General features: G+C 74.8%; 43 protein-coding genes and 1 pseudogene (2 of these 44 cut by a window edge). 30 read left to right on the top strand and 14 right to left on the bottom strand.

Translation table 11 applies throughout. The annotated features are described in order from the left end of the window. Positions 1-189 carry the end of an aromatase/cyclase gene (locus ACGH52_RS24980; protein ID WP_210976795.1) on the top strand. It extends 753 nt beyond the left edge of the window, so 189 of the gene's 942 nt are visible here — the last part of the coding sequence; the start codon falls outside the window, past its left edge; it ends in the stop codon at positions 187-189. A 118-nt stretch (positions 190-307) separates the two neighbouring features. Beyond that, entirely contained in the window at positions 308-571 is a 264-nt protein-coding gene (locus ACGH52_RS24975) for an acyl carrier protein (protein ID WP_076976117.1), read from the top strand. Between the two features lie 163 nt (positions 572-734). Here ACGH52_RS24975 and ACGH52_RS24970 read toward each other — a convergent pair whose 3' ends face one another. Beyond that, complete coding sequence (locus ACGH52_RS24970; RefSeq protein WP_076976116.1) at positions 735-1205, bottom strand: nuclear transport factor 2 family protein; 471 nt, start codon at positions 1203-1205, stop codon at positions 735-737. Between the two features lie 211 nt (positions 1206-1416). On the opposite strand from ACGH52_RS24970, the gene ACGH52_RS24965 reads away from it, so the two are divergent. Then, on the top strand, positions 1417-2196 hold the full coding sequence (locus tag ACGH52_RS24965; RefSeq protein ID WP_059299312.1) for a cyclase family protein: 780 nt from the start codon (positions 1417-1419) through the stop codon (positions 2194-2196). Between the two features lie 65 nt (positions 2197-2261). On the opposite strand, the gene ACGH52_RS24960 is transcribed toward ACGH52_RS24965, so the two are convergent. After that, complete coding sequence (locus ACGH52_RS24960; protein ID WP_059299313.1) at positions 2262-2708, bottom strand: nuclear transport factor 2 family protein; 447 nt, start codon at positions 2706-2708, stop codon at positions 2262-2264. Between the two features lie 176 nt (positions 2709-2884). On the opposite strand from ACGH52_RS24960, the gene ACGH52_RS24955 reads away from it, so the two are divergent. Continuing rightward, entirely contained in the window at positions 2885-4453 is a 1569-nt protein-coding gene (locus ACGH52_RS24955; RefSeq protein ID WP_399942501.1) for a class I adenylate-forming enzyme family protein, read from the top strand. 42 nt (positions 4454-4495) lie between these two features. Here ACGH52_RS24955 and ACGH52_RS24950 read toward each other — a convergent pair whose 3' ends face one another. The 7 genes from ACGH52_RS24950 to ACGH52_RS24920 form a co-directional block, all read right to left on the bottom strand. Further along, entirely contained in the window at positions 4496-4777 is a 282-nt protein-coding gene (locus ACGH52_RS24950) for an acyl-CoA carboxylase epsilon subunit (RefSeq protein ID WP_399942498.1), read from the bottom strand. After that, on the bottom strand, positions 4774-6429 hold the full coding sequence (locus tag ACGH52_RS24945) for an acyl-CoA carboxylase subunit beta (protein WP_399942495.1): 1656 nt from the start codon (positions 6427-6429) through the stop codon (positions 4774-4776). The genes ACGH52_RS24950 and ACGH52_RS24945 overlap by 4 nt, the downstream gene beginning before the upstream one ends. Next, positions 6426-7487, bottom strand: coding sequence for a nucleotide disphospho-sugar-binding domain-containing protein (locus tag ACGH52_RS24940; RefSeq protein ID WP_399942492.1), 1062 nt, complete (start codon positions 7485-7487; stop codon positions 6426-6428). The genes ACGH52_RS24945 and ACGH52_RS24940 overlap by 4 nt, the downstream gene beginning before the upstream one ends. Positions 7488-7620: 133 nt before the next feature. After that, positions 7621-8394 carry an AfsR/SARP family transcriptional regulator gene (locus ACGH52_RS24935; protein WP_059299317.1) on the bottom strand — a complete coding sequence of 258 codons (774 nt, stop codon included), beginning with the start codon at positions 8392-8394 and terminating at the stop codon, positions 7621-7623. Positions 8395-8545: 151 nt separating this feature from the next. Beyond that, entirely contained in the window at positions 8546-9151 is a 606-nt protein-coding gene (locus ACGH52_RS24930) for a DNA-binding response regulator (RefSeq protein ID WP_121703537.1), read from the bottom strand. Between the two features lie 187 nt (positions 9152-9338). Beyond that, positions 9339-11564, bottom strand: coding sequence for a TOMM precursor leader peptide-binding protein (locus tag ACGH52_RS24925; protein WP_399942488.1), 2226 nt, complete (start codon positions 11562-11564; stop codon positions 9339-9341). Between the two features lie 77 nt (positions 11565-11641). After that, a complete protein-coding gene (locus tag ACGH52_RS24920) occupies positions 11642-11980 on the bottom strand; it encodes a hypothetical protein (protein WP_399942485.1) in 339 nt (112 codons plus the stop codon). A 571-nt stretch (positions 11981-12551) separates the two neighbouring features. On the opposite strand from ACGH52_RS24920, the gene ACGH52_RS24915 reads away from it, so the two are divergent. Continuing rightward, positions 12552-13745 (top strand): sensor histidine kinase, encoded by a 1194-nt coding sequence (locus ACGH52_RS24915; RefSeq protein ID WP_399942482.1) that lies wholly within the window; start codon positions 12552-12554, stop codon positions 13743-13745. A 25-nt stretch (positions 13746-13770) separates the two neighbouring features. On the opposite strand, the gene ACGH52_RS24910 is transcribed toward ACGH52_RS24915, so the two are convergent. Then, a complete protein-coding gene (locus ACGH52_RS24910) occupies positions 13771-14040 on the bottom strand; it encodes a DUF6059 family protein (protein ID WP_143659324.1) in 270 nt (89 codons plus the stop codon). A gap of 256 nt (positions 14041-14296) precedes the next feature. Here ACGH52_RS24910 and ACGH52_RS24905 point away from each other — a divergent pair, with 256 nt between their 5' ends. The 14 genes from ACGH52_RS24905 (at position 14297) to ACGH52_RS24840 (ending at position 43614) form a co-directional block, all read left to right on the top strand. Beyond that, positions 14297-14995 (top strand): hypothetical protein, encoded by a 699-nt coding sequence (locus ACGH52_RS24905; RefSeq protein ID WP_399942478.1) that lies wholly within the window; start codon positions 14297-14299, stop codon positions 14993-14995. 136 nt (positions 14996-15131) lie between these two features. Then, positions 15132-16901 carry an acyl-CoA dehydrogenase gene (locus ACGH52_RS24900; RefSeq protein ID WP_153182967.1) on the top strand — a complete coding sequence of 590 codons (1770 nt, stop codon included), beginning with the start codon at positions 15132-15134 and terminating at the stop codon, positions 16899-16901. After that, entirely contained in the window at positions 16898-17779 is an 882-nt protein-coding gene (locus ACGH52_RS24895) for a 4'-phosphopantetheinyl transferase superfamily protein (RefSeq protein ID WP_210976785.1), read from the top strand. Before ACGH52_RS24900 ends, ACGH52_RS24895 begins: the two co-directional genes overlap by 4 nt. 365 nt (positions 17780-18144) lie before the next feature. After that, positions 18145-18405: an acyl carrier protein gene (locus ACGH52_RS24890; RefSeq protein ID WP_059299326.1), complete on the top strand. Its 261-nt coding sequence runs from the start codon at positions 18145-18147 to the stop codon at positions 18403-18405. Then, positions 18402-19457: a 3-oxoacyl-ACP synthase III family protein gene (locus ACGH52_RS24885; RefSeq protein ID WP_059299327.1), complete on the top strand. Its 1056-nt coding sequence runs from the start codon at positions 18402-18404 to the stop codon at positions 19455-19457. The genes ACGH52_RS24890 and ACGH52_RS24885 overlap by 4 nt, the downstream gene beginning before the upstream one ends. Then, complete coding sequence (locus ACGH52_RS24880; protein WP_399942473.1) at positions 19454-21352, top strand: HAD-IIIC family phosphatase; 1899 nt, start codon at positions 19454-19456, stop codon at positions 21350-21352. Before ACGH52_RS24885 ends, ACGH52_RS24880 begins: the two co-directional genes overlap by 4 nt. Further along, positions 21342-21614, top strand: a complete 273-nt coding sequence (locus tag ACGH52_RS24875) for an acyl carrier protein (protein ID WP_399942470.1) — start codon at positions 21342-21344, stop codon at positions 21612-21614. The genes ACGH52_RS24880 and ACGH52_RS24875 overlap by 11 nt, the downstream gene beginning before the upstream one ends. A gap of 8 nt (positions 21615-21622) precedes the next feature. Continuing rightward, on the top strand, positions 21623-22375 hold the full coding sequence (locus ACGH52_RS24870) for a 2-oxo acid dehydrogenase subunit E2 (protein ID WP_202977688.1): 753 nt from the start codon (positions 21623-21625) through the stop codon (positions 22373-22375). After that, the gene (locus tag ACGH52_RS24865) at positions 22372-23697 is read left to right on the top strand and encodes an FAD-dependent monooxygenase (protein ID WP_076976103.1); all 1326 of its coding nucleotides are present in this window, start codon (positions 22372-22374) and stop codon (positions 23695-23697) included. The genes ACGH52_RS24870 and ACGH52_RS24865 overlap by 4 nt, the downstream gene beginning before the upstream one ends. Continuing rightward, the gene (locus tag ACGH52_RS24860; RefSeq protein ID WP_399942465.1) at positions 23690-29911 is read left to right on the top strand and encodes an SDR family NAD(P)-dependent oxidoreductase; all 6222 of its coding nucleotides are present in this window, start codon (positions 23690-23692) and stop codon (positions 29909-29911) included. The genes ACGH52_RS24865 and ACGH52_RS24860 overlap by 8 nt, the downstream gene beginning before the upstream one ends. Positions 29912-30001: 90 nt before the next feature. After that, entirely contained in the window at positions 30002-39325 is a 9324-nt protein-coding gene (locus ACGH52_RS24855) for an SDR family NAD(P)-dependent oxidoreductase (protein WP_399942462.1), read from the top strand. A gap of 34 nt (positions 39326-39359) precedes the next feature. After that, the gene (locus ACGH52_RS24850) at positions 39360-41780 is read left to right on the top strand and encodes a beta-ketoacyl synthase N-terminal-like domain-containing protein (protein WP_399942459.1); all 2421 of its coding nucleotides are present in this window, start codon (positions 39360-39362) and stop codon (positions 41778-41780) included. After that, positions 41777-42559: a thioesterase II family protein gene (locus ACGH52_RS24845; RefSeq protein WP_399942456.1), complete on the top strand. Its 783-nt coding sequence runs from the start codon at positions 41777-41779 to the stop codon at positions 42557-42559. The genes ACGH52_RS24850 and ACGH52_RS24845 overlap by 4 nt, the downstream gene beginning before the upstream one ends. A gap of 14 nt (positions 42560-42573) precedes the next feature. Next, positions 42574-43614: a ketoacyl-ACP synthase III family protein gene (locus tag ACGH52_RS24840; protein WP_059299335.1), complete on the top strand. Its 1041-nt coding sequence runs from the start codon at positions 42574-42576 to the stop codon at positions 43612-43614. 7 nt (positions 43615-43621) lie between these two features. Here ACGH52_RS24840 and ACGH52_RS24835 read toward each other — a convergent pair whose 3' ends face one another. Then, on the bottom strand, positions 43622-43963 hold the full coding sequence (locus ACGH52_RS24835) for a YrdB family protein (RefSeq protein ID WP_059299336.1): 342 nt from the start codon (positions 43961-43963) through the stop codon (positions 43622-43624). Between the two features lie 58 nt (positions 43964-44021). Further along, entirely contained in the window at positions 44022-44825 is an 804-nt protein-coding gene (locus tag ACGH52_RS24830; RefSeq protein ID WP_059299337.1) for an AfsR/SARP family transcriptional regulator, read from the bottom strand. A 283-nt stretch (positions 44826-45108) separates the two neighbouring features. On the opposite strand from ACGH52_RS24830, the gene ACGH52_RS24825 reads away from it, so the two are divergent. The 7 genes from ACGH52_RS24825 (at position 45109) to ACGH52_RS24795 (ending at position 53324) form a co-directional block, all read left to right on the top strand. After that, on the top strand, positions 45109-47031 hold the full coding sequence (locus ACGH52_RS24825; RefSeq protein ID WP_399942451.1) for an HAD-IIIC family phosphatase: 1923 nt from the start codon (positions 45109-45111) through the stop codon (positions 47029-47031). Next, positions 47028-47255, top strand: a complete 228-nt coding sequence (locus tag ACGH52_RS24820; RefSeq protein WP_059299339.1) for an acyl carrier protein — start codon at positions 47028-47030, stop codon at positions 47253-47255. The genes ACGH52_RS24825 and ACGH52_RS24820 overlap by 4 nt, the downstream gene beginning before the upstream one ends. Positions 47256-47276: 21 nt before the next feature. After that, entirely contained in the window at positions 47277-48785 is a 1509-nt protein-coding gene (locus tag ACGH52_RS24815; RefSeq protein ID WP_076976096.1) for an MFS transporter, read from the top strand. Positions 48786-48956: 171 nt separating this feature from the next. Further along, positions 48957-49895, top strand: coding sequence for a hypothetical protein (locus ACGH52_RS24810; protein WP_399942446.1), 939 nt, complete (start codon positions 48957-48959; stop codon positions 49893-49895). Next, positions 49882-51009, top strand: coding sequence for a pyruvate dehydrogenase (acetyl-transferring) E1 component subunit alpha (gene pdhA / locus ACGH52_RS24805; RefSeq protein WP_399942443.1), 1128 nt, complete (start codon positions 49882-49884; stop codon positions 51007-51009). Before ACGH52_RS24810 ends, pdhA begins: the two co-directional genes overlap by 14 nt. A gap of 31 nt (positions 51010-51040) precedes the next feature. Continuing rightward, complete coding sequence (locus tag ACGH52_RS24800) at positions 51041-52006, top strand: alpha-ketoacid dehydrogenase subunit beta (protein WP_171987268.1); 966 nt, start codon at positions 51041-51043, stop codon at positions 52004-52006. Between the two features lie 10 nt (positions 52007-52016). Then, positions 52017-53324, top strand: coding sequence for a dihydrolipoamide acetyltransferase family protein (locus tag ACGH52_RS24795; RefSeq protein ID WP_399942440.1), 1308 nt, complete (start codon positions 52017-52019; stop codon positions 53322-53324). Positions 53325-53366: 42 nt separating this feature from the next. Here ACGH52_RS24795 and ACGH52_RS24790 read toward each other — a convergent pair whose 3' ends face one another. Further along, the gene (locus ACGH52_RS24790; RefSeq protein ID WP_399942437.1) at positions 53367-54197 is read right to left on the bottom strand and encodes an oxidoreductase; all 831 of its coding nucleotides are present in this window, start codon (positions 54195-54197) and stop codon (positions 53367-53369) included. A gap of 106 nt (positions 54198-54303) precedes the next feature. Between ACGH52_RS24790 and ACGH52_RS24785 the strand changes: the two genes are divergently transcribed. Beyond that, on the top strand, positions 54304-55227 hold the full coding sequence (locus ACGH52_RS24785) for a LysR family transcriptional regulator (RefSeq protein ID WP_399942434.1): 924 nt from the start codon (positions 54304-54306) through the stop codon (positions 55225-55227). A 44-nt stretch (positions 55228-55271) separates the two neighbouring features. Here ACGH52_RS24785 and ACGH52_RS24780 read toward each other — a convergent pair whose 3' ends face one another. Further along, positions 55272-55868, bottom strand: coding sequence for a helix-turn-helix domain-containing protein (locus ACGH52_RS24780; RefSeq protein WP_399942431.1), 597 nt, complete (start codon positions 55866-55868; stop codon positions 55272-55274). 132 nt (positions 55869-56000) lie between these two features. Here ACGH52_RS24780 and ACGH52_RS24775 point away from each other — a divergent pair, with 132 nt between their 5' ends. From ACGH52_RS24775 to ACGH52_RS24765, 3 genes and pseudogenes are all read left to right on the top strand, one after another. Then, a complete protein-coding gene (locus ACGH52_RS24775) occupies positions 56001-56627 on the top strand; it encodes a class I SAM-dependent methyltransferase (RefSeq protein WP_399942428.1) in 627 nt (208 codons plus the stop codon). A gap of 26 nt (positions 56628-56653) precedes the next feature. Then, positions 56654-57151 (top strand): DinB family protein, encoded by a 498-nt coding sequence (locus ACGH52_RS24770; protein ID WP_399942425.1) that lies wholly within the window; start codon positions 56654-56656, stop codon positions 57149-57151. 123 nt (positions 57152-57274) lie between these two features. Then, a pseudogene (locus ACGH52_RS24765) lies at positions 57275-57671 on the top strand (hydroxylacyl-CoA dehydrogenase) (its annotated part continues 497 nt past the right edge of the window); the annotation flags it as partial.

The following is a 57671-nucleotide window of genomic DNA, read 5'->3' as shown; positions in this document are numbered from 1 at the left end:
CAGCACGGCGACACCGTCACCGCCACCTCCTGGCACACCGTGAGCCTGGACCCGGCCGGTGTCCGGGAGCACTTCGGCGCGGGGACGACCCCGGCCGAGGCGCGGACGCTGGTGCGCCACGCGCTCGGCACCAACAGCTCCACGACGCTGCGGTACGCGAAGGAGCACGCCGAGCGGTGTCGCGGCTGAACGACGCCCACCGGAACCGACGCACGGAAATCAACGCACCGAACCCACGCACCGAACCCACGCACCAAACCCACGCACCGAACGAACACCACGGAACGAACACCACGGGAGGATCACCATGGGACACCTGACCCTGGACCAGCTGCTGGACATCCTGCGCGACTGCGCGGGCGAGGACGAGAGCGTGGACCTGACCGGAGACGTGCTGCACACGTCCTTCCTGGACCTCGGCTACGACTCGCTGGCCATGCTCCAGGCCACCGGGCGCATCGAGCGCGACCTGGGCGTGGCACTGCCCGACGACGTCGTCGCCGAGGCGGAGACGCCGTACCAGCTGCTGGCCGTCGTCAACGCGACGCGGCCCGCGCAGGCCGCCGCCTGACCCGACCGACATGCCGCCACCCGCCCACCGTTTCGGTGGGCGGGCGGCGGCATGCGGCGGGTCGGCGAGGTGCGGGACGGACGCGGGCATGGTCGTGCCCCGGTCGCGGGGGATGTCGACCGGGGCACGGGTTCGGGGGCGTACGGCCAGGGGCGGGTCCGTCCTAACGGGCCGTCGGTGGCAGGTCGTCGCGGTCCACGTGCCGGGAGAGGATGCGCAGCCGGCCGTCCTCACGGGTGAGGACGTCCTCGCACACGGTGCTGGCCAGCAGCGTGGGGGCACCGTCCTCGGCGCCCCGACGGGTGGCGACCACCAGGACGTACGCGCGGGCGAGCAGCAGGCCGTCGGGGCGCTGCTCCAGGGCGAGCTGCGTGAGCATGTGGCGGTGGACGACGCCCTCGGCGGCCCGGTCCGCGAACATGCGGGTCACGGCGGCCTCGATGACCTGCCTGCCGGTCACCGGCTCGGGGCGGGCGTTGGAGCTGAAGGTGCCCGCACGGGCGAACCCGGCGGCCCAGGCGACCGGGTCGCCGCCGTCGCCGGCCTGGAAGTGGCGGGCGTAGAACTCCTCCACCTCGTGGCGGAGTCGCGGGTCGGTGCCCTGGGTGACGACCTCCGGCTGCGCGGTCGGCATGGCGGTTCCTCCGATCGGTGGGGCGGACGGCGGTCACGCGTGCCGCGCCGCCGGTACGACGGTCGCGGCGCGGGCTCGAAGGCGGCTAGGCCGGTGCTGAAGACCGCCGCGCGTTCACGACTGCTCCAGGGAGGTGCGAGGGGCGTTGTCCAGGATGGCCGCGACCCCCCGACCGTCACACCCGCGTCCGTCTCGCCTCCGAGGAGCAGCCATGGCACTGATCGACCTGTCGTCCCCCGTGGACAGCACGTTCTGGGAGCCGGACCCGGTGACCCACACCGTCATGTCCGCCCGGGAGGGCGCGCGGCACATGGCCGACGGGATGCGCCGGGCGTTCGGCGTGGACTTCGACACCTCCGTGCTGCCCGACGGCGAGTTCCTGACCAACGACTTCCTGACGCTGACCGCGCACACCGGTACCCATGTGGACGCGCCCGCCCACTACGGCTCCCGCGGGCCGGGCGGCGCCGAGCCGCGCACCATCGACCAGATGCCGCTGGACTGGTTCCACCGCCCGGCGTTCACCCTCGACCTGCGCGCCGCCGGGACCGGCACGGTCGACGCGGCGTTCCTGGAGAAGGCGGTCGCGGACACCGGCTACGCGCCGCAGCCGCTGGACATCGTCCTGCTCGACACGGGCGCCGCCGAACGGGTCGGCACGCAGAGCTACTTCACGGACTTCACCGGGCTGGACGGCTCGGCGGTGCGGTACCTGCTGGACCTGGGCATCCGGGTCATCGGCACCGACGCGTTCAGCCTGGACGCCCCCTTCGGGCACATCATCCGGACCTTCCAGGAGACCGGTGACCCGGGCGTGCTGTGGCCGGCGCACTTCGCGGGGCGGGAGACCGAGTACTGCCAGATCGAGCGACTGGCCGGGATCGAGGCGCTGCCGCGGCCCCACGGCTTCACCGTCAGCTGCTTCCCGGTCAAGATCGCCCGTGCCGGTGCGGGCTGGACCCGGGCGGTGGCGCACGTGCCGGAGGCGTGAGCGGTTCCGCGCGTGCCGCGGGGCGGGTCTCCGGTGAGGAGGCCCGCCCCGCGGCACGCGCGCGGTCAGCCGAGCGGCGGCAGGTCGTCGCGCTGCACGGTGCGCCGCCGTACCTGCCAGCCGTCGTCCCCGGTGATCACCTCGTCCGCGCAGACCGTGCTCAGGTACGCCTGCGGGCCGCCCCCGCGGGGCGTCTCGACGAGCAGGACGTAACTCCGGGTCGCCAGCGCCCCGTCCGGCAGGTCGTCGACCGTCATCGAGGTGAGCAGGTGCCGTCGTACGACGCCGCGGGCGGCGCGCGCGGCGCCGAACCGGCGGGTCGACTCCCGGACCGTCTCCCTGCCCCGGACGGGGGCGGGCAGGGCGTTGCTGACGAAGACGGTGTCCTCGGTGAACGTCCGCGCGTAGGCGTCCGCGTCGTCCGAGTCGGCGGCGTGCATCTGGCGGGCGTAGAAGTCCAGCAGCGAGCGGTGCCGTTGCGCCGCGAGGGCGTTGTCCTGGGTGGTGGTCATGGGGGCTCCTGACGCGGGCGTGGGTGCGGAGTTCGGCAGGCTGGCGGCGGCCGCTCGGCACGGACTCGGGCGGCTCTCGTTCAGGGGTGCTCGATCCGGCCTCCAGCCGGGCGGCACAGGGTGCGGGCACGCGCGTCCCGAAGGGGGTCCGCGCACCCGAGAAGGGACACAAGACCGTGACCACAGCTCCCACGCAGGCCGCCGGAAGCGGGCGGTCGCCCCTGTTGGACGCGCTCCCCAGGGCGGCGGCCCGGCGCGCCGGTGACCGGGTCGCGGTCCGCGTCGCCGGTGGTGCGGACCTGACGTACGCCGGTCTCGACGCCAGGATCGACGCGATCGCCGCCGTGCTGCGTGCGCGGCTCGGCACCGGCACGCGCCGGGTCGTGGCCGTCTCCTCCGTCCTCGGCCCCGACTTCCCGGCGGTGTACTACGCGGTGGTGCGCGCCGGTCACGTGGTGGCCCCGGTCAACCCGCTGCTGCCACCGCCCCTGTGGCAGGGGTTGCTGACGTCGGTCGGCGCCGGTGCGGCGGTGCTGGGAGGCGACGTGCGCGCGCGGGTGGCGCGGGCGCTGGACGGGGTCGCGAGCCTGCGGCACGTGCTGGACTTCGAGGAACTGCCGCCGGCGGGCGGGCCCGTGCCGGAGACCGGTCCGACGGCTGTCGGCCGCCAGGGCGCCGAGGACGAGGTCGCGGCCCTCATGTTCACCAGCGGCAGCACGGGGCGGCCCAAGGCGGTCGCGCTGACCCACCGCAACCTGGTGGCGGGGGCCGGTCAGATCGGTTCGGCCCACGGCGTGGACGCGGACTCCGTGGTGCTCAACGGGCTGCCGATCTACCACCCCATGCACCTGAACGCCGCGGTGCGGGCGGGTGCCACCCAGGTGCTGGCGGGCGGCCCCGATCCGGTCGACGCCGTGCGCGCCGGGGCCGCCGCCGCGGCCACGCACTTCTACGCGCTGCCGTTCCAGCTGGCCCGCCTGGCCGCCGACCCGCGTCTCGACGAACTGACCCTGCCGCGGGCCCGGCTGATCGGGACCGGCGGACTGCCGCTGCCGCCGTCGGCCGTCCGGCGGCTGACCGAGCGCCTCGGCGTGCCCCTGGTCCAGGGGTACGGCCTGACCGAGACGGCGGGGCTCGCGCACTCCGCGGGCGCCGAGGGCGCGGCCGCCGGTTCGGTGGGCCCGGCGCTGCCCGGGGCCAGGACCCGGGTGGTCGGCCTCGCCGACCGGAAGCCGCTGGAGCCCGGGCAGGTCGGTGCGATCGAGGTGGCCGGCCCGCACGTGGCGGCCGGTTACGCCCGGGCCGACGCGGCCGGTGCGCTGACCGTCACCCCGCTCGCCGACGCCGACGGCTGGCTCGCCACGGGCGACGCCGGACGGCTCGACGCGGACGGCACGCTGTTCGTCCTGGACCGGGTCTGCGACCTGTACCGGCACGGCGGCGAACTCGTCTCGCCGGGGCGCGTCGAGCGGCGTCTGGGCGCCCACACGGACGTACGGGAGTGCGCGGTGCTGGGCGTGCCGACCGCCGAGGGGGCCGCGGACGGGGAGGCCCTGACGGTGGCGTTCGTCGTCACGCGCCCCGGCGGCCTCGCGGTCGGGGACCTGGTGGACGAGCTGGACAGGGGCCGTCCGGCCGCCGAGCGCGTGCACCGCGCCGAGCACCTGGACGCGCTGCCCCGGCTGCCCAACGGCAAGGTGGACCGCGCGGCCCTGCGCACCCTCGCCCCGGCCGCGACGCCGTGACCGCACCGGCGGCCCGCTCCACGCCCTGAGCCCGAAAGGAACCTAGCCCGCCCGCTGCCAGGACGCCGTCGGTACCTCGGGCGGGCTCCAGCGGGCGCGGCGGTGGCCCGCGGTACGGGGCCGGGGGGCGCGGCGGGGCAGGACCGCCAGGATGGCCGCGGTGACCGCGGCGACCTCGTCCGGGGTCGGGTCTCCGTGGAAGACCAGCAGCGGCTTCGGGGGCTGCGCGACCGCGGACGCGTCGGTGGCCGCGACGTCCTGGGGGAGGGGGAAGGGCGCCCGCGAGGGCGCGGGAGTGGTCCGTGTGGGTGTCCGTGAGGTCATTGCGGCTGGTTCCCATGCTTGCGGGCCGGACCCGCACGGTGCTTGGCGCGCAGCACGGCGAGCGCGTCGATGAGCACCCTGCGGGTGTCGGCGGGGTCGATGACGTCGTCCACGAGGCCGCGTTCGGCGGCGTAGTAGGGATGCATGAGTTCGGTGCGGTACTCCTCGACGAGCCGGGCCCGGGTCGCCTCCGGGTCGTCGGCGGCGGCGATCCGCCGGCGGAAGACCACGCCCGCGGCGCCCTCCGCGCCCATGACGGCGATCTCGTTGCCGGGCCAGGCGAAGGACAGGTCGCAGCCGATCGAGCGGGAGTCGAGCACGATGTACGCGCCGCCGTACGCCTTGCGCAGGATCACCTGGACCCGGGGCACGGTGGCGTCGCAGTAGGCGTACAGCAGCTTCGCGCCGTGCCGGATGATGCCGCCGTGCTCCTGGTCGACGCCCGGCAGGAAGCCCGGCACGTCGACGAGCGTGACCAGCGGGATGCTGAACGCGTCGCAGAACTGGACGAAGCGCGCGGCCTTCTGGGAGGCGTCGATGTCGAGGACGCCGGCGGACACCGAGGGCTGGTTGGCCACCAGGCCCACGGTCTGGCCGCCGAGGCGGGCCAGCGCGCACACCACGTTCGGCGCCCACAGCTCGTGCACCTCGGTGAAGTCGCCGTCGTCGACGATCTCCGCGATGACCGGACGGATGTCGTAGCTGCGGCGGGGCTCGGCCGGGACCAGGTCCAGCAGCGCCTCGCAGCGCCGGTCGACGGGGTCGGCGGGCTCCGTCTCCGGGGGCAGTTCGCGGTTGTTGGGCGGCAGCAGGGTCAGCAGGTGGCGCACCTCCGCCAGGCAGCTCTCCTCGTCGTCGTGGACGAAGGCGGCGACCCCGGAGCGTGCCGCGTGCACCTCGGCGCCGCCCAGTTCCTCGTGGGTGACCTCCTCCCCGGTGACGGCCCGCACCACGTCCGGGCCGGTCACGAACATCTGGGAGGTGGAGCGCACCATGAACACGAAGTCGGTGAGCGAGGGCGAGTAGGCGGCCCCGCCGGCGCACGGGCCGAGCATGACGCTGATCTGCGGGACGACGCCGGAGGAGCGGACGTTGCGCCGGAAGATCCCGCCGTACCCGGCGAGGGCGGAGATGCCCTCCTGGATGCGGGCACCGGCCCCGTCGTTGAGGCTCACCAGCGGGGCGCCGGCCGTTTCGGCCAGGTCCATCACCTTGTGGATCTTCTGGGCGTGGGCCTCGCCGAGGGCGCCGCCGAAGATCCGGAAGTCGTGGGCGTACGCGAAGACCCGCCGCCCCTCCACCAGGCCCCAGCCGGTGACCACGCCGTCGGTGTGGGGCCTGCGGTCCTCCAGGCCGAATCCGGTGGCCCGGTGCCGGCGCAGGGTCTCGATCTCGCGGAACGTCCCCTCGTCGAAGAGGAGTTCCAGCCGCTCGCGGACGGTGAGCCGGCCCCGCCGGTGCTGGGCCTCGGTCGCCGCCTCGCCGGGTCCCGCGGCGGCGAGCGCCCGCAGCTCGCGGAGCCGGCCGGTCAGTTCGCGCAGATGGGGTGTGCCCTGCCCGGCGTCCGGAGCCGCGGGCCGGGGGGACCCGGTCGCGGGCGCCGCTGCCCCGGTGGGCCCGGCCGTCGGCCGTTCCGCCTCGTTGACGCTCATGAAGCCCGCTCACCTTCCTGTTCCTGTCGGCGGTTCGCCGCGGTCCTTCCGCGGTGCCGGTCCGGCCGGTCCTGCGGCGGGTGCGCCGCGCGCCCGGGGCCGGTGCGCCCGGAGCCCGCGGCGTACTCCTCCAGCGGGCCGACCAGCGCGTGGGGCGGCGACAGCGCCGCCATCTCGGTCCTGAGGCGTGCCGCGGCGGCGAGGGCCCGGCCGCCGTGCAGCAGTTCCGCCAGCCGCCGCCGCAGCCGCAGCGCGTCGGCCAGGTCCGCCGCGTCGTCGGCGTCGGCCGCCGCGAGGCGCTGTCCGGCGCCGATCCGGTGCAGCCGGTCGCCGGCCGGGCGGGCGTCGGCGAGCACGAGCTGCGGGACGCCGAAGGCCGCGGCGACCGGTGTGACGTCCGGCCCGCCGTCGTGGACGACGCCCGCGCTGGTGGCCAGGACCGGGCCGATCAGGTCGGGGGCGGCGAACCGCACGGGCTCCTCGAAGGCGTCGCGGTAGACGTACCGCGTGCGGGGGTCGACCACGACCACCAGTTCCGCGTCGAGTCCGTGCACCGCGCGGGCGACCCGGCGCACCCGGGCGGCCGGCCAGGTGTCGTGCCCCGCGCCGGGGCGCAGGCACACCCGCAGCCGATCGGGGGGTGTCCGGAGCCAGGGGGGCGCGGGCCGCGCCGTGGCCGGTTCCTCGTGCCGCACCGACCACGCTCCGGCCTCGGTGCCGGTACGCAGCGCGGGCGGGCAGGGGTCGACGCACCACGGTCCGGCGTCGCCGCCTGGCCGAGGGGCGGTGTCCCGGTGGTCCAGGGCCGTCCAGTGGAGCACCGGACCGTCCTGCGGCCAGGGGGCGGGCCCGTCCCCGTCCGGCGCGCGCACCACCAGGTGCGGGCGCCAGCCCGGTTCGGGCGGCCGCACGGCAAGTCCGGGGCCGAGCACGTAGCCGTCCGGCCGCACCGGCGCCGCGATCCGCACCTCGTGCCCGGCGGCCGCGCAGGCCAGGGCGGTCGGCGCCATCGGGGACAGGTGCGGCAGGGAGCGCCGTGCGGCGAACAGCACACGCATGTTCTCCCCCTCGCAGCCCGGGGCCGAGCGCGCTCACCGCACAGGGCCGGCACCGCTCAGCACACACCGGGCCGCTGGAGGGACGTTAGGGAGTCGCTGGAGACCCGTCCCCGGCGCGGACCGGCGCCGACGGTCAGGCGGGGGAGGCCGTCGCCGCCCGGGGGCGCACCCCGGCCGCCAGGCGGCGCAGTTCCAGCGAGGGCAGCAGGCCGTACTGCTCGTCGAGGCGCCGGCACAGGGCGTCGTAGGCGGCGAGGGCGTCCTCGGGGCGGCCGGACCGGTCGAGGGCCGTCATGTACAGCGCCTGGAGGGCCTCGTCGTGCGGGTGGGCGGCGGTGAGCGAGGCCAGTTCGGGCAGCAGCCGCTCGTGGGCGCCGAGCCGCAGTTCCGCGGCGATCCGGCGTTCCGTGACGCTGGTCCGGCTCTGTCGCAGCCGCATGGCCTCCAGGCCCAGCACCGCGCCGACGCTCACGTCGGCGAAGGCGTCGCCGTGCCACAGCGCGAGCGCCGTGCGGAACAGGCGGGCGCCGCGGGCGTCGTCGCCCCGCTCCACCGCGGTCTGGGCCTCGGCGCACAGCCGGTCGTAGACGTGCGCGTCGACGGCGTCGGGGCCGGTCAGCAGCGCGTAGCCGCCGGGCCGGGTCACCAGCACCTCGCGGGCGGCGGCCGGGTCGCCCAGGGCCTGGCCGATGAACGTACGCAGTTGCAGGACGTACGTCTGCACGCTGATGTGGGCCTTCGGGGAGGCGGCGGCGCCCCAGACCTCCTCGATGACGGAGGGGACGGTGACGACCTGGCCGGCCTGGACCGCCAGCAGGGCGAGGATCTGGCGGGGCTTGGCCGCGGTGGGGACGATCGGAACACCGTCGATGGCGGCGGAGAACGGGCCCAGCACGGTGAGCTTCATGGGTGTCCCTCCCTGGACGGTCGTCCCGCGGACCGGTGGTCCACGGTTCAACCGACCGTCGCACGCGGCACGCGCGGCGGGCCAGTGAGGGGGAACCTGATCCCGGGTGAATCCCTCATGGCCGCGCCGTGACGGATTCACCCGGGTGTGCTCACAGCCAGCCCGACGTGCGGGCGATGCGGATCGCGTCGACGCGGTTGCGGGCGCCGAGCTTGTAGACGACCGTCGTCAGGTAGTTGCGCACCGTGCCCACGGACAGGTGCAGGCTGCGGGCGATCTCCCCGACGTCGTCGCCGCCCGCGGCGAGCCGGAGCACGTCCGTCTCGCGCGGGGTGAGCGGGCATTCCACGTGATCGAGCGCGGCGAGCGTCAACTGGGCGTCGAAGACCCGGTCGCCGCCCGCGACGGCACGGATGGCGTCGGCCAGCCGGTCCGGTCCGGCGTCCTTGAGCATGAATCCCCGGACGTTGGCGTCCAGGGCGCGGCGCAGGTGGTTGGGCCGGCCGAGGCTGGTGAGGATCAGCACCCGGGTGGCCAGCCCCCGTTCGTGCATCTCCTGGGCCGCGGAAAGGCCGTCCAGGACGGGGAGTTCGATGTCCAGGACGGCCACGTCCGGCTTGAGGTCCTCCACGCGGCGGACGATCTCGGCGCCCGACTCCAGCTCGGCGACGACCTCGATGTCGGGCTGCATGGAGATCAGTTCCACCAGCGCCCGTCTCAGCATGCGCATGTCTTCCGCAATCAGGATCCTGACCACGAGTTCGCTCTCACCCCCTCCGACCGTCCGCGCCCCCGCACGGAGTTGGCCGGAAACCACACTACGTGCCGGAGCCGGTGGCGAGAGTGACTCGTGAAGGGTCGGGTTCCCCGTATTACCGCGATTTTGAACAGGCGGCCGGACGTAACGGACCGAGCGGCACATTTGCCGGAGCCCGGTCGCCGGGCTACAGGAACATCGGCACCGGATTGAGCCGCTCGTACGGCGTCGGTTCGGCGAGCCTGCCCAGGGCGACGGGTACGTCGTAGAGCCGGCCGGGCGCGAACCTGGCCCAGAAGTGACGCATTCCCGGCACGATCGTCTTGACCACCGGCAGGCCGACGTCCGGCCGGGTCTGGTCGAGGACGAGGAGTTCCATCCCCCGCTCGGCGACGGCCGCGCGGACGGCCGTGACGTCGTCCAGCAGGTCGGCGCGGGGCGTGTAGCGGTAGTCGGAACGGGCCCGCGGCGCGGTGGCGGGGTCCGGCAGCAGATAGGGGTGCCCGGCCACGGTCGCGGTGGCCCACCAGTGGGTCAGCCGCTCGTCCGGGCACCCGTAGCCCGTCCCCCCGGGCCCGGCGCTCACGACGGCCGGCATCATCTGGTTCATCTCGGCCAGCGCGCGGCACAGGGCCACGGACGGGTCGAAGTGGGCGCCGAAGCCGAAGAGGATGTCCTCGGTGGCACCGCCGGTGCGCCGGGTGATCGCGGCGAAGGCGGGGATGCCGAAGTCGGAGGTGACGTCGAGGGCCCACACCTCGCGTCCCAGCCCGGCGTGGACCGCGCGGATGCGGTCGATCCAGGGCTCCCGGAAGGAGTCGAGGTCCACGCCCGCCTGGCGGGTGCGGTTGTACCACCACAGGGCGACGGCGTCGCGCTCCACCAGTTCCAGGAAGCCCTGGACGACGGCGTCCTCCAGGCTGGTGCCGCCCGCGTTGCCGTTGGAGTCGGCCCGCACACCGCCGAGTCCGGGGGTGCGCGGCGCGTCGTAGTACAGCAGGGCCGTGGGCAGCAGCCGGTGCTCACCCGCGGTCAGCGACCATACGGGCGTCCAGTCGACGGGGGCGGACTCGTCGAACGGGGCGACGCCCTGGCGGGGGTGGTGGAGCAGGCAGTCGGCGGGGTGCACGGCGCGGTCCGCCACCTGGTGCCAGCTCGCGCGGACGACGGACTCCCCGCCCTGGAAGGTGCCGGAGTGGCGTTCCAGGGACTCGCACAACGCGCCGACCCGGGCGTCGAGTTCGGTCATGCCCTTGCCGCCGCTCTCGCTGCGCAGCCGGGCGGCGGCGCCGGTGAGCCCGTGCGCGCCGTGTGCCTGGTTGTGTCCGGCGCGGAAGGAGTTGAACTCGGCGGGGCCGCGCGGGTCGCGCTCCACCGCCTTGACCACTCCGGTGATCGGGCTGATCAGGTGCTCGTAGGCGCGCAGGGTGTGTTCCGCGGAGACGGCCCGGTGGCCGTTGCCGGTGCGTTCGGCCTTCGGCCGGGAGACCGCCGTCACGGGCCGCAGGACCTGCCGGGCCACCAGGGTGGGGTCGCCGCAGCCCGGGCACTGGGGGCGGGCGCGCAGCGGGTGCAGTCTGCTGGTGAACCCGATGGTGTCGAAGGTCAGTACGCCGTCCTGGCCCGGGTAGCGATGACCCGCCAGCCACTTCAGCCCCTCCGCGACCGCCAGTTGGTGGCCCAGCAGCAGGCTCGCGGGGGTCTCGGCCGGCGGGTGCGGCACGGCGCGGCCGAGGCGGGCGCGCAGATGGGCCTCGGTGGTGCGGTGGCCGGCCATCCGGTGGGCCAGGCACTGCCAGCAGGCCGACTCCCCGGGCCGGAAGACGGGGCCGACCCAGGGGGTGGTCCCGTGCGGCTTGGCCAGCAGCCAGGGTCTCCCGGCCGCGCGCTGGCGTTCGTCCAGGGCGCGCAGCGCGGGGTCCAGGTAGTCGTCGCAGACCACCAGCGTCAGGCCGGCCTGCGCCGGATCGTCGGTCACCGTCAGGCCGGAGGCCGCGCACGTCCGGGCGGCGGCCCGCGCGTCGGCGCCGCCCAGTGCCTCGACCCGTACGGTGAGGGAGTTCAGCGGTCCGGGGACCCCGGCCAGTTCCCAGTAGGCCGCGGCGGCACCGGCGACGGGGGCCGGTTCGGCGGCGGCGTCCCGGAGGGCGTCGGGGCCCGGCACGGCGGCCGGGCCGGGGACGCCGTCGAGCAGTTCGGCCTCGCTCAGCCGGCCGATGGCCAGCGCCACGTCGATCGCGGAACACCGGGGTGCCGCGTCGGCGACCAGGGTGCGGAAGTCCCTGGTGCCGTCCAGCAGCGGCGCGACCACCTCCACCCGGTCGTCCTCGAAGGCGACGATGCCCCGTTCGGACACGACGTACGTGCCCTCGCCCGGGACGACCTCGGCCCGGACATGTCTTCTGAACCCCACTCTCAGCACTGCGCCCCCCAAGTCGTCGTGCTCTTCGTTCGGATCAGCGGTTCGGTCGGATCAGCGGTCGGGTCGGATCAGCGGTTCGTGGGGGCCGGCTCGGTGCCGTACTCCGTGTCGGCGATGCACAGCGTCAGCAGGCACACGCTCGCGTCCCCGAGCCCGGAGAAGTCCTCGCGTACGACGCCCTCCCCGGCCGGTCGCGGCAGGGTGGGGGCAAGGGCTCCGGCGCCCGCCGCGAGTCCGAACTCGGCGAGGACGGCGGACGGGGCGGCGGCGTAGCGCCGGGCGGTCGCCGGGTCGAGGAAGGCGCGGGTCATCAGCTCGGCGAACCTCAGCTCGTCGTCGGCGGTGTCGAGGACCGAGCCGTTGCGCCGGTCGGTGAGGACGGGCTGGTTCATGACGGACTGGTTCATGGTGACTCCCTCGGGTTCGCACGGCGCGCACGGGCGCCGGATGTCGTCGGTGCTGCTGGTGACGTGCTGTGCGCTGTGTCCCGGACGTTTCACGCCAACGGCCGTCGTACCGCCGGCCGGTGGGCCGGGCGTCGTACGGAGTGCGGACGACCGCGTGGGCGGCGTCGGGGAGCCTCGGGCGCGGTGGCCGGAATTCTGCCCTCCGCGGCGGTGGGACGCCCAGCGCCGGACTGTCCTTCGCGATCGGTACTGCCGGGGTGGTGCGCCTCTGTGCTGGGCATGAGTTAACGCAATGGCACTGGTCCGGAGCCAGTTAACGCTTCATGTGTGGGGATGTGAATTCTTCACTGGTCGCCATATACCAGTGACAACCGGGCCGTTGAGCAGGACTTTCAGCAGGAAACCGGGCATCTGCCCGGAAGCTTTGTGTGTACCCTCCACAGGATGGTCACCTCCGTTATGATTCGGACGCCGGTTCGGGGGATCCAGGACAACTGGAGGTCGGGTGTCGCAGAAGGCCGAACGGAGAAGAAGGGTTCCGCCCAAGCGAACGAATTCCGCCGCGCCCGACTTGGCGGCGGTCAGTTCCGCGGCCCCCAGTCCGGCCATCGCCTCGGTACTGGTCGTCGTGGTCTTCGCGGGCTATCTGCTCATGCAGTTGGTGAACGTGCTGGACTCCGCTCCCGGCGGCGCGGAACTCCTGACGTGCGTGGGGGTGCCGCCGGCCCTCGCGGCCCTGCAGTACATCCACTCCGCACCACATATGACGGCCGCGCGCGCCCGGCTGCTGCCGTGGAGCCTCGTACTGCAGACGGCGCTGACCTTCGCTCCGCTGATCGCCTTCGGCTGGCACTGGGGTGGTATGGCCGGATTTCTCGCAGGATCGTTACTCCTCCTGCTGCCACGGACCACCGGCTGGGTGCTGTTCGGCCTCACCACGGCCGCCGTCGTGGTGATCTCGTCGCTGCAGTCGCTCGGCGTCGTCAACGTCGCGTACATGGGGGTGTCCACCGCGCTCACCGGGCTCGTCCTGTTCGCGGTGGCCCGGCTGGCCGCGCTGGCCACCGCGATCCACGCGTCGCGTGACGAGCTGGCACGCATGGCGGTCGCCAGGGAGCGGCTGCGGTTCGCCCGCGACCTGCACGACCTGCTCGGCTACAGCCTCTCCTCCATCACGCTGAAGAACGAGCTGATCGCCCGCCTGATCGACGGCAACCCGCAGCGGGCCCGCGAGGAGGTCGCCGAGGTGCTCACGATCGCCCGGCAGGCGCTGGCCGACGTGCGGGAAGTGGCCCGCGGGTACCGGGACATGTCGCTGCTGGTGGAGGCCGAGTCGGCGCGCTCCGTCCTGAAGGCGGCCGGGATCGACGCCCGGATCGACGTGTCCGTCACCGGTCTGTCGTCCACGGCCAACACCATCCTGGCGACGGTGCTGCGCGAGGGCGTGACCAACATGCTGCGGCACAGCCAGTCCAGCACCTGCTCGATCACCACCTCGCTGGACGAGGAGGAGGAGTTCGTCGAGCTGGAAATGGTCAACGACGGTGTCGGCAACGGCAGTTCGCTGCCGAAGAGCGCGGTGCCCAACGGCACGGGGCTCGGCAACCTGGCCGCCCGGGTCGCCACCGTCGGGGGTGGACTGCGCGTGGGGGCCGACCGTGACGAGGCGGGGGTCTTCCGGCTGGTGGTCCGGGTGCCGACGGACGCGGCGCCGGCCGCGGACGCGGCGGAGTCCCGGGACGCCTCTCCCCGGCTGACGGTCTGACCCCTCCCACCGGCCCGCACACCGCTCAGCGCAGGTCCAGCTCCCGCCGCAGCCGCAGCTCCAGCGAGGTGAGCGGGACGTCCTGCCGCAGCCGTTCGGGGTGTCCGGCGCCGGGCCCCGTCAGCCGGCCGTGCGGTGCGGTGCCCCCGTACTCGTCCAGGACCCGCCGCTGCTGGTCCTCCGGGAGCGGCACCCAGCACGCGCCGAAGACTTCCAGCGCCCGGTAGAGGGCCGTCACGGCGTTCACCGCGCAGCGCTTCACCGCCCGGCCGCGTCTCGCTCCCCCACCCGCCACGCCTCTCTCCTCCCTGCGGTCCGGTCCCGTTCGCGGCAGCGTCCCGCGGCGGGCTCACGTCCGGCTCGAACCCGGCTCGACGCCGGACCCCGCCCTGCCCCCGCCCTGTCCCCGCCTTCGGCTTCAGCGGCTCTCGAGGCGCTGCGCGGACACTCGTTCCGTTTCCCCTGGATCCGCGTGCCGCCGTGGGAGGAGTGAGTGATGACCAGGCCCGTGACCGGTCACATGGCGAGGGGCTGATGGCGGTGAGGGGCTGATGGCAGGCGAGGGGCTCGTGTGGTGGGGAGGGCGACCGGTCGGGCGGCCGGGGCCCCTGGTCGTCGTCGTCACCGCGGGCCTCCACGGACCGGGCCGGTACGCGCCGTTGCTGGACCGGCTGGTGCGGCGCGGGCACGCCGTGCTCGCCACCGGGCCGCCCGAGGCGCCGTTCCCCTCCGGCCGTCCCGAGGCGTCGCTGTCGCGGCTCGTCGACGAGGGTGCGCGGGCGGCCGGGACCGAGGAGGTCCAGGTGATCGGCTTCGGCTTCGGTGGACGGCTCGCGCTGGGCGCCGCCGCCCGGGACGAGCGGATCCGGGTGGTCCAGCTCGTCGGCGCCCCGGTGGCCCGGCTGTTCGACGAACCGGAGCTGCTGCTGTCCCTGCCGCCGGATGAGCTGGACGCCCTCGTCCGGATGACCGGGGCCGGCCGCCGGGGGCTGCTGCCCGAGGTGCTCGGCGCCCTCGCGCTGCGCCCGGAGACGCTGTACCCCCTGAGCGGGCTGGTGCGGGTCGGCTACGCGGCCGACGACCCGCGCACCCCGCCCCAGGACCTGGCCCTGCTGAAACTCACCCTGGCCCGCACCGAGTTCCGCGCCTTCCCGGCCGGGATCGCCTCCCCCGCGGCCAGCCGTGCGGTACGCCGCTGGCTGGTGGACGGGACGGCACCGCCGCCTCGGCGGGCGCCGTTCCTTCCCTGACGGCCGCCCGGGAGACCGGGCGTCGGCGAGGGCCCCGGGGCGGTGCCTCGACTCCCGGTCGAGGGTGTCTCCAGCCCGGAGGGTCACCGTGCTGGGGACTGTCCTTCGCGACCCCTCTCCACGCCCTGGGGTGACCATGTACGAACACGACGACATCATCGCCGCCGTCACCGGCGACGACACACAATGGCGGCCCGACCGGTTGACCCGGCTCCGTGCGCGCCTCGACGAGATCGAGGACGGCCTGGGCGACCCGTGGCACCCCGACAACCCGATGGGGTTCGACGCGGTCCTCGAGGCGGACCGGTCGGGACAGACCTCGCCGGTCGGTGTCCGGCGGTTCCAGAGCCTCGGCCTGCCCGCCGAACTGGTGCCCGAGTCGCTCGGCGGCCGGATGGCGGGCGCCGACCTGCTCGGCCTGGTGATGCGCCCGGTCTTCCGGCGCGATCCGGCGCTGGCCTTCAGCCACGGCTTCACCCCGTTCCTGGGTGCCCAGATGGTCTGGCTGAACGGCGACGCCCGTCAGTGCGGCCGAATGGCCTCGGTGATCCTGCGCGGCGGCACGGTGGGAGTGGCCTGCCAGCGCTTCGAGCACGAGAGCGAGTTCCACTCCCAGGAGTACACCGCCGCCTGGAGCGACGACGGCATGCTGCGGCTCAACGGCCGTAAGAACGCCATCAACAACGCGCACACCGCGGAGCTGCTCATCGGCTTCGTGCGCACCGGCGACGGCGACACCGACTACTCGATCCTGATGTTCGACCCGGCCACGGTGCCGCCCGCCAGGGTGCGGGCCCTCGGCCGGCACCGGACCACCGGGGTGCGGGGCGTGCAGGCGGCCGGCCTGCAGTTCACCGACTGCCCGCTGCCGGGCGAGTCGCTGGTCGGCACGTGGGGCGACGGCGTCGCGCTGAGCCTGCGCGCCTACCCGGCGGTGCACGCCGTCTTCCCCTCCATGACCGTCGGGCTCGCCGACACGGCGCTGCGGGCCGCGGTGCGCGCCGCGCAGGAGAGGGAGTTCGGCGGGGCGGCCGGGGACGCCTCCGCCCGTTCGGCGCTCGCCGGAACCTTCGCCGATCTGCTGGTCGCCGACTGCCTCTCGCTGACGGCGAGCCGTTCGGTGCACCTGCTGCCCGACCAGTGCGACGTGCTCACGGCGGTCACCAAGTACATCGTGCCCAAGATCGTCAGTGAGGCCCTGTACGACCTGTCGGCCGTGATGGGCGACGCCTTCCACGCCGACCAGGGTCACAACGCCGTCTTCCGCAAGCACATGCGGGACCTGTCCACCATCACGTTCGGGCATGTCAGCAGCGCCATCTGCCAGTCGGTGATCGCGCCCTACCTGCCGGCCCTGGCACCCGGCGCGCCCGCCGTGGACCCGACCCCGGCCGACCTGTTCCGGCTCGAGGTGCCGTTGCCGCCCATGGACGGCGAGCGGCTCGCCCTGTTCGGCGGCGGCGACGGGCTGCTCGACTACCTCGCCCACGCCGCGCTCCGGCTGCCGGACGCGCTCACCGGGCAGGACCACGCGGACCTGATGCGGGAGCTGGTCGCCGGGCTGTGCGCCGAGGCCGCCGAGATCCGCGAGGAGGCGGGCAGGCTCACCGGCTCCACGAACGGGTTCCTGCTGGACACCCACAGCTTCCCGCTCAGCGAGCGGTACGCACTGGTGCTGGCCGCGGCGGCGTGCGTCGGCGTGTGGCTGAACGCGGGCGCGGGCGGCGACGACTTCCTCACCGACCCGGCCTGGGCGGTGCTCGCCCTGCACCGGCTGCTGCGCCGGGTCGGCAGGTCCGTGCCCGCGCTGCCCCGCTCGATCGAGGGCCGGTTGTGCGACGAGGTGCTGGAGCGGGTCCGCGTCCCGCACAGTCTGGACCTGCTGCGCACCCGGTGCGCGGGATGAGCCCGCTGCGCGGCGGCCCCCGGCCGCCCCTGTCCCCGCCGAGCCGGGTCGACGGGCCCGGTGGGCCGTGGGCCCGGCTCCTGCACGACCTGGACACGTCGGGCGTGGGTCTGGTGTACGCCTCGCTGGCGGACTGGCGTCCGCAGCTGCCGCCGGAGGAGGAACGCCGCTTCCTGCTCGGGCGGGACTGGGCGCGCTACAGCAGGCTCACCGGCGAGCAGCTGCGCGACCGGTTCCTGGCCACCCGGCTGCTGATCCGGTGCACCGCGGCGGTCGCGCTGGGCACGGAGGCCGGCTCGCTGGAGCTGAGCTACGGGCTCAACGGGCGGGTGCACCTGCGCGGTCACGACCAGATCGACGTGAGTCTGAGCCACACCGGCGACCTGCTGCTGTGCGGGATCACCTCGCTGGGGGTGATCGGCGTCGACGCGGAGCCCCGGGAGCGGCGGCTCAGCGGGCGGGACGTGGAGACGCTGATGTGCACGGCGCCGGAACGGCTGCGGCTGGCGGCGACGGCGGACGAGGAGCGCAACGGGGTGCTGCTCTCCCTGTGGACGCTGAAGGAGGCGTACAGCAAGGCGCTCGGGCAGGGGCTGCGTTTCCCGTTCACCGAGTTCGGGTTCCGCACGGAAGGGCAACGGGAACGGGGGCCGGCGGGGGAAGCCGGCCCCCCGAGCGCCGAAACGATCCTGCTGGAGCGGTCCGACGGTACGCCCGTCGCCGACGACACCTGGCGGTTCGCCACGTTCGACCTGCCCTCGGGCCATCTGGCGGCGCTGGCGCTCCAGGACACCCGCCGCTCGGACCAGCCGGACACCCGCGCCGGAACGGCCCTGAATCGACAGATCCTGGCGGCCATCGGCGCCCTGGACCACTGACCCCCACACCCGACAGGGCGGCCCCGCTGCACGGGGCCGCCCTGTCGCGCGTCCGGCGTCCGGCGGGCCCGGTCCGCCGCCCGGCAGGGCGTTCGTCGGCTTCCACCCCGGCTCTAGGTCGTGTCAAGCCCGCACCGCCACTGTGGACTCGCCGATGAGACCGCTTCGGGACCTGGGGCGGCACCCATCGGAGGCGCCCGGGCCGGGACAGAGGTCACAAGCCGGCTGTCCCGGCCCCTGAACCGTGTTCGGACCGCACTCGTCACCTCCCCGGCGCGCGCAGCCGCTCCGCGAGCGAGATGGCCTCCCGGCACGGCCGACCACGCCGAACGGACGAACCGCCGCCTGCGAAGGGGTAACCGACCATGGCACAACTCACCCTCCGGGAACTCGGCGCGATCATGCTCGAGTTCCAGGACCACGGGTCCCCGAGCGTCATCGACACCCGGGCCCTCGACGTCGTCTTCGAGGACCTGGAGTGCGACTCGCTGATGCTGCTCCAGACCACCGGCCGCATCCAGCGGGAGTACGGCGTGGAGCTGGACCGGGACCGGATCGCCGCCGCGGACACGCCGCGTGCCCTGCTCCGGCTGGTCAACACCGCCCTCTCGGAGGTGGCGGCATGAGGCTCAGCGGATTCAGCGAGGTGCTCCCCGGCGAGCCGGTCACCAACCGTGACATGGCCGAGCGATTCGGACTGCACGAGAAGTGGCTGGACATGATGACGGGCAACCGCACCCGGTACTTCTGCCGGACGGACTCCCCGCCCTCGGTGCCCAAGAACACCTCGGACCTCGCGGTGGCCGCGGCCACCGCCGCGCTCGCCGACGCCGGTGCCGACGTGGCCTCGCTCGACTTCCTCGTGCTGACGACGGCCTCCCCCGACCACCTGATGCCGGCCACCGTGAACCTGGTCGCCGACCGCATCGGCCTCAACGACGTGCCCACCTTCCAGCTGATGTCGGGCTGCGCCGGTGCCCTCACCGGCCTCTACACCGCCCGCGCCCTGCTCGCCTCCGGGCTGCGCCGGGGACTGGTCATCGGGGCCGACACCTGTCTGAAGCTCTTCCCCTCCAGCGGCGAGATCGCCGGCATGTCGCCGGCCGAGCTGATCAACTTCGCCCTGTTCGGGGACGGTGCCGGCGCGGTCGTGGTCGAGGCCGACCCGGACGGGCCGGGGCTGCTGGTGGAGCACCTCTTCCTGCGCACCACCGGCATGGGCCGCTCGCCGGCGCAGATCGCGCGCTGGTTCGGCACCGAGGGCGCTCCGGTGACGGACGGCCCCGACGGACCGGTGCGCGAGCCGTGGGGCGAGGAGGACTACAAGGCCATCGAGCACCACGTGCCGGAGCACGCCGAGACCATCTTCAAGGAGCTGACGGCCGAGACCGGCTGGCGCCTGGAGGACGTCGAGCACGTGCTGCTGCCCCAGCTCAACGGCGTGATGACCGACGGCATCCGCAAGCGTCTGGGCGTCCGCCCCGAGCAGGCCGTCAACTGCGTCGCGGACACCGGCAACAACGGCAACGCGGTGCCCTTCGTCCAGCTCAGCCGGGCCATGGGGCGCATCCGTTCCGGCCTCGGCGTCGGCGGCCGGCTGCTGGTGGCGAACGTCGAGTCCTCCAAGTGGATCCTGTCCGGCCTGGCCCTGCGCCACCAGGACGGAGCCCCGCGATGACCACCGCCCCCGCCCGCCCCGCCGCCACCGGCGACCTCGCGGAGCTGCGGGCGCTCAAGCGCGCCGGGGAACTCGGCGACGCGGCCCACCGGGTGCGTGCGGTCCTCGCCGCGCTCGCCGACCCCGTCGACCGCGAGGCGGCCGGCGCCCTGCTCGGCGCCCGTGCGGCGCGCACCGCGCTCGCGGAGTCCGGCGCCTTCACCCCCTTCCCGCTGGCGCTGCTCGCCTCCTCCACCGCCGACCCGGTGCCGCCCCTGCTGACGGCCGCGCTGCTGGCCGAGGGCGTCCAGCCGGACACGGCGGTCACCGGCTTCAACCAGTGGCGGGTCGAGATCCTGGCCGGCGCGCCGACGCTGCAGGACCACGGCCCCGCCGTCACCGCCTGCCTCCTCGACGACACCGCCGTCTTCGAGAAGGTCACCGACCCGCTGGACGCCGACGAGGTGGTGGCGCGCTGCGCCGCCTTCCCCGGCGAACTGGCGGCCTGGCTCGACGCGTACGAGCGTCATCTCGGCACCCTCGCGGTGCTGAACACCGTGCCGCTGAGCGCCGGGCGGCGCGACCGGTACGTCGACTACGCCACCCGGGCGCGGGTCGAGGCGGCCTGGCAGCGGATGAACGCGGCCGTGCTCGACCTCGCCGAACGCCCGGGCACCGTCGTGCTGTCCGCCGACGCCGTCGCCGCCCGGGCCGAGACCGGCTGGGCGGCCACGGACCGCATGCGGCACATCGCCGCGCACGCCTACGGACCCGAGTTCCTGGACGCCTACGCCCGCGAGGTCGCCCGGGTGGTGCTGGCCCGGCTGGGCCGTGCCGCCAAGTGCCTCGTCCTCGACCTGGACCACACGCTGTGGGGCGGGGTCGTCGGCGACGACGGCGTCGGGGCGCTGAAGATCGGCGGGGCCTTCCCCGGCTCGGCCCACAGCGAGTTGCAGCGCCTGGCCAAGGACCTGTCCCGGCAGGGCGTGCTGCTCGCCGTGTGCTCCAAGAACGACGACGCGGTCGCCCGGGAGGCGATCGACACGCATCCCGAGATGCTGCTGCGCACCGGGGACTTCGCCGCGTTCCGCGCCAACTGGGACGCCAAGCCCGGCAACCTCGCGGACATCGCCGCCGAGCTGAACATCGGCACCGACGCGATGGTCTTCGTCGACGACAACCCGGCCGAGCGCGCCCTGATGGCCCGGCAGCGGCCCGAGGTGGCCGTGGTGGACCTGCCCGCCGACCCGGCCGGCTACGCCCGCGCTCTGGCCTCCTCCGGCCGGTTCGGCCAGCTGCGGCTGACCGAGGAGGACCGGGGCCGGGGGGCGATGTACCGGGCCCGCGCCGAACGCGAGCGGCTGCGCGAGAGCACCGGCGGCATCGAGGACTACCTGCGCGAGCTGGACACCGTCGTCACGGTGGAGGCCCACGGCCCGCTCAACGCCGCGCGGATCGCCCAGCTCTTCGGCAAGACCAACCAGTTCAACCTCACCGGCATCCGCTACGGCGCGGACGAGCTGGCCCGGGCGGTCGCCGACGGCTCGGCCGGCTGCTTCGGCGTCCGGGTCACCGACGCCTTCGGGGACAACGGCCTGGCCGCCGCGCTGACCCTGGTCCGCGAACCGGACGGCACCTGGCTGATCGAGAACTTCGTCCTGTCCTGCCGGGTGTTCTCCCGCTCGGTCGAGGACGCCGTCGTCGGACTCGTACTGCGGGCCGCGCGCGAGGCGGGCGCCCCCGCCGTACGCGGACGCCATGTGCCGACGGCGAAGAACGCGCGGTTCGCGGGCTTCTACCCCGCACTCGGCTTCGCCGGTCAGGACGGCGACTTCCGGCACGACCTCACCCAACTCGCCGAGCTGCCCGCATGGGTGCGCATCGGCCCCGGCGAAGGGACCTTCCATGCCCCCTGAGGGAACAGCATCCGCCCTGGACTCGGCCGAGCGGACGGCCGTCGAGACGATCGCCCGGCTGCTGGACGCCGACGAGGACCTCCTCGGTCCGGACACTCCGCTGGACGCGATCGAGGGCTGGGACTCCGTCAACGCGCTGCGCGTCCTGGTCGCCCTGGAGCGCGAGGCCGGTGCCCCGCTGGACTACGAGCGGTTCGCCGCCGCCCGGACCGCGGGTGACATCAGCGCGCTGGTGGCCGCCGCCGAGGGGCAGGCGCCGTGAGTGCCGCGATGACGACGACCCCGCTGCCCGCGGCGCGGCGGGGGACGTACATCTTCCTGGAGGACGCCCGGCGCACCGCGCACGTCTACCTGATGGCGGACGTGGACGCCACGGCGCTGCGGACCGCGCGCGCCGCCGCCGAGCGGCCCGCCTCCTACGTCAGCTACGTGGTGAAGGCCGCCGCCGACGTCCTGGACAAGTACCCGCAGGCCCGCTCGGTGTTCCGCGGCGGGCGCGCGCCCCGGCTCAGCGTGTCGCCGTCCGTGCACGCCAAGGTCCTGTTCGACAAGACCGTCGACGGGCAGCGCTGCGTGGTCTCCGGCACGGTGGCGGACGTCCAGGACAAGGACGTCCACGGGGTGCAGGCCACCATCGACGTCTACAAGAAGGCCCGGGTGGAGGACCCGGAGGGTCCGTTCGCGCGGGTGCGCCGGCTCCAGCGGCTGCCGCTGCCGGTGTTCCGGCTGCTGTACCGGGTCATGTCCCGCGACCCGGGGCGGCGGGCCCTGCTGCAGGGCACCTTCGCGGTCACCTCGATCGGCCACGAGCCGGTCGGGGCGATCCTGCCGCTGATCTCCGGGACGCTCGGGTTCGGTGTCGGCAACATCGCCGACGCCGCCACCGTACGCGCGGGCAGCGTGGTCGTCGCGCCCGTGCTGACCCTCTCGCTCGTCTTCGACCACCGCGTCATCGACGGCGCGATGGCCGCCGAAATCCTCGCCGGCGTGAAGAGCCGGCTGGAGAACTGGGAGCCGGCATGACCGATCACACCAACCCGTCCGGGGCCGGCCGCGCGCCGTCCGAGACCGACGTACTCGTCATCGGGGGCGGCCCGGCCGGCTCCCTGCTCGCCACGCTGCTGGCCCGGCGCGGCATCCGCACCGTGCTCGTGGAGAAGCAGACCGACCTGGAGCGCAGCTTCCGCGGGGAGACCATCGCCGCGCCGTCGGTGACGTCGCTGAACCGGCTGGGCTTCGGCCCGGCCCTGCGCGCGCACGGCTTCCTGGAGACCACCTCGGTCACCACGGTCGCCGAGCAGCGCCCCGTGCTGCACGTGGACTACCGGCGGTTCAAGGACCAGCCGCTGCCCATCGACATCCCGCAGCCCGCCCTGATCCGCATCTTCAACCGGGCCGCCGAGGACCTCCAGGGCTACCACTACCTGAAGGGCTGGAGCTTCTCCTCGCTCATCGAGGAGGGCGGCGAGATACGCGGCGCGGTGCTGGGCCGGGGCCGTGGGGAGCGGGTGCCGGTGCGCGCCCGGATCGTCATCGGCGCCGACGGGCGGTTCTCCAAGGTCCGCAAGGCCTCCGGGCTCCCCGCCGACATCCAGCCGATGGCCCGCGACTTCCTGTCGTTCAAGCTGCCCCGGCCGCCGGAGTGGGGCAGCGCCGCCCAGCTCGTCGTCGAGCGGGACAAGCACCTGGTGATCCTGCCGACGTTCCCCGACACGCTCCGCGTCGGCCACAACCTGCCCAAGCGGGGGCTGGGCGAGCTGCGCGCCGCGGGCTTCGACGCCTTCAAGCAGGGCATCATGCACATCTCCCCGCAACTCGCCCCGCTGGTCGACGAGCACCTGCGGTCCTGGGACGACACCGGCTTCCTGGAGATCTTCACCGCGGAGATGGAGCAGTGGGCGCGCGACGGCCTGCTGCTGATCGGCGACGCCTCGCACACGGCGACGCCGATCCTCGGCCAGGGCGTCAACCTCGCCATGCAGGACTCGATCACGCTGGTCCCGGTCCTGTCCGAGGCGCTCGCCCGCGGCGGACCCGACCGCGTCGTCACCCGGGCCGAGCTGGCCGACTTCGTGGCGCAGCGGCGCGCGCACAAGACGCACGTCACCCGTTTCCAGCGGATGCAGGAGGCCGCGCTCGCGGTCGGCGACCCGCGCGGGGTGCGGCTGCGCCGGCTGCGGTTCCGCCTCCTCAACTCCTTCCCCGGCAAGTACCGGATCTTCAACAAGGTCATCAACGCCCGGCACGCGATCGACGACGTCGACCTGGCCCTCGCCCGCACCGGCGGGCCGCGCGCGGCCGACGCCGCCGACCCGAGCACGTACGAGGTGAGCGCGCATGAGTGACGAGTCCCTGTCCACCGGGGAGCGGCGGGTGCCGATCGCGGTGATCGGCATGGCGGGCCGCTTCCCCGGCGCACCGGACATCGACGCGTACTGGCGGCTGCTGACCGAGGGCTCGGAGGCGGTGCGTCCGGTGCCGCCGGAGCGCTGGGACACCACCGTGCAGCTCGACCCGGCCAAGAAGATCCCGTCGGTGGCGGCGCTGCTGGAGGACGTCGACCAGTTCGACCCGGGCTTCTTCGGCATCTCGCCCCGCGAGGCCGAGGACCTCGATCCGCAGCAGCGGCTGATGCTGGAGATCGGCTGGCTGACGCTGGAGCACGCCGGTGTCCCGGCCGCCGCCGTCCGCGGCACCCGCACCGGGGTGTACGTGGGCGCGCTGTGGCACGACTACCAGTCCACCCGCAAGGAGCGGGGGGTGCCGACCACGCAGCACACCGCCGTCGGCAACGCCCTGGACATCATCGCGGCCCGCATCTCGTACTTCCTCGGGCTGCGCGGCCCCAGCATGGTCGTGGAGACGGGCTGCTCCTCCGGCCTGGTGGCGCTGGACCTGGCCGCGGGCGCGCTGCGCTCCGGCGACCTGGACGGCGCCTTCGTCGGCGGCGTCAACCTGATCCTCGCGCCCGACAACTCCATCGGGCTGACCCACTTCGGCGGCCTGTCGCCCGACGGCCACTGCCGGGCGTTCTCCGCGCAGGCCAACGGGTTCGTGCGCGGTGAGGGCGCGGTCGGCGTCTGGCTGAAGCGGCTGGACCGGGCGCTCGCGGACGGCGACCGGATCCACGGCGTCATCGTGGACAGCGCCGTCAACAACGACGGCGGCGGGCACAGCCTGGTCTCCCCCAACATCGAGGCGCAGGCCGAGCTGCTGCGCCAGGTGTACGAGCGGGCGGGCGTCCCGCTGGACCGGCTGGCCTACGTCGAGGCGCACGGCACCGGCACCCTGCGCGGGGACCCGATCGAGACTCAGGCGCTGGGCAGCGCCCTGGGCCGGGTGCGCCCGGCGGGTTCCGGGCCGCTGCTCATCGGCTCCGCCAAGAGCAACATCGGTCACCTGGAGGCGGCGGCCGGGCTCGCCGGGCTGGTCAAGACCGTGCTGGCGCTGCGGCACCGGCACATCCCGCGCAGCCTGCACGCCGAGGAGCCCAACCCGAAGATCCCGTTCACCGAGCACAATCTGAAGGTCGCCACCGAACCCGTCGACCTGCCGGCCGACGGCACGCTGTACGCGGGCGTCAACTCCTTCGGCTGGGGCGGCACCAACGCCCACGTGGTGCTGCGGACGCCGCCGGTGCACGAGCCGCCCGCGGTCACCGCGTCCGGCGCCCTGCTGCTGCCGCTGACCGCGCACAACGACGCCGCGCTGCGCCGCCGCGCCGAGGACGTGCTCGCCGCGCTGCCCGAGGACGCCGACGGTGTCGTACGCCTGGCCGGTTCGCTCGGCAACGAGCGGGACCACTTCCCGGCGCGCGCCGCCGTCGTCGCCTCCGACGCGGGCGAACTGCGCGAGCGGCTGGGCCTGTTCGCCGCCGATCCCGGCGCGGAGATCCCGGGCGTGGTCGCGGGCCGGGCCGTACCGCGCGGCCGGGTCGCCTTCGTCCTGCCCGGGCAGGGCTCGCAGTGGGCCGGCATGGGCCGGCGGCTGTATGCCGAGTCGCCGCTGTTCGCGCAGGTGATCCGGCGCTGTGCGAAGGCGCTGGAGCCGCACTTCCCGTGGGACCTGGAGGGCATCGTCTCCGGGACCGAGGGCGACGCGTGGCCGGAGCACGTCGAGATGCTGCAGCCCACCCTGTGGGCGATGTCCCTGGGCATCGCGGAGCTGTGGCGGGCCGCGGGTGTCGCACCGGACGTGGTGGTCGGGCACAGCCAGGGCGAGGTGACGGCGGCGACCATCGCCGGGCACCTGTCCTACGAGGACGGGGCGCGGATCATCGCGCTGCGCAGCCGGCTCGCCAAGCGCACGGCCGGACGCGGGCGGATGCTCGCCGTCGACCTCGGCGTCGATCAGGCCGAGAAGGCGCTGGAGGGCTTCGAGGCCAGCGTGTCCCTGGCCGTCAACAACGGCCCGTCGTCCTGCGTGCTGTCGGGCGACACGGACGCCGTGCTGATGCTGCGGGAGCTGCTGGAGGCGGACGGCACGTTCTGCCGCCTGGTCAACGTCGACTACGCCTCGCACTGCCACCACATGGACGAGCTGACCGACGAACTGGTCGAGGTGCTCGCGCCGATCACCCCGCGCGGCGGCGCCGTACCGATGATGTCCACGGTGGTCGGCCGCGAGGTCGACGGCACGGAACTGGACGCCGCCTACTGGGCCGCGAACCTGCGCCGGCCGGTGATGTTCGCGGACGCCCTGTCCGCCCTGCTGGACGCCGGGGTCACCCATGTCGTGGAGATCAGCCCGCACCCGGTGCTGACGCCCGCCGTGGAGCAGCTCGCGGCCGGCCGCGAGACGCCGGTGGCGGTGCTGTCCAGTCTGCGCCGCGAGGAGGGCGCGCTCGTCGACTTCACCCGTGCGCTGGGCCGCGCCTACACCGCGGGCCTGGCCCCGTTCGGCACGCTGCCCGCCCGGCCGGGTGCGGCGGTGCCGCCGTACCCGTGGCAGCGGTCCCGCTTCTGGCTGCCCGAGGCGCCCCGGCGCAGTGCCGGTCCGGGCGGCCTGACCTTCGCCTTCACCCCCGCGGCGACCGAGCAGGACGTGCACGAGGGCCGTACCGAACTGTCCCTGCACGACCTGCCCTGGCTGCGCGACCACCAGGTGTACGACGCCGTGGTGCTGCCCGGCGCGGCGATGCTGGCGCTGGCGGTGGCCGCCGCCCGGGTCCGCACCGGGGAGAACCCCGAGGCGCTGCACTCGGTGCGCTTCCGCAGCGATCTGACGCTCACCGACGAGCCGGTCCGCGTCGGCGCCCTGTGGCGCGAGGACGGCCCCGACTCGGCGGGCTTCACGCTCACCTCGCTGCCCCAGGGCGCGGACACCTGGACCCGGCACGCCACCGCCCGGGTGGGCGCGGGCGGCCGGGAGCTGCCGGTCCCGGCCCCACTGCCCGAGGACGCCCGGGAGGTGGCGGCGGAGGACTTCTACGCCGAGTGCGCGGCCCGCGGGCTGAACTACGGGCCCGCCTTCCGCGGCGTGACCGGGCTGCGCGTATCCGGCGACCGGGCGGGCGGGACCGTACGGCTGCCCGACGCCTGCCTGGCCGGGGTGCGCCCCGGTCAGCTGCACCCGGCGCTGTGGGACGCCGCGCTCCAGGTCACCCTCGCCCTGCTGCCGGGCGACGCCACCGTCGTCCCCACGGCGGTGGCCCGCGTCGACCACGCCGTCGGCCGGGACGCGACCGTGACCGCGGTGACGGCGCACGCGCGGCGCACCGGCGACGACACCTTCGACCTGGTCTGCCACGACGAGGCGGGCCGGCCCGTGCTGGGCATGACGGGCCTCAGGTTCCAGACCATCGCGGCGGAGGAGGAGCAGCCGGTGGACCCGGCGCGGCTGCACCGGCTGGAGTTCCGGACCGCCGACGAGGCGCTCACCGCCACCCGCACCGGCCACTGGGTGCTGTACGACGCCGCCGGTACCGGCGGGGAACTGGCCGCCGCGCTCACCGCCGGGGGCGCGACCGCCACCGTGCTGCCGCCCGGCCCCGACGCGGCGCTGCGGCTGCGCGAGGGCGACGGCCCGGACGGGCTGGTCTTCCTCGCCCCCGGCGCGCACCGCGGCCTCGATGTGCAGCGGGCCGGTCTGCTGGACCTGGCCGAGGTGGTCCGGGCGGCCACCGCGCTGCCGGTGCCGCCGCGGACCGTGGTGGTGACCGAGGGCGCGCAGGGCGTGTCCGCCGACGAGTCGCCCGACCCGGGGGCCGCGCTGTACTGGGGCTTCGGCCGGGTACTGCGCCGCGAGCACCCCGAACTGGCCGCGTCGCTGGTCGACGTGCGCACGGTGGCCGGTGACTGGGCCGGGCCGCTGACCGCGCTGCTGCTGTCCGCGGACGCCGAGGACCAGACCGTGCTGCGCGGCGACCGGCGCCTGGTGGGCCGGCTGGTGCGCGGCGAGGAGGACGACCCGGACACGGCGCGGCTGCCGTGGGCGGGGGCGGCCCAGCCGTTCCGGCTGCGCCCGGACGCCTCGGGCCTGTGGGAGCGGCTGGAGTTCCGTCCGCTGGCCCGCAGCGCGCCGGCCGCGGGCCGGGTCGAGGTGGCGGTCGAGGCGGCCGCGGTCAACTTCATCGACGTGATGAAGGCCATGGGCACCTACCCCGACGACTCGGCCGGTGCCGGGCTGCTGGGCGGCGAGTGCGCGGGCACGGTCACGGCGGTGGGCCCCGGGGTCACCGGGATCTCCGTCGGCGACCGGGTGGTGGCCTGCGGGTTCGGGGCGCTGGCCTCGCATCTGACGGCGCGCGCCGAGCACGTCAGGCCGCTGCCCGAGGGGCTGACGCCCGCTCAGGGCGCCGCCCTGCCGCTGGTCACCGCCACCGCCTGGCACGCCCTGGCGGACAAGGCGGCGCTGGAGGCCGGCGAGACCGTGCTGATCCACTCCGCGGCCGGCGGTCTCGGACTCGCCGCGATCGGGGTGGCCCGCGCGCTGGGCGCGCACGTCGTCGCCACGGCCGGTACCGAGGCCAAGCGCGCGGCGCTGCGGGAGATGGGCGTCGAACACGTCCTGAACTCGCGGGACCTGTCCTGGGCCGACGAGGTGCACCGGATCACCGACGGGCGGGGTGTGGACGTGGTCCTCAACTCGCTGGCGGGCGCGGCGATCGAGCGGGGTCTGGCGGTGCTGGCCGAGGACGGCCGGTTCATCGAGGTCGGCAAGCGGGACATCTACGCCGCGCGCACCGTCAGCCTGCGCAGCTTCGCCAAGGGCACCAGCTTCGCGGCCGTCGACGTGGCCGGCCTGATCACCCGCCGTCCGGCCCGCTTCGCGCGGATCCTGGACGAGGTGTGGCGGCGGGTGGCCGACGGCACCCTGGCGCCGCTGCCGGTCACCGAGCACCCGTTCTCCGACGCCGCCGACGTACTGCGCTCCATGGCCCGCGGGGAGCACACCGGCAAGCTCGTGCTCACCCGGCCGGAGCAGGTCGCCTCGGTCGCCCCGGAGGCGCTGCCCGGGGGGCGGCTGCGCCCCGACGCCACCTATCTGGTCACCGGCGGTCTGGGCGCGCTGGGGCTGTCCCTCGCGGAGTTCCTCGCGGACCGCGGGGCCCGCTCCCTGGTGCTGCTCGGCCGCTCCCGGCCGGGCGAGGCCGCCGAACGCCGCGTCGAGGAACTCAGGACGCGGGGCACGCAGGTCACCACGCTCGCCGTCGACGTCGCCGACCGGGCGGCGCTGGCCACCGCCCTGGACGCGGTACGCGCCCAACTGCCGCCGCTGCGCGGGGTGTTCCACGCGGCGGGCGTGCTCGACGACGCCGTGATCGGCACGCTGACGGCCGCTCAGCTGGCGAAGGTGCTGGGCCCGAAGGTCGACGGGGCCCGCCACCTGGACGAACTGACGGCCGGTGATCCGCTCGACGTGTTCGTGCTGTTCTCCTCGGTCGCCGGACTGGTCGGCAACCCCGGCCAGGCCGGGTACGCGGCGGGCAACGTCTACATGGACGCGCTGGCCGAGGCCAGGCGGCGGCGCGGGCGGCCCGCGCTCGCCGTCCAGTGGGGCCCGTTCGCCGACATCGGCCTCGCCGCCGACGAGGCGATCCGCGGGGCCCGGCTCGCCGACCACGGCATGTCCGGGTTCACCGCCGCCGAGGCCTGGCAGGCCCTCGCCCGGCTGCTGGACGGGTCCGGCCGGGTGGTGTCCTACGTACCGCTGGATGCCCGGCACTGGTTCGACGCCTACCCGGAGACCGCGGCACAGCCCAGCTGGACGGTCATGGCCTCCCTCGCCAGGGACGGCGGCGGGCCGGGCGGCGGCGAGGAGTTCCTGGGCCGGGTGCGCCGGGCCGGCGAGGCCGAACGCCCCGGGCTGGTCGAGGGCAAGGTCCGGGAACTGGCCGGCCGGGTGCTGCGGCTCGAGGCCGCCTCCATCGACCGTGAAGCCCCCTTCAAGTCCCTTGGGCTTGACTCGCTGATGAGCCTGGAGCTGCGCAACCGACTGGAATCGGCGTTCGGCATGAAGCTGTCGCCCACGCTCCTGTGGACCTACGGGAGTACCGCGGCGCTCACCGGAATGCTCACCGGGCGCCTGACGGAACCGGCCGAACCCGCGCAGAACTGACACCGGCCGGGCGCCGCCGCACACCGGCGGCGCCCGGCCCCTCCTCCGCTCAGCCGCCCAGCAACGACTGCCGATCGCGAGGGACTTCTTGTGACCAGCACACCGACCCATGGGGCCCCGGCCGGCCGGCAGTCCGGCGCCGGACGCCCCACCGCCACCCCGCTCAGCCGGGCGATGGACACCATCAAGAAGCTGCGCGCGGAGCTGGAGGAGGCGAAGGCGCAGCCGGACGGCCACGCCGGCCCGCTGGCCGTGGTCGGCGCCGGGCTCCGGCTGCCCGGCGGCATCGCCGACCTCGACGGCTACTGGGACGCCCTCGCCCAGGGCCGCGACCTGGTCCGTCCGATGCCCGAGCAGCGCAAGGAGCCCTTCGCCGACGCGTGGGACGCCCTGCCGCACCGCGGTGGCCACCTCGACGACGTGCTCGGCTTCGACGCCGCCTTCTTCGGCATCAGCCCGCGGGAGGCCCGCAGCCTCGACCCGCAGCACCGGCTGCTCCTCGAAGTGGCCTGGGAGGCGCTCGAGGACGCCGCGCTGCCGCCGCGCGCCCTCGCCGAGGACGGCAGGCGCACCGGGCTGTACGTGGGCGTGACCGGCCAGGACTACCGCGACTGGCAGCCCCCGGGGCAGGAGGACGCCTACTGGCTGACCGGCAACGGACACTGCTTCGCGGCCGGGCGGATCGCCTACACCCTGGGTCTGATGGGCCCGGCGGTCGCCGTGGACACCGCCTGCTCGTCCTCCCTGACCGCGGTCCACCTGGCCGGGCAGGCACTGCGGCGCGGCGAGTGCGACGTGGCCCTCGCGGGCGGCGTCAACCTGATCCTCTCGCCCCGCTCGACCCGGCTGATCCAGCAGACCAACTCGCTGGCCCCGGACGGTCTGTGCAAGACCTTCGACGCGCGGGCCAACGGCTTCACCCGGGGCGAGGGCTGCGGTGTCGTGGTCCTCAAGCGGCTCGCGGACGCCCGGCGCGACGGCGACCGGGTCCACGCCGTGGTCCGGGGCAGCGCGGTCAACCAGGACGGCCGCTCCTCGGGCTTCACCGCGCCCAACGTGCGGGCGCAGATAGCCCTGATCCGCGCCGCCCTTCAGGACGCCGGGCTGGGCCCGGAGGCGATCGGCGCCATCGAGGCGCACGGCACCGGCACCGCGCTCGGCGACCCGATCGAGGTCGAGGCGATCGTCGCCGCCCTCGACCGGTCCGCGGGCGGCGCCCCGCTGCGCATCGGCTCGGTCAAGACCGGCCTCGGCCACCTGGAGGCGGCCTCCGGCATCGCGGGGCTCATCCGCGGCGTGCTCTCCGTGAAGCGGCGCCTGCTCCCGCCGGTCGTGCACCTGCGCACCCTCAACCCCCGCATCCAGCTCGACGGCACCGGCATCGAGATCCCCCGCGAGGTGGTGCCCTGGGAGACCGGCGACAGCGGTCCGGGCAGCTGCCTGGGCGTCAGCTCGTTCGGCATGAGCGGCACCAACGCCCACGTGGTGCTCGGGGCACCGACGGACACGGAGCGGACGCCCGCCGTGCCCGCCGCCGCTCCGGTGACCGGGTTCGAGCTGTCCGCCCGTACCGAGGACGCCCTGCGCGCCTGGGCGGGCCTGCTGGCCGACCGGCTGGCGCGGCTGCCCGCCGAGGAGTACGGCGCGTTCGCCTACACCGTGACCCACGGCCGGGCCCGCCACGGCGTGCGCGCCCTGGTCACCGCCGAGGACGCGCGGACGGCGCTGACGGCCCTGCGGGGACTCGCCGCGGGCGGCACGCCGGAGCGGGTACGCCTGTCCGAGACCACCCAGGACGCCCCGCCGGACCCGGCCGTCGCCGCGCTGCCCCGCGCGGTCGCCGACCTGCCGGCCTATCCGTGGGAGCGGGTGCGGTACGCCCCGGCGGTCACCGCGGACGCACTCCACGGCGCCCTCGGCGCCGGGCCCGGTACCGACGCCCCGGCGCCAACACCCGCGACGTCGGCCGCGACCTCGGCCGCTACGGACCGCACCACGTCGGCCCCGGCCGCCACGACAGCCCAGGGACAGACCACCGCCACGCTTCCCACCCTCCGCGTCGCCTGGGAACCCCACACCCCGCCCGCGCCGTCCCCGACGGCGGCCGACGACGCCACGCGCCGCCCGCTCCTCGTCGCCGGTGACGACACCGACCTGGTGGCCCTGCTCGCGCGGGCCGCGCGGGACGCCGGTGGCCGGCCCGTGCAGGTGCTGGACACGCTGCCCGGGTCCGACGCGGACTGGGCCGAGGTCCGGGCCGCGCACCCCGGCGACCTGCTCCTCGCGCTCGCCGCGGCACCGCTGCCCGCCGCGCCCGACGAGCCCGCGCCGACCGGGCACGCGGCCGCCCTGGCCGCCGCCGCGACCGGTGCCGTACGCGCGGTGCCCGAGGGGCCCGGCCGCGTCCACCTCGTCACGGCGGGCGTGCGGCAGGTGACCGGGGACGACGCCATCGCGGACGGCGACCACGGAGTACTGCACGGACTCGCTCCCGTACTCGCCCTGGAGTACCCGCGTGCGTGGGGCGGCGTCGTGGACCTGCCGGTCGGCGCCGGACCCGAGGACGCGTCGGCCGCGCTGGCCGCGCTCGCGGCCGGGGACACCGAGGACCTGCTCGCGGTCCGCTCCGGCCGGGTCCACGCGGCCCGGTTGCGCGCGGTAGAGCAGGTGCCGGAGCCGCTGCTGCCGGTGCGCTCCGACGGCACGTATCTGATCAGTGGCGGCCTGGGCGCCATCGGCCGCGTGGTCGCCCGCGACCTGGCCGCCCGCGGCGCCGGTCACCTGGTCCTGCTCGGCCGCCGCGCCGAGGAGGAGCTGCCTGCCGAGGCAACCTCGCTGGCCGCCGCCGGCACCCCGGTGACGTACCTGCGGGCCGACGTCGGCGACGGCCCGGCGCTGGCGGAAGCGCTGCGCGTGCTCGACGCCCTGCCGCCCCTGCGCGGGGTCGTGCACACCGCCGGGGTCATCGAGCGGCTGCCGCTCGCGGACGCCGGTGAGGAGGCGTTCGCGGCCGCGCTGCACGGCAAGTTCACCGGCGCGCACTGGCTGCGGCTGCTGACCGACGACCGGCCGCTGGACTTCTTCGTCCAGCTGTCCTCCGTCTCCGCCGTGTGGGGCACCAGCGGCTACGGCGCCTACGCGGCCGCCAACGGCGCCCTGGACTCGGTGGCGGAACGGGCCGCCGCGTCCGGCCGCCCGTTCCGCAGCGTCGCCTTCGGCCCGTGGGACCTGGACGGCATGGCCGACTCCGACGCACGGGCCCAGCTCGCCCGGATGGGCGTGCGTCCGGTCTCCCCGGCCCTGGGCAGCGCCGCGCTCACCGTGGCAGGGCCGCACGGCGCCCACCTGGTCGCCTGCGACCTGGACACCGACCGCTTCACGGCCGTCATGAACGCCGTACGCCCGCGTGCCCTGTTCGACCCGCAGGCCCCGACGCCCGCGTCGCCCGCACCGGCCGCCGCCGAGCCGCGCGACGCGCTGCGGGCCGCTCCCGGACACCGGCGGCCCGCTCTGGTGGCCGGGCACGTCCGCGCGGTGCTGGCCGAGATCCTCGGCCACGACGACCCGGCCGCGCTGCCGGAGCGGACCGGGTTCCTCGACCTCGGCCTGGACTCGATCATGGCCGTCGACGCGGCGGCCCGGCTGACCGAGGTACTCGGCCTGGACGTCGGCATCGGCGACATCTTCGGCCACCCCTCACTGGAGCGGCTGAGCACCGAACTGACGGAACGTCTGTCGGCCACGTCCACGGCCACGGCCACGGCCACGTCCACGGGTACGGACGCGAGCGCGGGCGCCACACCCGCACCGCGCCGCGCCCCGGCCGTCCGTGCCCCGCGTGCCGCCTCCCCGGCGGCCACGACCGTCCCGGCCACCGGGGCCGCCGCCGCCCAGGGGACGGACCCGTCCACCCCCGCGCCGGAACCCGTCGCCGTCGTCGGCATGGCCGGCCGCTTCCCCGGCGCCGACTCCGTCGAGGAGTTCTGGTCGCTGCTGGAGGAGGGCCGCGACGGGGTCGGCCCGGTGCCCGCCGACCGCTGGGACGCCGAGGGCCTCGGCACCCCCGCCGAGGGCGGCTTCCTCAGTGACGTCCGCCGCTTCGACGCCGCGTTCTTCGACATCCCCGCCCGGGAGGCGGAGAGCCTCGACCCGCAGCAGCGGCTGCTGCTCGAAGCGTCCTGGCACGCCCTGGAGGACGCGGCCTGCGCCCCCACGGCACTCGCCGGCAGCCGTACCGGCGTGTTCGTCGGGATCTCCAACTCGGACTACGCCCGGGTCATGGAGAGCGGCGGCGCCGACACACTGGACGCGTACTTCCCCACCGGTACGGCCCTGAACGCCGCGGCCGGACGCATCGCCTACTACCTCGGCCTGCACGGCCCGGCGCTGGCGGTCGACACCGCCTGCTCCTCCTCGCTGGTCGCCCTGCACCTGGCCGTGCGCTCGCTGCGCTCCGGGGAGACCGACCGGGCCCTGGCCGGCGGCGTCAACGTGATCACGGCGCCCACCTGCTCGGTGGCCGTCTCCCGCGCCCACATGCTCTCGCCCGGGGGCCGCTGCAAGACCTTCGACGCCTCCGCGGACGGCTTCGTGCGCGCCGAGGGCGTGGGAGTGCTGGTGCTGCGCCGCCTCAGCGACGCGCTGCGGGACGGGGACCGGGTGCTGGCGGTCGTGCACGGCAGCGCGGTCAACCAGGACGGCGCCTCCTCCGGGTTCACCGCCCCCAACGGCACCGCCCAGCGCCGGGTGATCCGCGAGGCGCTCGCCGACGCGGGCGTCGAGGGGGCCGACATCGGCTACCTGGAGGCGCACGGCACCGGCACCTCGCTGGGCGACCCCATCGAGGTGGAGGCCGCCTGGGACGTGCTCGGTCCGGGGCGCCGGGCGGGCGAACCGCTGCTGATCGGCTCGGTCAAGAGCAACATCGGCCACTGCGAGTCGGCCTCCGGCATGGCCTCCCTGGTCAAGACGGTGCTCGCGCTGCGGCACGGACGCGTCCCGGCCGGGCTGCACTTCACCACGCCCAACCCGCACGTGCCGTGGCGCGACATGAACGTCCGGGTCGTCGACGGCCGGGTCTCCTGGGCGCCCGGCGACCGCCCCCGCCTGGCCGGCGTCTCCGGCTTCGGGTTCTCCGGCACCAACGCCCACGTCGTCCTCGGCGAGGCGCCCGCCGCCGGGCCCGTCGCGCCCGCCGACGCGGAACCGGCGCCGCTGCTGCTGCCGTTGTCCGCACCGGACGCGGCCGGCCTGGAGCGGGTGACCGCGGCCTGGGAGGCGGCCCTGGAGCACACGGACGAGGAGCTGCTGCCCGACCTCGTCTCCGTCGCCGCGGCCGGCCGGGCCCACCTGCCCGTGCGCCGGGCGGTGCTGGGCACCGGACGCGAGAAGCTGCTGTCCGCGCTGCGTTCGGCCGGCCCCGGCGAGGCGGCGCCCGCCCGCACGCCCAAGGTGGCCTTCCTGTTCTCCGGGCAGGGCGCCCAGTACTTCGGGATGGGCCGCGAACTCTACGAGAGCGAGCCCGTGTTCGCGTCGGTCATCGACGACTGCGACCGGATCCTCACCCCGCACCTGGGCGACTCCCTGCTCAACCTGGTCTTCTACGGGGACGACCCGCAGGCCGTGAACCAGACCCGGATCACCCAGCCCGCCCTGGTGGCGCTGGAGCTGGCGCTGGCCGCACTGTGGGAGTCGTGGGGCGTGCGGGCCACCGCCGTGATGGGGCACAGCGTCGGCGAGGTCGCCGCCGCCGTGCACGCCGGGGTGCTGGGCCGCGAGGACGGCCTGACCCTGATCGCCCACCGCGCCCGGCTGATGCAGTCGACCGAGCCCGGCGGCATGCTGTCCGTCCCCGGCGCCCCGGACGCCGTCGCGGCCTGGGCCGAGGAGGCCGGGGTGGACGTGGCCGCCGTCAACGGGCCCGAGTCGGGCGTGGTGGCCGGCCCCAGGGACCGGCTGGACGCGCTCGCCGCGCGGCTGACGGACCAGGGCGTGCGCACCAGGGCGCTGACCGTCTCGCACGCCTTCCACTCCCGGCTGATGGACCCGGTGCTCGCCGAGTTCGAGGCCGCCGTCGCCCCGCTCGCCTTCGCACCGCCGCGCATCCCGGTGATCGCCAACGTCACGGGCGCCGAGGCGGCCGACGACACCTACGACGCGGGCTACTTCGTCCGCCACATCCGGCAGCCGGTGCGTTTCCACGAGGGCGCCCGCGCCCTCACCGAGCTGGGTGTCGACGTCCTGCTGGAGGTCGGCCCCGACCGCACCCTGGTCAACCTGGTACGGGCCGCCGGGCTCACCCCGGCCGGCGGGGGCGTGCCCTCGCTGCGCCGCGGCGCCGTGGACCGCACCCAGCTTCTCGGTGCCGCCCGGCACCTCTACGAGCGGGGCCAGGACCTGGACTTCGCACGGATCACCGGCCGTCCGGCGGGCCGGGCCGCCGCGCCGCGCTACCCCTTCGCGGACACCGCGTACTGGACCTCCGCGGCAGCCTCCGCCACGCTCGCGGCACCCGGCGGCGCCCCGCGCCGCGGCCACGGGCGGCACTGGGGCGCCGAGCTGAAGTCGCCCGCGCTGTCCGGACGAGCCTTCTCCTTCGCCCGCAGCGCGGAGTTCCCTGCCTATCTCACCGACCACCGGCTCTACGGCACCGTCGTCACCCCCGCCGCGTCCCACCTGGGCACCGTCCTGTCCGCCCTCGGCGGTGACGGCTCGCCGGTCCTCGTACGGGACCTGATCTGCCCGCGGGCGCTCGTCATCAAGGACGGCGAGGAGTACGAGGTGCAGATCACCGTCGACCGTCCGGGCGCCGACGGCACCGCGGAGCTGTCCGTGCAGAGCCTCGTCGACCCCGAACGCGGCGTCTGGCAGCGGCACATCGGCGGACGCTGCGCCACCCCGCCGGTCGAGGAGACGCACCGGCCCCGGCCGGACGACCGGGCCGCGTTCATGGCCGCCGCCGACCGGCACCTGACCCGGGACGACTTCTACGCCTACTTCCGCGCCCTCGGCTACACCCTGGGCCCGTCCTTCCGCTGGATCGACGAGGTGTGGATCCGGGGCGACCGGGCGCTGGTGCGCTACCGGATGCCGGAACTGCCCGACGACCCGGCCGACTACGAGCTGTACCCCGGCCTGATCGACTCCTGCTTCCAGAGCATCGCGGTGTTCCTGGTCGACGAGCACCCGGCCGAGGCACCGTCCCTGGCCATCCCGTTCGCCGCGCGCGAGCTGTCCTTCCACGGCCGGCCGGGCGACGACGGCGAACTGTGGGGCGAGGTGCGGGTGCTGCGCGCCGAGCCGCTGGCCAACGACCGGCTGCGGGTGGAGACCGCGGACCTGCACCTGTACGCGGTCGACCCGGCCACCGGCCAGGAGCGCAGCGTGTTCCGCGCCGACGAGTTCCGCATCCGGCACGCCTCGCGCGCCGTCCTGGAGGCCGGTCTGCGGGGTGACGGCCTGGTGCGCGCCCTGGACTGGGTGCCGCTGCCGCAGGACGCGGCCGCGCCGCTCACCGCCCCGGTCCCGGTCGCCGTGCTGGGCGGGGCGCCCGGCGCGGACTTCGGCACCGACGCCCTGGCCGCCGCCCTGGAAGCGGCCGGCCACCCGGTATCAGTGCAGACAGACCTCCCGGACGCAGCGGACCTCAGGGACGCCGGGCTCGTGGTCGACGCCCGCTGGCTCGCACCGCACGGCTCCGCCGACGGTGCGGACGGCGCGGACGGCGGCTCCGGCGCCGCTGCCGCCCTCGACGCGCCCGACGCGCCCGACGCGCCCGACGCCCGGGACGCGCTCGACGCGGTCCGCCGTCTGGCCGCCACCCTGCGCGCGCTGCCGCCGGAGCTGCCCTACGTGCTGCTCGCCGACGGCGACGCGGTGCGGGCACCCCTGCGGGAGGCCCTGTTCGGGCTGTTGAGCAGCCTGGAGGCGGAGCAGACCGAGCGCCGTCTGACCCGGCTGCGGCTGGACGCGGGCTGGCGTGCCGAGGGGGTCGCCGCGCTGCTGGGCGGCCTGCCGGAGGAGACCAGGCTCGCGTACACGGACTCCGGTGTCCGCGTCGCCCGGCTGGTCGACGTCGCCGCCCAGCCGGCCGGGCCCGAGCGGGCCGGGGGCGCGCTGATCACCGGCGGTCTCGGCGCCCTGGGCCTGGCCGTGGCCGGCGCCCACGCCGCCCGCGGCGGCGACCGCGTCACGCTGATGGCCCGCTCCGCGCCCGGGGCGGTCGAGCAGGCGGCGATCGACGCGCTCACCGCGGCCGGGGTCCGGGTGTCCCTGGTCCGGGGCGACGTCACCGACCCCGCCGACGTGGCGCGGGCGGTGGCCGCCGCCACCGCCGACGGCCCGCTGGGCACGGTGTACCACCTGGCCGGTGTCAACGCGGACGGCGCCTTCCCCTCCCTGACGGACGCCTCGTACGAGAAGGTCTTCCACGCCAAGGCGCTGGGGGCCGACGTCCTCGCCGACGCGGTCGCCGGTCACGACCCGCGGGCGGTCGTCCTGTTCTCGTCCGTCTCCTCGGTGCTCGGCTCGGCGGGCCAGGCCAACTACGCGGCCGCCAACGGCTATCTGGACGGCCTGTCCGAGGCGCTGCGCCGTCGGGGGCTGACCGCGGTCACCGTCAACTGGGGACCGTGGGTGCCGGAGGCCAAGGGCGGCATGGCGGCCGCGGCGGCCGTCGAACGGGCGGCGCAGCGGGTGGGCATCCGGCCGCTGAGCGACGCCGACGCGGCGCTGCCGCTGGCGCTGGCCGCCGAGGGCGCGCAGGACCGCCTGGTCGTGGCCGCCCTGGACCCGGCCCGCTACGCCGAGCAGGCCGCGGGGCATCCGCGGGCCGCGCTGGTCGCCGCGCTGACCGGGCCGGTGACCGCGCCGCGGGGCGCGCGCGAGGAGAGCGAGCCCACCGGCTGGCTGCGCGACCGGCTGGCGGCGTGCGGTGCCGACGCCGACGAGGCCGAGCACGTGCTGAGAGACGCCGTGCGCGCCCTGGTCGCGCGGATGCTGGGTTCCGACGACGGTCTGCCCGGGGACGGCTCCGCCGACGCGGAGGGCTTCTCGCAGCTGGGCCTCGACTCGATCATGGCGATCGATCTGCGGGCCGCCCTGGCCCACGCCATGGGCCGGGACCTGCCCGCCACCATCGCCATCGACCATCCGAGCGTGCTCGCGATGAGCGGCTTCCTCGCTCCCGCGGACACCGCCCGCACCGGACCCGGCACACCGCCGTCCGCGTCCGGCCCGGTCCCGGCGCTCGCTCCCGCGGCGGCCGCGTCCGCCCCGGTCCACTCCGTTCCCTCTCTCCCGTCCCCCGACTCCCTCCCCTCCCCCGACTCCCTTCCCGCCGCCGGCTCCCTCGAGGACCTCTCCCTCGACGAGCTGCTCCGGGCCGTCACCGACGACCTCGCCCAGGAGCAGTGAGCGGGCGATGACCACCGAGCGCAGGAGCAGTGAGATGTCCGAAGCACCAGTTAATCCCGAAGATCTGCGGCGGGTGATAGAAGACCAGCTCCGGCTGTCCCGCCGGCTCAAGGAGCGGCTGGCGGCGGCCGAGGCCCGCGCGCACACGCCCGTCGCCGTGGTGGGCACGGCGATGCGGCTGCCCGGCGGCGTCGACACCCCGCGCGCCTACCGCGACTTCCTGTACGCCGACGACCCGGACCTGCGGGCCCTCGGCCCGATACCGGAGGACCGCCCCTCGCTGCGGGCGGTCCACCACCCCGAGCGCGGCACCGCAGGCCGGTCCTATGTGGACCGGGCCGGGTTCCTCGACGACATCGCCTCCTTCGACGCCGCGTTCTTCGGCATCTCGCAGCGGGAGGCCGAGACGATGGACCCGCAGCAGCGGCTGCTGCTGGAGGTGTCGTGGGAGGCGCTGGAGCGGGCCGGTGTCGCGGCGCGCCGCCAGGACCGGCTGCCGGTCGGCGTGTTCGTCGGCGTGATGGCCTCCGAGTACGGACGGCGCTTCGTCGGGGACGGCGACTACAGCCGCATCGACCCGTACCACAGCACCGGCAGCGGGCACTGCTTCCTGGCCGGGCGGATCTCCTACGCGCTGGGCCTGTCGGGTCCCGCGCTCAGCATCGACACGGCCTGCTCCTCCTCCCTGGCGGCGGTGCACCAGGCGGTGCGGGCGCTGCGGGCCGACGACTGCCGCTACGCGCTGGCCGGCGGCGCCAACCTGATCCTGGGCGCGGACCTGATGGTGGCCCTGTGCCAGGGGGAGGCCCTCTCGGCGGGCGGTCGCTCGCGGACCTTCCTGGCGGACGCCGACGGCTACGGCCGCGGGGAGGGCGTCGGCATGGTGGCGCTGATGCGGCTGGACGACGCCGTCGCGGAGGGCCGTGAGGTGCACGCGGTGATCCGCGGCACCGCCGTCAACCACGACGGCGCGTCCTCCGGGTTCACCGTGCCCAGCGGGCCCGCGCAGCAGGAGGTGGTCCGCGCGGCCCTGGCCGACGCCCGCACCGAGCCGTCCGGCGTGGGCTACGTCGAGGCGCACGGCACCGGCACCGCGCTCGGCGACCCGATCGAGGTCGGCGCCCTGGACGCGGTGATCGGCACCGGGTCGGGCCAGGGGGACGAGCCCGTCGTCCTCGGCAGCGTGAAGTCCCGCATCGGGCACCTGGAGGCCGCGGCGGGAATCGCCGGGCTGCTGAAGGTGGTCGCGCTGCTGGGCGAGGAGACCCTCCCGGCGGGCGTCCAGCGGGACGACGGCCGGCTGAACTCCCTGATCCCGTGGGACCAGATCGCCGTACAGGTGCCCCGCACCAGCGTGCCGTGGCCCGCGCGGCCGGGTGGACGCGTGGCCGGCATCAGCGCCTTCGGGCTGTCCGGCACGAACGCCCACGCGGTGCTCGCCGCCCCGGCCCCGCGGGCGGGCGGCGGTCCGGAGCCCGAGCCCGGCCACTGCGAACTGCTGACGCTGTCCGCCAAGGACCCGGCGGCGCTCGCCGAGCTGGCCGGCCGGGTGCGCACCGCGCTCGCCGGACGGGACGCGGCCTCGGTGGCGGCGCTGTGCCACACGCTGCGCGCGGGACGGGTCCACTTCGGGCACCGGCTGGCCGTCGTGGGGAGCGGCTCCCAGGACCTGATCGCGGCCCTCGGCACCGTACGGCGCGGCGTCACCGCCCCGACCGTCGACCGGGTCACGTTCAGCTCCCGCGCCGAGTGCGACGAGGTGCTGGAGGGGGCGCTGGCCGCGCTGGCCCGGGCCCATCCCCGGCTGGCCGCCGCGGCCACCGGCTCCGCCGCTCCCGCGGCCCGGCTGGGCGGGGTGCTGGCCGCGCTGGGCGTACGGACGTCCGTGGCACCGGCCCGTGAGACGGCGCACGGACCGGTGGCCTACCTGACGGCGGCCGGAGAGACGCTGCCGCTGGTGGCCGACGACGCCGAGGCGGCCCCCCGGCTGCTGGCCGACGCGCTGGCCGCGCTCTTCCACGGAGGTGCCGACCTGCGGCTGGAGCTGCTGGCCGCGCCCGGCGCCCGGTTCACCGACGCGCCCACCTACCCGTTCCAGCGCAAGCGGTTCTGGGTGGAGGAGAGCGAGCCGGCCCGGTCGGAGGAGACCGCCGCCGCCGTGGCGGCGACCGCCTCGTCCGGACCCCAGCCGGTGCCGCGCGATCCGGCGGAGATCAGCGCCTACCTCGCCACCGAACTGGCGTCCGTCCTCAAGGCCGACGGTCTGCTGCCGGCCGAGACGCCGTTCTGCGAGGTCGGCGGCGACTCCTTCACCGCGATGCTGCTCACCAAGAGCGTCGAGCAGCGCTACGGGGTGGAACTGCCCACGCTCGACTGCCCGGTGGAGATGCCGGTCGGCGACCTGCTGGCGTACCTGGGGGACCAGGTGAGCGCCGCCACCGGAGGAGACAGATGAACAGCCGTGTCCGCCCCTTCCACCGTCCGCGTCCGGTCGACGCGCCCGCCGTGCGGCTGGTCGGCTTCCACCACGCGGGGGGCTCGGCGGCCGTCTACCGGCCCCTGGTCCAGCAGTTGCCCGACGACTGGGACCTGCTGCTGCTCGACCTGCCCGGCCGGGGCCGGCGGGCCGGGCAGCAGGCCCTGGACGACATGACGGAGGTGGTCGCCACCGCCGTCGCGGACGTCCTGCCCTGGGTCGACGACACGCCGCTGGCCCTGTTCGGGCACAGCATGGGCGCCGTGGTGGCCCTCGAGACGGCCCGCTCGCTGGAGGGCCTGGGCCGGGTCCCGATGTGGACGGGCGTGTCGGGACGCGTCGCCCCGCACTTCGCCCGCCCCGGGACCGCGCCGCTCAGCACCCTCGACGACGACGCGCTGCTGCGGGTCCTGCTCGACCTGGGCGGGATGCCGGAACGGGTCACCGAGTCCACCGACTTCATCGACCGGTTCCTGCGTACCGTGCGCGCCGATCTGACCGCCGTCGACAACTACCGTCCGACGGCTGGCCGTTCGCCGATGAGTTCGCCGCTGAGCGTCTTCGGCGGCACCCAGGACGCCTGGGCTCCCCCGGCGGCCATGCACCTGTGGCGGCGGGAGACCTCCGCCCGCTTCCACCAGCAGTTCTTCCCCGGCGGTCACTTCTACTTCCTGAACGACCGCTTCCCCGCCCTCACCCACCAGTTGGTCCGGCAGATCGCATCCTGCCACCACGAATCCGCGCCCCAGGTGGCGTAACAGAGGAGAACACCATGCGTTGGGACAACGTGTACGTCGCCGGACTCGGCGCGCATCTGCCCGAGCAGGTGGAGACCGCCGAGGAGGCGGTCGCCGCGGGCCGCTACGACGCCGAGGAGGCCCAGGCCAACGGCATCCGCGCGGTGCGGGTGGCGGGCCCCGACGAGCCGGGCCCGGTGATGGCGGCGGCCGCCGGTCGGCAGGCGGTGGCCCGGGCCGGGCTGCCGGCCGACCGGTACGGCATGGTGCTGCACGCCTGCGTCGGCCACCAGGGCCAAGACTTCTGGACCCCGGTCAACTACGTGCAGAACGAGGCGGTCGGCGGCACCGGCCTGACCCTGGAGGTCCGGCAGGGCTCCAACGGGGGCCTGGCCGCCGTGGAACTGGCCGCCTCCCACCTCGCCGCCCGCGGCAGCACCCCGCAGGCCGCCCTGGTGACCACCGGTGACGCCTTCCGCATGCCGTACTTCGACCGCTGGGGCACCGACAGCCAGCAGGTGTACGGCGACGGGGCGGGCGCCATGGTCCTGTCCAACCGGGGCGGGTTCGCCCGGCTGCGCTCCACCGCCAGCTACTCCGACTCCTCGCTGGAGCCCATCTACCGCGGGACGACCGGCTGGACCGACGGTCCCTTCCACGACGGCAGGCCGGTCGACCTGCGCAGCCGCAAGAGCGACTACCTCCTCCAGGAGGAGGGCGCCTACGACCGGGTCATCCAGCAGATGACGAAGAACGCCTCCCAGGTGCTGGACGAGGCGCTCGCGGACGCCGACATGAAGCTGGCGGACGCCCGGTTCTTCGTGCACGCGAACATCGCCGAGACCATCGCGCAGTTCTCGTTCTACTCGCTGCTCGGCGTCGACCCGGAGACGACCGTCTACGACTGGGGCCGCGACTTCGGGCACATGGGCGCCGGCGACCAGCTGATCGGCATCAACCACGTCGCCGAGGCCCGTGCTCCGCGCCCCGGCGACCTGCTGGTCACCATGGGGGTCGGGGTGGGCTTCATGTGGACGGTCGCCGTCCTGGAGTTCCTCGAGTCCCCCGCGTGGTGAACGGGCGTCACTGGTTCCACAGCAGCCGAAGCGCCGCGTTGACCAGGTAGATGCCGGCGAAGGTCGCCGCCCAGGTCTGCCTCCCGGAGGCGGCCAGGGCGGCGGCGCCCGCACCGAACCACAGCGCCTCCAGGAGCACCCGTCCGCCCCCGTGCACCGCGTACGGCGCACGGGGCGAGCCCAGCAGGGCCCACGCCGTCATCAGCGCGACCGGCGCGCCGATCCCCAGGGCGATCTTGACCAGCCACTTGTCGCTGGACGTGAACCCCCACAGGACGACCGAGGCGTACACCGCGAGTTCCAGCAGGAACATCACCAGCAGGTTGAGGGCCTTCAGGGACGAGAGCATGACGGTCTCCTAGCTCGGCATGGGGGGTTGTGGGCGTGGGGGTGGGGGCCGGGACGGGTCACACCGTCAGGTCGCTGCGGACGGTGAAGCGGTCGAGCTGCGGGTCGGAGACGAGGATCGCCCGCTGCAGCTCCTGCAATCGCGGCGACGGTGTCACCCCCAGCTCCTCGACCAGGCACTCGCGCAGCGCGGTGAACGCCTCCAGCGCGCGCCACTGCTGGCCGGACCGGTAGAGGGCGACCATGTACTGGGCGCACAGGTTCTCGTGCATCGGGTGGCGTGCCGCGAGCACCGCCAGTTCGCTCAGCAGCGCCTGGTGCCGGCCCAGCGCGAGGTCGGCGTCGACCCGCGCCTCGACGGCCATCAGCCGGCTCTCCTCCAGCCGGGTGACCTCCACGCTCAGCCGCATCCCGGTGTACACGTCGACCAGGGCCCGGCCGCGCCACACCGCCAGCGCCGAGCGCAGCAGCCGCGACGCGGTCGCCTGGTCCCCGAGGTCCTTCGCCCGCCGGCCCGCCGCGGTCAGCCGTTCGAAGGCGTCCACGTCGATCTCCTCCGGCGTGATGTCCAGGAGGTAGCCGCCGTACCGGGTGGTCAGCACGTCCTTGGCGCTGCGGGGCCCGTCCGGGGGCAGCGCCGCCGCCAGCCGCTTGCGCAGCTGGAGTATGTACGTCTGCAGCGTCGTCTGCGCGCTGCGCGGTGGCTCGGTGCCCCACAACTCCTCCATCAGGGCGGACACGGGAACCACCTGGCCGGCCTGTAGGGCCAGTAGTGCCAGGACCTGACGCGGCTTTCCCGCGGTCGGCAGCAGCGCGACCCCGTTCTCCGTCGCCTCGAAGGACCCCAGGATCTTGATGTCCATGTCGGACGCTCCCCCATTCACCTGGTCGCATTGGTGCCTCCATGGTTGGCCACGGGGGCCCTGCGGCGGCAGTGCGAGGGTCATCGGCCCACTGTGAAAGCCCACTTGTCCGAAGCGTGAAAAACGCATGCGCCCCCGTCCGGCGTCCCCGCGCCCGGCGCGGTGCAGGCCGGTGCGAGCGGGGCTCAAGCGGCGGCCTCCAGCCTGGGGCGTGGGCGGGGCGACCGTGCGGACGGTGGCCGCGCACGGTGCCCACCGATCGCGGCGTAGTGAGGAGAGAGCATTGACCACGGTATCCAGCCCGGCCGCACCACAAACCCAGCCGTCCCCGCTGGAGGCGTTGCGCACGCTGCGCAGGGAGGGACAGCTCGCGGCCCGGTACCCGCAGGTGGCGCCGCTGCTCGCGGAGCTGGCCGGCACCGGCGCGCCGACGGACCTGCCGCGGGCCGGCTCGGTCCTCGTCCAGCTGGAGCGCGACCAGGTCCTGGCGGCCTGGCCTCAGACGGAGACCGCGGTGGTCGCCGTCACCGGGCACTCCACCCTGGGCGGTCTGGGCGCGCCGCTGGCCGCCGAGTTCGGCCGGCACGGTGTGCTGACCGAGACCCGGCTGAGCGACTTCGACGCCTACCAGCGCGACCTGCGGGACACCGGCAGCCCCCTGTACGCCGACGACGTCGACCTCGCCCTGTGCGTGCTCGACCCGCAGGTCCTGCTGGACGAGCTGGGCTCCCCCTGGCAGGCGGAGGACCTCGCGCGGGCGGTGGAGCGCAAACTCGCCGAGTTCCAGCGGCTGGCCGAGACCTTCACCGCGCACTCCTCGGCGGCCCTGGTCCTCAACACGGTGCCGCTGCCGCGCACCGTCACCCACCAGCTCGTCGACCACGAGTCGCGGGCCCGGGCGGGGCTGGCCTGGCGGGAGTTCAACAGCGGCCTGCTGCGGCTGTCGCTGGCGAACCCGCGCGTCCACGTCGTCGACCTCGACCCGGTCGTCGCCGCCGGTGTCCCGCTCAACGACGCCCGCATGGCCGCGTACGCGAAGGCGGCCCTCGGCGACGAACTGCTGGGCCGCTACGCCCGCGAGGTCGCCCACCTGTCCCGGATGCTGCGCGGCCGGACCAAGAAGGTGCTCGTCGTCGACGCCGACAACACCCTGTGGGACGGCGTGCTCGGCGACGACGGCCCGGACGGGATCGCCGCGGCGACCACCTTCCGCGGCGAGGCGTTCGGCACCTTCCAGCGCCTGGTGCGGCAGTTGGGCTCCCAGGGCGTGCTGCTCGCCGTCAGCAGCAAGAACGACCACGACAATCTCGTCCAGGTCGTCCGCGAGCACCCCGACATGGTGCTGCGCGAGGGCGACTTCGCCAGGATCAACGCCAACTGGCAGCCCAAGGACGTCAACCTCGAGGACATCGCCCGCAAGCTCAACCTGGGCGTGGACAGCTTCGTGTTCGTCGACGACTCGCCCTTCGAGTGCGGCCTGGTCGCCGGCGGCCTGCCGCAGGTCGCCGTGGTCCGGCTGGACGACGAACCGGCGCTGCACGTGGAGAAGCTGCTCGCCGACGGCTGGTTCGACACCGCGCGGCTGACCGCGGAGGACCGGGCCCGCGCGGCCCAGTACCGCACCGAGGCGGAGCGCGCCGACCTGCTGGAGAACGCCGGCTCGCAGGAGGAGTACCTGGGGCGGCTCGGGGTGCGGGTCACCCTCCGCGAGGCCGCTCCCGGAGACGTGGACCGGGTGGCCCAGCTGTCGTTGCGCACCAACCAGTTCAACCTGACCACGATCCGGCTCCAGGCCGCCGACGTCACCGAGCGGCTGGCCGACGACGGCCACCTGGTCCTGGTGATCCGCTCGGCCGACCGCTTCGGCGACAACGGCGTCGTCGGCACGGTCTTCGCCCGGCGCGACGGCGACACGCTGTGCGTCGACAACATGCTGCTGTCCTGCCGGGTGTTCGCCCGCGGTATCGAGCAGACCGCCGTCGCCGCCCTGCTCGACCACGCCAGGGCGACGGGTGCCACGCAGGTCACGGCCGCCTACCGGCCGACGAAGAAGAACAAGAACGTCCGGGAGTTCTGGCCCTCCATGGGCTTCACCACGACCTCCGCCACGGACGACGAAGTCCGTTTCCGGCACGGCCTGCAGGACCTGGTGGCCGTGCCCTCCCACGTCAGTCTCGACTGCGCCCTGGAAGGGTCCCACCGATGACCAAAGAGGAATTCATCCACCTCGTCCGCGACGAACTCGACCTCCCGCTCGGGATCGACGACCTCGACGCCGACTTCGACCGCGTCGTCAGCTGGGACTCGATGCACATGATCCGTCTCGTCGGCGCCGTCGAGCGGCAGACCGGCGCGCGGGTCCCGGTCGGCAAGCTGCTCGCCGACCGCAGTCTCTCCGCCATCTACGAGCGCATCAGTGAAGCCGCCTGAGGCGGGAAGGAGACCCTCGTCATGAGCATCGACGCCCACGACACGGCGCGCACCGGGCCCGCGCCCGTGCCCGTGTCCGCCGTCCCGGAGCGTGACCCGGGAACGGCACCGGGCACGGGCACCACGGTCAGACGCGGCCTGGTCCTGTTCCTGGTCGCCACCGCCCAGCTGGTCTGCGTCCTGGACGCGACGATCGCCAACGTGATGCTTCCGCAGTTGCGCGCGGACATCGGTCTGAGCACCTCGGGCCTGCAGTGGGTCATGAACATCTACGTGGTGCTCTTCGGCGGCCTGATGCTGCTCGGCGGCCGGCTCACCGACGTGTTCGCCCGGCGTACCGTACTGGCCGCGGGCCTCGTGCTGTTCACGGCGGGCTCGCTGCTCGCGGCCGTCGCGGACGGCGGCGGCACGCTGCTCACCGGGCGGGCGCTGCAGGGCGTGGGCGCCGCCGCGCTGTCTCCGGCCGCCCTGTCCATCCTCGTCACCACCTACCCCGAGCCCGAGCAGCGGGCCAAGGCGCTCGGCGTCTGGGGCACCGTGATGGGCGTCGGCGCCAGCCTCGGCACCCTGCTGGGCGGGGCGATCACCGACGTGGACTGGCGGCTGGCGTTCCTGATCAACGTACCGATCGGCGCGGCCCTGCTGATCGCCTGCTACCTCTGGATCCCGCGCAGCGCCCCGACCGGGCCGCGTCCGCCCGCGGACGTCCCCGGCGCCGTGACCGGGACCCTGGGTCTGCTGGCCCTGGTCTTCGGCGTCGTCCGCGCCGGTACCGACGGCTGGGGCGACACGGTGGCGCTGTCCTCTCTCGGGGCGGCGGCGGTGCTGCTCGCCGTGTTCGTGGCGGTGGAACGCACGGCCGAGGCGCCGCTGCTGCCCCTGTCGCTGCTCCGCCGCAGGTCCGTCGCGTCGGGCACGCTCGCCCAGCTGGTGTCGGCCGGTCTGATGCTGCCGTCCTTCTTCATGCTGCCCCAGTACATGCAGCTGGTGCTGGACTACAGCCCGCTGGAGGTCGGCCTCGCCTACCTGCCGACCAGTCTCGCCATGCTCGGCGTCTCCGGCGCCGTACCGGTACTGATCGCCAAGTACGGCCCCCGGGTCCCGTACGTCCTGGGCAACGTGCTGCTCGCCGGTGTCCTGGTGCTGATGATCAACGCGCCGACGGACGCGGGCTACTGGACCCTGCTCCTGCCCGTCACCGCGCTGCTGGGCGTCGGCCTGGTGCTGTGCCTGATGACGGCGCCGGTCGTGGGCACCCGGGACGCCACCGAGCAGGACGCGGGCACCACGTCCGCGGTGCTCAACGCCTCCACCGAGATCGGCGGCGCGCTGGCGCTCGCGGTGACGGCCACGGTCGTCGGCTCGCGCCTGGCGGATCTCACGGCGGACGGCGTGGACCCGGCCACCGCGCTCACCGAGTCGATCCAGAGCGGCTTCCTGGTGCTGTTCGTGTGGATCGCGATCAACGTGGCGGTGGGTCTGTTCGGCTTCGGCGGGCGCCCGCGCCCCGCCGACGAGCAGAAGGCCTGACCACCGCGCCCGGGCGGCCGGCCGCCCCCACCCGCCCGGGCGCACCCTCCCGCACCCCGCGGGCACCGCACGCCACCGTGCCCGCGTTCCACGCCCCACCGCCCCACACCCACACCCACCGCAACCCCACAGGAACCGCCGTCGCACGAACCCGCCCCGGGAGGCAGCCAGATGATCGAACAGCGCACTCGACCGGCCCCGGTGCCCACCGCCGCCGAGACGCCCGTCGCCCTCCTCCTGGGGTCCCCGAGCGCCTGCGACGGACCGGACGCCACCGCCGCCGTCTCCGCCCTGCTGGAGGCCTGGGCCTGCGGACTCGCCACGCATGTCGTGGACCAGGCGTCCCGGCTGGCCGGCCGCGGCCCCGAGTCGACGCAACTCGCCGACACCTCCTCCGGCCTCGACGTCACCCGCCCCGCCGTGTGTGCCGCCTGGGCCCGCGAACAGGTGGACCGGGGCGGGCACTTCGACGTCGTCCTCGGCCTGCGCCCCGAGGCCCAGGAGTCCGCCGCCGTGACCGCGGAGGCCCTGGGCCTGCGCGGCAACCGGCCCGACGTGGTGCGCCGGGTACAGGATCCCGGTGCCTGCCGGGCCGCGCTGGCGGCGGAGGGCTTCCTGGTCGAGGCCACGCCGGAGCCGGTGCCGGGCACCCTGGCCGCGGTGGGCGTCTTCGCGGCCGGGCGGCCGCACGTCGTGCTGGTCGCCTCCGTCCCGCCGGCCGGACCGGTGCGCACCGCCGAGCTGACCCGCCCGGCCTGGGCCGCGCTCGCCGACGAGGCGTCCGCCGCGGTGCGCCGACTGGGCCTGGAGTTCGGCGTCTTCCGGGTGGATCTGCGGCCGACCGGTCGCGGGCACGTCCTGACCTCGGTGCGCACCACGCTCGGCGACGACGGCGTGCACGCCCTGCTCGGCACGGCCGTGCCCTGGCTCGAACCGTTCGGCGCCGTGTACGACGACGCCCTGGGCCGTGCGCTGCCCCTGCCGTCCCCGACCCGGCCGCGCACGATGACCCCCGCCGCGGCGAGCCCCGCCGCCGCGCCCGTCCTTGGACTCGCCGGGGATCCCGACGACGCCCGCGAGGAACCGCACCTGTGCCGTGGCATCGACTGAACCGGAAGCGACCGGAAGCCGGAGAGACCCCATGACGACCGAGCTGGTCCAGCTGCTGACCCCCGAGGGCACCCGCGTGAGCGACCCCGCCTGGGACGCCTACGTCGCCGACCTCACCCCCGACGACCTGCGCGGCCTGTACCGCGACCTGGTCAGGGCCCGCCGCGTGGACGCGGAGGGCGTGACGCTGCAACGCCAGGGAGAGCTGGGCCTGTGGCCCTCGCTGCTGGGCCAGGAGGCCGCCCAGGTCGGCTCGGCGCGCGCCCTGGCCGACGGCGACCACGTCTTCCCCAGCTACCGGGAGCACGCCGTCGCCCTGTGCCGCTCCCTCGACCCGCTGCGCCTGCTGGCGATGTTCCGGGGCGTGAACAACGGCGGCTGGGACCCGGACAGCCACGCCTTCCACCTCTACACCCTGGTCATCGGCTCGCAGGCGCTGCACGCCACGGGCTATGCGATGGGCGTGGCCAAGGACGGCGGCGACTCCGCCGTGCTGGTGTACTTCGGGGACGGCGCGACGAGCCAGGGCGATGTGAGCGAGGCGTTCAACTTCGCGGCGGTCTACAACGCGCCGGTGGTGTTCTTCTGCCAGAACAACCAGTGGGCGATCTCCGAGTCCAACGAGAAGCAGACCCGGGTGCCGCTCTATCAGCGCGCCCAGGGCTTCGGTTTCCCGGGCGTCCGGGTCGACGGCAACGACGTGCTGGCCTCGCTCGCGGTCACCCGCTGGGCCCTGGACCGTGCCCGGCGCGGTGAGGGACCGGCGCTGATCGAGGCGTACACGTACCGGATGGGCGCCCACACCACCTCGGACGACCCCTCCCGCTACCGCCACGAGGCGGAGGTGCGGGAGTGGGCCGAGAAGGACCCGATCGACCGCCTCCGTGACCATCTCACCGGCACGGGGCTGGTGGACGGGAACTTCCTGCGCGACGTCGACCGCGAGTGCGACGCCCTCACCGCGGGCCTGCGGACAGCGGTGCGCGCGATGCCGGCGCCCGAGCCGATGTCCCTCTTCGAGAACGTGTACGCGGACGGGCACGCGCTCGTGGACGAGGAGCGGGCGCAGTTCGCCGCGTACCAGGCGTCGTTCGCGGATGCAGAGGGGGTCTGAGATGGCAGCGGAGACCGTGACATCCACCAGCATGGCGCTGGCGAAGGCGATCAACGAGTCGCTGCGCCGGGCGCTGGATGCGGACCCCAAGGTCCTGATCATGGGTGAGGACGTCGGCAAGCTCGGTGGTGTCTTCCGGGTGACCGACGGTCTGCAGAAGGACTTCGGTGAGGACCGGGTGATCGACACGCCGCTGGCGGAGTCGGGCATCGTGGGTACCGCGATCGGTCTGGCACTGCGCGGTTACCGGCCGGTGGTGGAAATCCAGTTCGACGGTTTCGTCTTCCCGGCCTACGACCAGATCGTCACGCAGCTGGCGAAGATGCACGCCCGGTCGCTGGGCAAGGTGAAGATGCCGGTCGTCATCCGCATCCCCTACGGCGGCGGCATCGGCGCGGTCGAGCACCACTCGGAGTCCCCCGAGGCGCTGTTCGCGCATGTGGCGGGCCTGAAGGTGGTCTCACCGTCGAACGCGGCGGACGCGTACTGGATGATGCAGCAGGCCATCCAGAGCGACGACCCGGTGATCTACTTCGAGCCCAAGCGGCGGTACTGGGACAAGGCCGAGGTCGACACCGAGGCGATCCCGGGTCCGCTGCACGCGGCGCGGGTGGTCCGCGCGGGCACGGATCTGACGCTGGTGGCGTACGGGCCGATGGTGAAGCTGTGCCAGGAGGTCGCCGACGCGGCGGCCGAGGAGGGGCGCTCGCTGGAGGTGGTGGACCTGCGGTCGATCTCGCCGGTCGACTTCGACACCGTGCAGGCGTCGGTGGAGAAGACGCGGCGTCTGGTCGTGGTGCACGAGGCGCCGGTGTTTTTGGGGTCGGGTGCGGAGATCGCGGCCCGGATCACGGAGCGCTGCTTCTACCACCTGGAGGCTCCGGTGCTGCGGGTGGGCGGGTATCACGCGCCGTATCCGCCGGCGCGTCTGGAGGAGGAGTACCTGCCCGATCTGGACCGGGTGCTGGATGCCGTCGACCGCTCGCTGGCGTACTGAGGAGGGGAGCGTGACGACGATGACGGACAGTTCCGTGCGTGAGTTCAAGATGCCGGACGTGGGTGAGGGGCTCACCGAGGCCGAGATCCTCAAGTGGTACGTCCAGCCGGGTGACACGGTCACCGACGGGCAGGTGGTGTGCGAGGTCGAGACGGCCAAGGCCGCCGTCGAACTGCCCATCCCCTACGACGGCGTGGTCCGCGCCCTCCACTTCCCCGAAGGCACCACCGTCGACGTGGGCACGTCCATCGTCGCGATCGGCACGGGTACGGCCGCCGAGGCTCCCGAGCGGACACCGCCGCCCGAAGCCCGCCGGCCCGTGCTGGTCGGCTACGGCGTGTCCACCTCCGCGACCCGCCGCCGCGCCCGCAAGGACGCCGGGGACCCGGCCCGGGCCAACGGCCACGCCCCGGCCACCGGCGGGCGTCCGCTGGCCAAGCCGCCGGTGCGCAAACTGGCCAAGGACCTCGGCGTCGACCTGGCCACCGTGGTCCCGTCCGGCCCCGAAGGCACCGTCACCCGCGAGGACGTCCACGCGGCGGCGGCCCCGGCCTCGTCGCCGTCCCCGTCCCCGTCGTCGTCCCCGTCGCCGTCGTCTCCGGCGTCGTACGACTCGGTGCGTGAGACGCGTGTCCCGGTCAAGGGCGTGCGCAAGGCGACGGCGGCGGCGATGGTCGGCTCGGCGTTCACCGCGCCGCACGTCACCGAGTTCGTGACGGTCGACGTGACGCGCACGATGAAGCTGGTCGAGGAGCTGAAGCAGGACAAGGAGTACGCGGGCCTGCGGGTGAACCCGCTGCTCCTGATCGCCAAGGCCCTGCTGGTCGCGATCAAGCGCCACCCGGACATCAACGCCTCCTGGGACGAGACCGCGCAGGAGATCGTGGTCAAGCACTACGTCAACCTGGGCATCGCCGCCGCCACCCCCCGCGGCCTGATCGTCCCGAACATCAAGGACGCCCACGCCCAGACCCTGCCCCAGCTGGCCGCCTCCCTGGGCGAGCTGGTCTCCACGGCCCGGGAGGGCAGGACCAGCCCCGCCGCCATGCAGGGCGGCACGGTGACCATCACCAACGTCGGCGTCTTCGGCGTCGACACCGGCACCCCGATCCTCAACCCCGGCGAGTCCGCGATCCTGGCGGTCGGCGCGATCAAGATCCAGCCGTGGGTCCACAAGGGCAAGGTGAAACCGCGTCAGGTGACCACCCTCGCCCTGAGCTTCGACCACCGCCTGGTCGACGGCGAGCTGGGCTCCAAGGTCCTCGCCGACGTCGCGGCCGTCCTGGAACAGCCCAAGCGGCTGATCGGCTGGGCGTAGTGACGGCCTGCGTCGGGTGGGGGCCGTCGGTGCGGAGTCCGGTCAGTCGTCGAACGCCGTGGCCCGGGTGTGCTTCTCCCACGCCTCGACGTCCTGGCGGACCTGGTCGAGATGGCCGAGCACCGCGCTGACGCCGTCGTCGCCGAGCGGCAGGCGCAGCGGGGTGTGCTCGGCCGCGAGGGCGGCCCGGATGGCCGCCGCGGCCTTGGCAGGGTCGCCGGGCTGGCTGCCGTCGCCCGCGGCGATCATCCTGCGGGTCTCGCCGACCTTGGCGTACACGCCGCTGTCCGCGCTGATCCCGGCGTTCCCGGCCTCGAACAGGCCGGTGCGGAAGGAGCCCGGCTCGACGATCAGCACCTTGATGCCGAAGTCCCGGACCTCGTCCGCGAGCCCCTCGGACATGCCCTCCAGCGCGAACTTCGTACCGCTGTACGCCGAGAAGCCCGCGAAGGACATCTGCCCACCCATGCTGCTCATCTGCACGATCGCGCCCGAGCGCCGCTCCCGCATGGACGGAAGCACCGCCCGCGTCAGCGCGGCCGGGCCGAAGACGTGCACGTCGAACAGCGCGCGCAGCTCCTCCTCGCCGGTCTCCTCAAGGGCGCCGACGTGCGTGCGGCCCGCGTTGTTGACGAGTACGTCGATCCGCCCGTGCCGTGCCAGCACGTCCCGTACGGCGTCGCCGGCGGCGGCCGTGTCGGCGACGTCCAGGCGCAGCCCCTCCATCTGGTCCGGGTGCGCGGCCACGAGGTCGTCGAGCGCCTCGGGGCGCCGTGCCGCGCCGACCACGACGTCCCCGTCGGCCAGGGCCGCCTGGGCGAGCGCCCGCCCGAAACCGCTGCTCGCCCCGGTGATCAGCCACACCTTGTTCATTCCGACTCCCTCGTGTCCCTCGTCCGGGCAACCACTGCTCCGACATCAACGACCCTCGTCCACAGCTGGGTTGTCCGTCCAAGACCCACGGTGATAACCAACGGTTATGACGATGGACGTACATGTGCGGGAGCTGCGCTACTTCGCGACGGTGGCCGAGGAGCTGCACTTCACGCGGGCGGCCGAGCGCCTGTACGTGTCGCAGCCCGCGCTGAGCAAGCAGATCCGGGCGCTGGAGAGGCAGTTGGGCACCGAGCTGTTCCGCCGCGGGCATCAGGGCGTGACCCTCACCGAGGCGGGTACGGCGCTGCTGCCGCACGCCCGACGGATGCTGGCCGACTGGGCCGAGGGCGCGGCGGCGGTGGAGGCGACCCGTGCCGCGCGGCGCGGCACCCTGCTCGTCGGCATGAGCACCAGCCCCGGCCGCGGCGGTCTGCTGCCGGCGATCCGCTCCCGCTTCACCGCGGTCCACCCGGAGGCGGTGCTGCGGCTGCGGCAGGCGAGTTGGCAGGACCCGACCGCGGGCCTGGCCGACGGTACGGCCGACGTCGCGTACGTGTGGCTGCCGCTGCCCGACGCCGACCGCTACGCCTGGGCGGTGGTCGCCGAGGAACCCCGCCTGGTCGCCCTCCCCGACACCCACCCTCTCGCCTCCCGCCGGGAACTCGACTTCGCCGACCTGGCCGACGAACCGTTCCTCGCGCTGCCGCCGGAGGCGGGCGTGCTGCGCGACTTCTGGCTGGCGCTGGACGAACGGCGGGCACTCGGCGGTCCCGCCGCCCGCGCGCCGCGCGTCGGGGCCGAGATCTCGGGCACGGAGGAGACGTACGAGGCCCTGGTCGCGGGCCTCGGCATCTGCCTCATGGCCGCGGGCAACGCCCCGCTGATCACCCTGGGCGGCGTCACCACCCGCCCGGTCCGCGGCCTGGCCCCCAGCCGCTACGCCTTGGCCTGGCGCCGCGAGGACGAGGGGCGGACGCTGGTGCGCGGGTACGTGGAGGCGTGCCGCCGGGTGACGGACCGGACCTGACGGCCCCCGGCTCCCCCAGCGGTCCCGCCCGGACGGGACGGCGCTCAGTCGCCCCCGCTGCCCGCGGCACCGCCGCCGCGCACGTGGGCCCGCACTCCTTGCAGCCCGAACAGCACGAGCAGTTCGACCGCACCGCCGTCCGCGCTGCCCAGCCAGTGCGGCAGGGAGGTGTCGAACTCGGCCGCCTCACCGGGCGACAGCGTCAGATCACGCTCGCCGACCAGCAACCGCAGCCGCCCGCTGAGCACGTACAGCCACTCGAAGCCCTCGTGGGTCTGCGGGGTCGGTTCGAGCGGGGCCGGGCGGCTCGGGATGATCATCTTGAAGGCCTGGGTGCCGCCCGGCCGCCGGGACAGCGGCACGAAGACCATGCCGTAGCGCCGGATCGGCTTCAGGTGGATGCGGGGGTCGCCCGTGCGCGGGGCGCCGACGAGGTCGTCCAGGGGGACGTCGTAGATCCGGGCGAGGGGCAGCAGCAGTTCCAGGGTGGCGCGGCGCTGTCCGCTCTCCAGCCGGGACAGGGTGCTCTCCGACACGCCCGTTGCCGCCGAGAGGTGGGCGAGGGTGATCCCCCGGTCACGGCGCAGCGCGCGCAGTCGTGGGCCCACCGCCTCCAGTACGTCGTCCGTTCCGGCGTCCATCGGGCCACCTTGTCATAACGGCAAGTTTTCGTGCCGGATCGGGCGGTTGCTGTCGAGACTGGCCATGTCCGTCGCTCGTACCCGGCCGAGCCGACGGAAAGCGGACACCGAAAGCCGACCGAAGGAGTTCCGATGAGCGCCACCGACGCGGTCACGTTCTGGGACGGCGTGTACGCCGCCCGCCCGGCGCCCGACGCCCCGCGACCGAACGTCCGCCTGGTCGAGACGGTCACCCCCCTGCCGCCCGGTGACGCCCTCGACCTGGGGTGCGGCAGCGGCGGTGACGCGCTGTGGCTGGCCCGGCGGGGCTGGCGGGTCAGGGCCGTGGACATCTCCGGCGTGGCGGCCGAGCGGCTCGCGGGGCACGCCCGCGCGCACGGCCTCGGCGACCTGGTGGACGCCGTACGGCACGACCTGCGCACGTCCTTCCCCGAGGGCCGGTTCGACCTGGTCTGCGCCCACTACCTGCACACCCCCTACGACCTGGACCGCGCGTCGGTCCTGCGTACGGCCGCGCACGCGCTGCGCCCGGGCGGGCGGCTGCTGGTCGTCGACCACGGCTCGACCGCGCCGTGGTCGTGGGACCAGGACCCCGACACGCGGTACCCGTCCCCGCAGGAGGTCGCGGCGGACCTCGCCCTGGACCCGGCGACCTGGCGGGTCGAGCGGGCCGAGGCCCCGCGCCGGACCGCGACCGGCCCGGGCGGGCGCACCGCCGAGGTCGTCGACCACGTCCTGCTCGTCCGCCACGCGGGCTGACCGCGCCAGTCCCCAGGGAGGCCACCATGCCCACCACCCCCCGCACCCACCGCCGGGACACCCCGCCGCCCCGGACCGGCGGCAGTGAGGCCGAGACCCTGCGCGGGTTCCTCGACTACCTGCGGACCTCGATCGCCGGCAAGGTCGAGGGCGCCCCGGAGCCCCAGGTCCGCACGGCCGCGGTGCCGTCCGGCACCAACCTGCTCGGTCTGCTCACCCACCTGACCCACGTCGAGCGCGCGCTCTTCCTGGGGGCGGAGGTACGGAGCTGGCCTGCCACCTTCCGGGCCGCGCCGGAGGACAGCGTGGCCGAGGTCGTCGCCCGCTACCGCGAGGCCGTCGAACGGGCCAACCGCGTACTCGACGGCTGCGCCGACCTGGGCGAACCGCTCCCCCGGTCCCGCCCGGGCCGCCCCGCGCCCAGCGTCCGCTGGGCCCTCACCCACATGATCGAGGAGACCGGCCGCCACGCCGGGCACGCGGACATCCTGCGCGAGCTGATCGACGGGACGACGGGGCGCTGACGGCGCCGGTCCCTCAGGCCGCGCACCGCGCGGACCAGGAGGGCGATGTCCACGGGCAGGGTGACCGCGACCACGAACGTCAGACAGGCCGCCGTGCCGACCACGAGGACCACGCTGTAGACGTGGGCGCCCATCGAGGGGCGGCGCCTGCCCGAGAGCCGTGCCCTGTTCGACGTGATCGAGGAGTCGCGGCCCGTTCTCCAGTGCTCGCTGCACAGCGTCGACGCGGGCGGCACCTGGGTCCAGCTCACCCGCGGCCTTCCCGGCCTCGCGGCCCCCTTCCGCGCCGTCGCCGCCACGCTCGGCGTCCCGGTCCAGCACGGCACGTACGACGCCCTGTACTGGGAGAACCCGGCCCCCGGCATCCACATCCTGCCGCCGCCGGACAGCATCGCCCGGCTGGCGGCCGGGTCCGAGAACATCGGCCTGTCCACCTGGTGCGCGCCCCAGCGGTACGGCGGTGTCACGGCGATCGTCGAAGTCCCCCTGTGGGCGACCGGTACGGCCGACGACCTGTCCC

This window comes from Streptomyces sp. BBFR25, assembly GCF_044590125.1.
Taxonomy (GTDB): Bacteria; Actinomycetota; Actinomycetes; order Streptomycetales; family Streptomycetaceae; genus Streptomyces; species Streptomyces canus_D.
Note: the sequence above shows the minus strand (reverse complement) of the source record. Positions and strands in the feature narration are given on the sequence as shown.

Bases quoted from the DNA above. Each gene is read 5' to 3' on its own strand.
- ACGH52_RS24975 (WP_076976117.1), top strand. From the start codon at position 308: ATGGGACACCTGACCCTGGACCAGCTGCTGGACATCCTGCGCGACTGC.
- ACGH52_RS24970 (WP_076976116.1), bottom strand. From the start codon at position 1,205: ATGCCGACCGCGCAGCCGGAGGTCGTCACCCAGGGCACCGACCCGCGA.
- ACGH52_RS24965 (WP_059299312.1), top strand. From the start codon at position 1,417: ATGGCACTGATCGACCTGTCGTCCCCCGTGGACAGCACGTTCTGGGAG.
- ACGH52_RS24960 (WP_059299313.1), bottom strand. From the start codon at position 2,708: ATGACCACCACCCAGGACAACGCCCTCGCGGCGCAACGGCACCGCTCG.
- ACGH52_RS24950 (WP_399942498.1), bottom strand. From the start codon at position 4,777: ATGACCTCACGGACACCCACACGGACCACTCCCGCGCCCTCGCGGGCG.
- ACGH52_RS24945 (WP_399942495.1), bottom strand. From the start codon at position 6,429: ATGAGCGTCAACGAGGCGGAACGGCCGACGGCCGGGCCCACCGGGGCA.
- ACGH52_RS24940 (WP_399942492.1), bottom strand. From the start codon at position 7,487: ATGCGTGTGCTGTTCGCCGCACGGCGCTCCCTGCCGCACCTGTCCCCG.
- ACGH52_RS24935 (WP_059299317.1), bottom strand. From the start codon at position 8,394: ATGAAGCTCACCGTGCTGGGCCCGTTCTCCGCCGCCATCGACGGTGTT.
- ACGH52_RS24920 (WP_399942485.1), bottom strand. From the start codon at position 11,980: ATGAACCAGTCCGTCATGAACCAGCCCGTCCTCACCGACCGGCGCAAC.
- ACGH52_RS24905 (WP_399942478.1), top strand. From the start codon at position 14,297: ATGGCAGGCGAGGGGCTCGTGTGGTGGGGAGGGCGACCGGTCGGGCGG.
- ACGH52_RS24900 (WP_153182967.1), top strand. From the start codon at position 15,132: ATGTACGAACACGACGACATCATCGCCGCCGTCACCGGCGACGACACA.
- ACGH52_RS24895 (WP_210976785.1), top strand. From the start codon at position 16,898: ATGAGCCCGCTGCGCGGCGGCCCCCGGCCGCCCCTGTCCCCGCCGAGC.
- ACGH52_RS24890 (WP_059299326.1), top strand. From the start codon at position 18,145: ATGGCACAACTCACCCTCCGGGAACTCGGCGCGATCATGCTCGAGTTC.
- ACGH52_RS24885 (WP_059299327.1), top strand. From the start codon at position 18,402: ATGAGGCTCAGCGGATTCAGCGAGGTGCTCCCCGGCGAGCCGGTCACC.
- ACGH52_RS24880 (WP_399942473.1), top strand. From the start codon at position 19,454: ATGACCACCGCCCCCGCCCGCCCCGCCGCCACCGGCGACCTCGCGGAG.
- ACGH52_RS24875 (WP_399942470.1), top strand. From the start codon at position 21,342: ATGCCCCCTGAGGGAACAGCATCCGCCCTGGACTCGGCCGAGCGGACG.
- ACGH52_RS24870 (WP_202977688.1), top strand. From the start codon at position 21,623: ATGACGACGACCCCGCTGCCCGCGGCGCGGCGGGGGACGTACATCTTC.
- ACGH52_RS24865 (WP_076976103.1), top strand. From the start codon at position 22,372: ATGACCGATCACACCAACCCGTCCGGGGCCGGCCGCGCGCCGTCCGAG.
- ACGH52_RS24860 (WP_399942465.1), top strand. From the start codon at position 23,690: ATGAGTGACGAGTCCCTGTCCACCGGGGAGCGGCGGGTGCCGATCGCG.
- ACGH52_RS24850 (WP_399942459.1), top strand. From the start codon at position 39,360: ATGTCCGAAGCACCAGTTAATCCCGAAGATCTGCGGCGGGTGATAGAA.
- ACGH52_RS24845 (WP_399942456.1), top strand. From the start codon at position 41,777: ATGAACAGCCGTGTCCGCCCCTTCCACCGTCCGCGTCCGGTCGACGCG.
- ACGH52_RS24840 (WP_059299335.1), top strand. From the start codon at position 42,574: ATGCGTTGGGACAACGTGTACGTCGCCGGACTCGGCGCGCATCTGCCC.
- ACGH52_RS24835 (WP_059299336.1), bottom strand. From the start codon at position 43,963: ATGCTCTCGTCCCTGAAGGCCCTCAACCTGCTGGTGATGTTCCTGCTG.
- ACGH52_RS24830 (WP_059299337.1), bottom strand. From the start codon at position 44,825: ATGGACATCAAGATCCTGGGGTCCTTCGAGGCGACGGAGAACGGGGTC.
- ACGH52_RS24820 (WP_059299339.1), top strand. From the start codon at position 47,028: ATGACCAAAGAGGAATTCATCCACCTCGTCCGCGACGAACTCGACCTC.
- ACGH52_RS24815 (WP_076976096.1), top strand. From the start codon at position 47,277: ATGAGCATCGACGCCCACGACACGGCGCGCACCGGGCCCGCGCCCGTG.
- ACGH52_RS24810 (WP_399942446.1), top strand. From the start codon at position 48,957: ATGATCGAACAGCGCACTCGACCGGCCCCGGTGCCCACCGCCGCCGAG.
- ACGH52_RS24800 (WP_171987268.1), top strand. From the start codon at position 51,041: ATGGCGCTGGCGAAGGCGATCAACGAGTCGCTGCGCCGGGCGCTGGAT.
- ACGH52_RS24790 (WP_399942437.1), bottom strand. From the start codon at position 54,197: ATGAACAAGGTGTGGCTGATCACCGGGGCGAGCAGCGGTTTCGGGCGG.
- ACGH52_RS24785 (WP_399942434.1), top strand. From the start codon at position 54,304: ATGACGATGGACGTACATGTGCGGGAGCTGCGCTACTTCGCGACGGTG.
- ACGH52_RS24780 (WP_399942431.1), bottom strand. From the start codon at position 55,868: ATGGACGCCGGAACGGACGACGTACTGGAGGCGGTGGGCCCACGACTG.
- ACGH52_RS24775 (WP_399942428.1), top strand. From the start codon at position 56,001: ATGAGCGCCACCGACGCGGTCACGTTCTGGGACGGCGTGTACGCCGCC.
- ACGH52_RS24770 (WP_399942425.1), top strand. From the start codon at position 56,654: ATGCCCACCACCCCCCGCACCCACCGCCGGGACACCCCGCCGCCCCGG.